Below are 56,289 nucleotides of genomic sequence, written 5' to 3'. Positions count from 1 at the left end.
CCGCGTAGCGGTCCAGCGGGAGCCGGTCGCTGATGAAGACCTCCGGGTCCAGCACGCCCGCCGCGAAGAGTTCCGCGGCGCGTTCATAGCTGTGCAGGACGGCCATCGAGCCGGTGATGGTGATCTCCTGGTTGTAGATGCGGTAGGGCTCGATGGTGGCGCGGGCGGCGTAGTCGGCGACGCCGAACTGAAGGAAGGTGCCGCCCTTGCCGACCCGCCCCAGCGCGTCCTGGATGGCCTGCTCGTTGCCGGTGGCGTCGATCACCACGTCCCAGCCGCGCGGGCGGTCCAGCTCGTCGGCGGAACCGGCCGCGGCACTGCACCCCAGCGTGCGGGCGGTGGCCAGCCGCTGCGGGTTGATGTCGACGACATCGACCCCGGCGGCACCGGTGCGCTTGGCGAGTTCGAGCATCATCAGGCCCATGGTGCCCGAGCCGTAGATCAGGACCCGGGTGCCCAGTTGCTGGGAGCGCAGGATGTCGTAGCCGCGTACGGCGCAGGAGAGCGGCTCGATCAGCGCCGCGTCCTCGGTACGGATGTGCTCGGGCAGCTTGACGCAGTTGCCGACCGGGGCCACGGCGAACTCGGCGGCGCCGCCCGCCGTGGTCACCCCGATGGCGGCCCAGCGCTCACAGAGGTTGTTGCGGCCGATCCGGCAGTAGTGGCACTCGAAGCAGTAGAGCGACGGGTCGACGGCCACCCGGTCGCCCTCGGCGAGTTCGGTGACCGCGCTGCCGGTCGCCACGACCGTACCGGCGAACTCATGGCCCGGCACGACCGGCAGGGTGGGCGCGAACTCGCCCTGGAGGATGTGCAGATCGGTGCCGCACAGCCCGCAGGCGGCGACCGAGACCACGACCTCGCGGGGGCCGGGCGCCGGGTCCTCGACGGTGGCGACCTCGACGGTCCCGGGGGCGCTGATCACTGCGGCTTTCATTTCACGGCTCCAAGCGACAGGCCCTGGACGAGTTTGTCCTGGGCGGCGAACCCGGCGGCGATCACCGGGAGGGAGATGACGGTGGCGGCGGCGCACACCTTGGCCAGGAACAGGCCCTGGCTGGTCACGAGTCCGGTCAGGAACACCGGCGAGGTGCCGGCCACGATCCCGGTCAGGACCCGTGCGAACAGCAGCTCGTTCCAGCTGAAGATGAAGGAGATCAGGGCCGTGGCCGCGATGCCCGGCATGGCGACCGGCGCCACGATCCGGGTCAGGGTGGTGGTCAGACCCGCACCGTCGATCGAGGCGGCCTCCAGCATCTCCACCGGGACCTCGGCGAGGAACGAACGCATCATCCACACCGCGATCGGCAGATTCATCGAGGTGTAGAGCAGCACCAGCAGCCAGATGCTGTCGAGCATCCCGGTGTTCTGCGCGACGAGGTAGACCGGCAGCAGCCCGGCCACCAGCGGCAGCATCTTCGTGGACAGGAAGAAGAAGAGGACATCGCTCCACTTGCGCACCGGCTTGATGGCGAGGGCGTAGGCGGCGGGCACCGCCAGCAGCAGCACCAGCAGGGTGGAGGCGACGGAGGCGGTCAGCGAGTTGATCAGCGGCGGCCAGGGGCTGACACCACTGCCCGCGCCGAAGAACTCGCGGTAGCCGTGCAGACTCAGCCCGGCGCCGACGCTCGGCGGATTGGTCGCCGCGTCCGTCTCGCTGTGGAAGGACGTCAGCACCATCCAGGCGACCGGCAGGAAGAAGCCGATCCCGCACAGCCAGGCCAGCAGGCCCAGCACGGTGCCGGTGTGGCGCCGGCGCCGGGTGCCGGGGGAGCCGGGGCGGCGCGGGGTAAGGAGCGGGCGGTTCATCGGGTGACCTCCTCGCGCAGCAGGGACGAGACGGTGCGCAGCGCGAAGGTCGCCACCAGCAGCGAACACAGCACCACGACGACGCCCTGCGCGGACGCCCGTCCGTAGTCATGGGCCTGGTAGAAGGTCTGGTAGATGGTGTACGGCAGGTTGGCCGTGCCGAGGCCGCCGGACGTGATGGTGAACACCGCGTCGAAGTTCTGCACGACGTACACCGTGCCCAGCAGCGCGGCCAGTTCGAGGTAGCGGCGCAGATGCGGCAGGGTCAGATAGCGGAAGATGTCGAAGGCCGAGGCGCCGTCCATCCGGGCCGCCTCGATGGCGTCGCTGGCCCGGCTCTGTAGCCCGGCCAGCAGGATCAGCATCATGAACGGCGTCCACTGCCAGATCAGCGACACCTCCACCGCGGCCAGCGGCGAGTCGGTCATCCAGTCCGGCTGCGGCGGGTCGTCGCTGCCGAACAGCCCCCAGATCCAGGTCAGCGAGCCGTTGAGCAGCCCGTACGAGGCGTTGTACAGCGCGTGCTTCCACAGCAGGGCGGAGGCGACGGGTACGACCAGGAACGGCGTGATGAGCAGGGTGCGGACGATGCCGCGGCCGCGGAAGCCACGGTCGAGCAGCAGCGCCAGCCCCAGCCCGAGCAGCAGGCTGACCAGCACCACGGTCACGGTCAGCAGCACCGTCGTACCCACCGAGGCCCGCATCGCGGGATCGGTGAAGACCGCCCGGTAGTTGTCGAAGGCGGCGAAGCCGCGGTTCTCGGGCGCCAGCGCGTTCCAGCGAGTGAAGGAGATCACCACGGTGGCCACGAACGGCAGTTGGGTGACGATGATGAGGAAGACCAGCGCGGGAAGCAGCGGGGCGCGGCGGGCCCAGTTCCTCGCCCGCTCGGTGCGGCGGGCACGGGCCGCCGGGGCACCGCCGCGCTGCACGGCTGCCGCCTCGGCCGCGGGGGCCGGTTCAGTGGTCTGTATAGGCATCGGACACCTCCTGCGCCGGTCGCCGGCTGTTCTTCAGGGCCTCGGACACACTCTGCTTCCCGGCGATGGCCGAGCTGATCTCGTGCGACACCTTGGTGCCCAGGTCGGCGAACTCGGGGATGCCGACGAACTGGATGCCGGGGGCCGGGCGCCGCTGTACGCCGGGGTCGCCGGGCCGGGCCGAGCGGATCGCCCGCTCGGTCGGTCCGGCGAACGCGCCGGATGCCTTGACGTAGGCCGGATCGCGGTAGAGGGAGGCCCGCTTGCCGCCGGGCACGTTCGCCCAGCCCAGCTCGCGGCCCACCAGCCGTTCGTAGTCCTTGCCCGAGGCCCAGCGGATGAACTTCCAGGCCGCGTCCTGGTGCGTACTGGCCTTCTGTACGCCCCACGCCCAGGTGTAGAGCCAGCCCGCGTCCCGGGTCCGCTCCACCGGCGCCGGTGCGTAGCCGACCTTGCCCGCGACCTTGGAGCCGTCGCCTTCCAGCGAACCGGCGCCGGCCGTCGCGTCGTACCACATGGCGACCTTGCCCTGCTGCATGTCGTTGAGGCACTCGGTGTAGCCGGCCTGCGGGGCGCCCGCCTCCCCGTGCTTGCGGACCAGATCCACATAGAACCGGGTGGCCCGGGTGAATTCCGGGCTGTCGACCCGCGGTTGCCAGTCCTTGGTGAACCACGTTCCGCCGAAGGTGTTGACGACGGTGCTCAGCGGGGCGGCCAGCTGGCCCCAGCCCGGCTGGCCGCGCAGACAGATCCCCTTCATGCCCTTGCGGAACCCGTCCAGCTTCGCCGCGAGGGCGGCCACCTGGTGCCAGGTGGGCCGGGCCGGCATGGTCAGCCCGGCCTCCTTGAGGAGGTCCTTGCGGTACATCAGGAAGGAGGACTCGCCGTAGAAGGGCTGGGCGTAGATCTTGCCGTCGGCGGCCGTGAGGGAGGAGCGGACCGGCGGGAGGATGTCGCCCTGGTCGAATTCCCGGTCCTTGGCGGCACGGGTGCCCAGTTCGGTCAGCCAGCCGTTGCGGGCGTAGATGGGCGTCTCGTAGTTGCTGACGCTCGCCACGTCGTACTGCCCGGCCTGGCTGGAGAAGTCCTGGCTCATCTTGTCGCGCAGATCGTCCTCCGGCAGCACGGTGAAGTTCACCTTGACGCCGGTCTCCTTGGTGAAGTGCTCGGCGGTGAGCCGCTGAAGATCCACCATCTGCGGGTTGTTGACCATCAGGACGTTGATGCTGCGGCGGCTCTCGTTGCCCGCGTCGCCGGCGCCGCGGTAACAGCCGGCGGTGGACAGCGCCAGGGCCACGGCGAGGGCGGTCAGCCCTAGGGAGCGGGCGCCGCGGCCTGGTCCGGGGGGTCGTGCTCTCACGGCTCGTACCTTTCTGGGGACAAGGGGGCGTGCGTGTCCGGCGAATGCCGCACAAGCGGCGGTTCCGGGGCGTACGGCGCCGTTTCGCGGGTACGCCCGGGAGCCGTCCGACGGCCGGCGGTGCGGGCCCGGCCTTCGGCGGTCAGCTGTGGGGGATGTGGTGCCGCGGTGCGGGGCCGGTCGTCCGGCGGCCCCGGCCCCGGTCAGACCCGGAGCACCTGCGGCCCCAGGAGCGAGTAGCGATGCGCCTCCGGCGCGGACAGCCCCGCGTCGGTGACGATCGTGTCGAAGTCACGCACCTCGGCGAACCGGCAGAAACTGCTGGCGCCGAACTTGCTGTGCACCCCGACCAGCACCCGCCGCCGCGAGGAGCGGACGGCCTGCTCCTTCACCTCGGCGACCGCCGGATCCGGGGTGGTCAGACCGTGCTCCCGGGAGACGCCGTTCGCCCCCAGGAACGCCAGGTCGATCACGAACCGGGCGAGCATGTCCCGGGCCCAGGAACCCACCGTCGCCTGCGTCCCGGAGCGGACCCGGCCGCCGGCCAGCAGGACGGTGGTGGATTCGGACGCCGCGACCAGCGCAGCGGTGCGCAGCGAGGCGGTGAGCACGGTCAGCGGGCGGTCGGTGGGCAGCAGCGTGGCGACCAGCTCCGGGGTGTAGCCCTCGTCGACGAAGACCGTCTCGGCCTCGCCGACCAGTGCCGCGGCGGCCGCCGCGATCCGGCGCTTCTCGTCCACCTGCTGGGTCTCCCGCCGGGCCAGCGTGGTCTCGAACCCGGCGCTCTCGACCGGGTACGCCGCGCCGTGCGTACGCCGGACCAGGCCCCGGCGCTCCAGCTCGCTCAGATCGCGCCGGACGGTTTCCCGGGCGACCCCGAATTCCGACGCGGCCTCGGCGACCTCGATCCGGCCGGACTGCCGGGCGAGCGCGAGGAGGCGATGCTGGCGTTCCTCGGCCCTCATGGCTCACTCCTGCCGCTTTCTGTGTGCTTCCGGTCTGCGTTCGGTCACGAGGCTGCCCGTTTCCGCCCGCATCAGGTTTATAGCAACCGGGGCGGCGCCGCAGGCTGCCCGTCACAGCAAAAAACCTGACCGTTTCCACCCGCTTCCGAACGCTGTCAGCCTGGCCGTACGCACGAACGGGTGCCCGTACGGCACGTGGGGAGGGTCCGTTCGGGCGCGGCGGGCCGGGGCGGCGGCCGGGGCCGTCCGATGTGCGCCGGCCGGCCACCGCGGTGGTGCAGCCGGCGGCGGCGCTTAGTCTGGACGGCATGAGCTCGGAGATGCGGTCGTTGGCGGTCACTGCGATCGTGCAGGCGGATGAGTGTGCGGTGTTGCGGGTGAGCGGAGAGCTGGACCTCCGTACCGAACAGGCCTTTCTGGCCGAGGCCCGGGAGGTGGTCTCGGCCGGTCACCGCTTTCTGGTGCTCGACCTGACCGCGCTGCGCTTCTGCGACTCACGCGGTCTGAGCTGCCTGCTCGCCCTGGAATGGCTCTGCCGGCGCCTGGAGGGCAGGCTGCTGCTGGCCTCGCTCGGCGTACGGATGCTGCGGCTGCTGGTCGGCACCCAGTCCCTCGGCGTCTTCTCCTGTTACCCGACCGTGGGCCATGCGCTGACCGCGGTCCCCGACGCCAGCCGCCCGGCCTGGCCGCCCGCGGTGGACGAACCGGTCGCGGAGGCCGACGACATCTGAGCCCGGCGACATCCGAGCCCGGCGGCCCGCTGTCCGGGCGGCTCACCGGCCCGGACGGGCGCGGGCGCGCGGCGGGTGGCTACTCCGCCCGGCCCAGGTCCCGGACGAGCGTGGGGGAGGGGCGGGGGATCTCGCCGAAGTCCTCGTCGTCGCCGTCCACGACGAGACGGTTGATCACATTCTCCAGCGCGGACGGCAGGGTCGGGGCGAGCCCGCTGTGCCACTGGACGAGCAGGTTGTGCCGGGCCGCGTCCGGCAGCAGCTGTTTCTCGTCGAACGCGGCCACCGAGCGGCGCTCCTCGTCCGGCGCGTGGGCGGCCTGCTCGCGCCAGTAGGCGGCGTCGCGGTACTCGCCGTCGCGGCGGTGCGAGAGATACAGACAGTAGGCGGCCGTCCGGCTGCCGGCGCCGGCGCCGAAGTGCCACCAGAAGTGCGCCGCGTCGGTGCGCCCGGTGATGTGCAGCAGACAGGCGAAGACCAGCGCGCCCTCGGGGTCGATGTGATGGTCGTCGACCAGCCGTTCCAGACTCGCCGCGGCCGCCGCGGCATTGACGACCAGCGCACAGGCCAGCTGGAGCTCATGGGTGGCCTCGTCCCGGGCGCTGGGGTACGTGCTGGGCGCGCCCTGGTCGGCCCGGGCCGTCCGTACCGCCGTCGGACGGCCGTGCGCGGCCGCCGTCCCCGCGCGCGGGGACGCGCCGAGGCAGCTGGGCGCGCCCGCGTCATCGAGGTCGCGGAAGCCGGCCAGATCATCGATGCCGGACACCGCCGCGGCCGCGCTGAGCAGTGTCTCGACGGTCTCCCGGCGGTCGGCCGGGCGGGTGTGCCACATGGTCAGTTCCCCCTTGCGTTTCCCTGATCGATACCGAGCGCGGCGGCGAGCTTGCGCTTGCCGCGGCTCGCATAGGAGCGGACGGTGACTTCGTCGACGCCGAGCAGCGAGCCGATCTGGGCGTCGCTGTACCCGATGACATGGCGCAGCACGATCACATCGCACTGCCGCTCCGGCAGCCGGGCGATGGCCGCGTACAGCCCCAACTGGCTCTCCAGCATGGCGAATTGCTGCTGGCACTCGCGCAGCAGGGCATGGGTGACGACGGCGAAGGCGGCGGTCTCGGTGAGCGCGGTGGGCTGCTGGTGGTCGTACAGCCACTCCACGACCCGTTCCTTGAGGACCGACCAGGCGTACGCCTCCACCGACGCCTGCCGCAGCGCGTGCGGCCACAGCCGGCCGAGCTGCCCGTAGGCGGCCCGGGTGACCTCACGGGCCGCGGCCTCGCTGCCCGTGTGCAGATAGGCGTAGGTCAGCCACTTCCGCGCGTGCGTGGCCAGAAAGGCCTCGAAGGTGATCGACAGCCGGTGGTCGAACGGGTCCGATGCGGAGGCCGGGAGCGAACAGTGGGGGAGTGGCGATAACTCCGCGGTACGGACATGCGCCGGAGCGCACGCCGGCAGCGGTCGGTCCCGGTCTGCGCTCACGAGCCGTCCTCGTTCCGTTGGACATGCACCGAGCCGGGCGCCGAGGCGCCGCCGGCAGCGGGAGAGCGGTTGCTCTCACCCTCCAATGAACCGGAAAGTGAGCCCGTTTGTGGCATCGGTAGGGCAAAAATCTGCCGCTGCGTATTCATATGACTACGCATGACAATGGCATGTGACCGCGCATGACCCTGGCATGGCCGCCCGTCATGGGACGCTCGGGTGTGCTCCGGCAGGATCCGTGACATACGGGGCGTCATGCGCCAACGGCCGGGCGTGCGGAGGTGTTTGGCGCGCTCTCCGCGGCGCGCGGCGCACGGAACGGGCATCATGGTGCGCGGGGGAGGCGCCGGGCGGGATGCCGGATTGGGGAGGCAGCGCACGATGAGCGAGCACGATTCCGTGGTGGACCTACAGCTGGACCGGGCCCACTCGTCCCGGATCTATGACTACTTCCTGGGCGGCAAGACCAACTTCCTGGCCGACCGGATGGCCGCCGGAAGCGTGCTGGGTGTCTTCCCCGCCGCGCTGGCCGCCGCCCGCATCAACCGCGAGTTCATGCACCGCGCCACCCGGGTCCTCGCCGCCGCCGGTCTGCGGCAGTTCCTCGACATCGGCACCGGCATCCCCACCCCGCCGAACCTCCACGACATCGCCCAGGGCACCGCCCCCGACGCCCGGGTCGTCTACACCGACAACGACCCGATCGTCCTCGCGCACGCCGCGGCCCTGCTGATCGGCACCGCCGAGGGCCGCACGGCGTACGTCCAGGCCGATGTCAACGACCCCGAGGGCATCCTCACCGCGCCGCAGCTCCTCGACACCCTCGACCTGACCCGCCCGGTCGCGCTCAGTCTGAACGCCCTGATGCACTTCGTCCCCGACGACGGCGAGGACCGCGCCCACACCATCGTCGAGACCCTCAAGGCCGCACTGCCCAGCGGCAGCACCCTGGCACTGAGCCATGCCACACCGGACTTCAGCCCCGAGGCGATGCGGAAGATCATCAAGATCTACGGCGATGCGGGCACCCGGCTCCAGTTCCGCTCCCGCGCCGAGGTCCTGCGCTTCTTCGACGGCTGGGAGCTGCTGGAACCGGGCCTCACACTCCCTCACCAGTGGCGCCCCGAACGCCCCGAGGACGCCGGCCATGTCACCGACGCGGAGGCCGCCTGCTACGCGGGCGTCGCCCGCAAACCCTGAGCGGGCGCGGCCGGCGGCCTCCCACGCGGCGTCGCTACTCCTTGCGGTAGCCGTACGCCTCCCCGGCCGCCGCCGCGACCGCGTCCAGATCCGCCCCGGCCGACGCGGTGACCACGGCGGCCACCGCGCCCTCCACGAACGGCGCGTCCACCAGCCGGGCGCCCTCGGGGAGTTCGTCCCCCTCCGCGATCAGCGCCTTCACGGTCAGCACGGCGCTGCCCAGGTCGACCAGGACCGCCACACCCGCACCACGGTCCACCGACCGCGCCGCCTCGGCGATCAGCTCCGCACTCGTGCCGAGACCGCCGTCCGGGGTACCGCCCGCGGCGGCCACCGGCGCCGTGTCCCCGCCGCCGGCCAGCCCGACCGCCAGCGTCGCCACCGACTCCGCGACCGGCCCGCTGTGCGACACCAGCACCACCCCGACCCGCGCGTCCGCGCCGCCGGCCGTCCCGTTCGCCGTCCCCGTGCTCACTTGGCCACCTCCGCGAGCGCCGCGAACAGCAGGGCCGAAGACGTCGCCCCGGGATCCTGATGTCCGATGCTGCGTTCCCCCAGATAGCTCGCCCGGCCCTTTCTGGCCTGCATCGGTACGGTGGCCAGCGCACCCTCCTGGGCGGCCACGGCCGCCGCGTCGAAGGAGTCCGCCAGCGCCTCGACGCCGGGCGTCAGCGCGTCGAGCATCGTCTTGTCGCCCGGCGCCGAACCGCCGAGCTGTCCCACCGCGGTCACCCCGGCGGCCAGCGCCGACCGCAGTTCCGCCGCCGAGACCTGCGGCGCCTCGCCCAGCGTCTTGCCGGTGCGCCGCAGCAGCGTCCCGTAGAGCGGTCCGGACGCCCCGCCCACACTGGAGATCAACTGCCGTCCGGCGGCGGTCAGGACGGCACCGGGCGTCGCCGGCGGTTCCGTCCCCAGCATCGTGACGACGGCCGCGAAGCCGCGCTGCATGTTCCTTCCGTGGTCGGCGTCACCGATGGGTGAGTCCAGCTCGGTGAGCCGGTCGGCCTCCCGGTCGATGACGGCGGCGGCCGCCGTCATCCAGCGTACGAAGAACGCGGCATCCAGCACCGTTTCGGACACGGACTACTCCTTGGTTGTTCAGGTACTGAGCAAGAAAGCGATAGGGGGACGGGACCGGAGGCCCGGTCACCGTCCCCAGCGAAGCCCCGCCGTCTCCACCGGCGCGTCCCACAGCCGCAGCAGCTCCCCGTCGACCTGGCACAGCGTCACCGAGCAGCCCGCCATGTCCAGCGACGTCACATAGTTCCCGACGAGCGTACGGGCCACTGCCACGCCCCGCTCGTCGAGCACCCGGCGGACCTCCGCGTTGAATCCGTACAGCTCCAGCAGCGGGGTCGCGCCCATGCCGTTGACCAGCACCAGCACCGGCAGCCGCGGATCCAGATCCTCCAGGATCGCGTCCACCGCGAAGTCCGCGATCTCGTGCGAGGTCATCATCGCGCGGCGCTCCCGCCCCGGCTCGCCGTGGATCCCGACCCCCAACTCCAGCTCCCCGGAAGGGAGATCGAACGTCGGGCTGCCCTTCGCCGGGGTCGTACAGGCGCTCAGCGCCACCCCGAAGCTGCGCGAGGACGCCACGACCTGCCGGGCCAGCGCCTCCACCCGCTCCAGCGGCATGCCCTCCTCGGCCGCGGCGCCGGCGATCTTCTCCACGAAGAGCGTCGCCCCGGTGCCGCGCCGCCCCGCGGTGAACGTCGAGTCGGTCACCGCGACATCGTCATCGATGAGCACACTGGCCACCTGCACCCCCTCGTCCTCCGCCAGCTCCTCCGCCATCTGGAAGTTGAGGACGTCCCCGGTGTAGTTCTTCACGAGGAACAGCACGCCTTGGCCGCTGTCCACGGCCGCCGCGGCCCGCACCATCTGATCGGGCACCGGCGAGGTGAAGACCTCGCCCGGACAGGCGGCGTCCAGCATGCCGGGTCCGACGAACCCCCCGTGCAGCGGCTCGTGCCCACTGCCGCCCCCGGACACCAGCGCCACCTTGCCCGCCACCGGCGCGTCCCGCCGCACGATCACCCGGTTCTCGGTATCCACCACCAGCTCGGGGTGGGCCGCGGCCATCCCGCGCAGCGCATCCGTGACCACGGTTTCGGCGACGTTGATCAGCATCTTCATGGGTACCTCCTGGTGAGCTGGCAATCGGGTCGCTGACCGGCGTTTGCCCAGGTCAGGCTGTGGTGATGCATCGCTATCGATCTTGGCGGTCCGGGGGCTGGGAGGGAAGGGGTGCGGCAGGGCGAAGGACGGCCGCAGCCCGCCTTCCTGACGGTGCTTCCGGCACTCCGCAGCGTGCGCGGAGCGGAGGTGGGGCCGCCCCGAGGGCAGTATCCGCGCTCAGATCCTCAAGGTCACGTGACACGGAAACGGCGAGTGTCCGCGTCTCCGGCCCGAGCGCCCCGGGCCTGCCGACGGGGGACGGGCCACCCCGTAACGGCAGGTCCGGGATGCCGTGTGAGGGAGACAACGGGAATGTTGCGCACCTCGGGCACAACCATTTCCGGCCACCGGTTGTCCCACTGCCCGTCACGAAAACTTCCGGCCGGCGTCGCGCGGCCGACACCTTCGAGGAGCAACCCCGCCATGCCCGAGACGGGCCCCAGATCCGCCCCGCGGTTCAGCATCATCGTTCCGGTCTACAACGTGCAGGGCTATCTTCGCGCGTGTCTGAACTCGCTGCTGGCGCAGGATTTCACCGACTTCGAGGTCATCGCGGTCGACGACTGCTCGCCGGACCGCAGCGGCGAGATCCTGGCGGAGTTCGCCGCCCGCGACCCGCGGGTGATCCCTGTGCGCCACGAGGAGAACGGCGGTATCGGCGCGGCCCGGAACACCGGCGTACAGCGTGCGCGCGGCGACTATCTGCTGTTCCTCGACAGTGACGACACCTTCACCGCGGGCGCGCTGCGGGCCATGGCCGACCGGCTGGGCGAAGCGGAGGACCCGGACCTGCTGCTCTTCGACCATGTACGGACCTACTGGTGGCACGCGGTCCAGCCGAGCGCCGTCCGCGAACTCCTCGCCGAGGCCGGAGCGGAGGTCTTCAAGCCCGCCGAGCGCACCGAATTCCTGCATATGTTCGCGGTGGTGTGGAACCGGGCCTTCCGGCGCGACTTCTTCGTGGACAACGGATTCCGGTACACCGACGGGCTCTACGAGGACGCCCTGATGGTCTACACGACCATGCTCACCGCCGAGCGCGCCGTGTGCCTGGACCACGCCTGTGTCGAATACCGCCAGCGCCGGCACGGCAATTCCATGAAGACGCCGGGCCGTAAGCACTTCACGATATTCGACCAGTACCAGCGGCTCTTCGACTTCCTCGACGGCCGGCCGGACCTCGACCCGCTGCGGCCGCTGTTCTTCGAGCGGATGGTCAGCCACTTCCTCTTCACCGGCGCGCGGGAGAGCCGGGTGCGGGTTCAGGACCGGCCGGAATTCTTCCGCCGTTCCGTGGCGATGTACCGGCGGCACAAGCCCGCGGGATTCACCCCGCCCCCGGAGGCCGATGCCCACCGGTTCCAGGCACTGGAACGGGGTTCCTACCGCGCCTTCCAGGCCCTGAATCTGATGAGCCGTACCCGTAAGAGCGGGCAGCAGCGCCTGCACAAGGCCCAGCGCGCCCTGAGCAAGGGGGCCGCGACGAGTTTCTACCGGATGCAGCTGAAGCGCCCCATCGACCAGCACCTCGCCGTCTTCAGCGCCTACTGGAACCGCACCCCCTCCTGCAATCCGCTGGCGATTTACGAAAAGGCCAGGGAACTGGCCCCGCAGCTGCACGGGGTGTGGGTCGTACGCGAGGACGTCGTGGACACCGTGCCGGACGGGATGGACCACGTCGTCGTCAACAGCCGGCGCTACTGGGAACTGATGGCGCGCGCGAAGTACTTCGTCAACAACGTCAATTTCGCCGACGGGGTGGTCAAGCGCAAAGGCCAGGTCCATCTCCAGACCCATCACGGCACCCCGCTCAAGCGCATGGGCATCGACCAGCAGAAATATCCGGCCGCCGGCAAGGGAATGAGCATGCGCAAGCTGCTCGAACGCGCCGACCGCTGGGACCTTTCGGTCTCCGCCAACCAGCACACCAGCGAGCAGTGGGAGCGGGTCTACCCCTGTCGCTTCGAATCCATCGACGCCGGTTATCCGCGCAATGACGTCTTCTTCCGGACCGGGGCCCAGGACATCCTGGATATCCGCGAGCGGCTGGGGATCGCTCCCGGCAGCACCGCCGTCCTCTACGCCCCGACGGTGCGCGACTACCAAGTCGGCTATGTGCCGCAGCTGGACCTGGAGAGAATCACCCGCGAACTCGGCCCGGACATCGTCCTGCTGGTCCGTACGCACTACTTCTACGGCCAGGACCCGCACCTTCAGAAGCTCCAGGAGGAGGGTGCGCTGATCGATGTCTCCCGGCATCCGTCGGTCGAGGAGCTGTGCCTCGCCGCGGACGCGCTGATCACGGACTACTCGTCGATCATGTTCGATTACGCCAACCTCGACCGGCCGGTCATCAACTACGCGGACGACTGGGAGACCTACGTCCGCTCCCGCGGGGTCACCTTCGACCTGCTGTCCGGAAAGCCGGGAGACACCCCGGGGATCGTCGCCACCAGCGAGGACGAGCTGATCGAGGCGTTCCGCAGCGGCCGCTGGAACGGCACCGAGGCCGCCGAGCTGCGGGCCGCCTTCCGCGCCCGCTTCTGCATGTGGGACGACGGCCACGCCGCCGAGCGGGTGGTCAACCGGACCTTCCTCGGCACCCCGGAGCCGGTCCCGGCCCCGCTTCCGCTCGCCGAGCGCACCGTCCCGCCGTCCCCGTCCGAGGCCGCCCGCGCCGTGCAGGGAGTCGTCCTCGCCTCCGGTGCGGACACTGCCGCCCGGCCGGAGGACGAGCTGACCGGCTGACGGCGGGAGGCGTCGGCCCGGACTCCGGGCCGACGCCGCGCCCAGGTGTGAGCGGACGCGGACGGGGCACCCGCAGCCGTGAACCATGAGGCGACCGGAAGGAGCCGGCGCATGCTGAACCACGAGGTACCGGATCCGCCACCGCCGGGCCCGCTGGACCCCGTCCACCCCAAGCCCCAGCCGCCGCCCGTCCCTGACCCGGACCCCGAGCCCGCACCACGGCCCGACCCCGACGGCGGCCCCGACCGTGGCTCGCGCGCCGCCGGGTCGCCCGGCGGAGCACGCCACGGACGACCCGCGTAACTCCCCGGTACGGCGCCGGCCGGCTGCTCCCCGGCCGCGTGCCCGTGCCGTCCTTCCCTGCCGCCATTGCCCGGGGCCCGCGGACGACCGCCCCCCCCAGTAGGGCGGAGATGCGGCGAGGGCCACAGCATGCACAAGGGAACCGAGCAGCACGGCTGGTCGCCCGACGTCGACCGGACCGAGCAGCAGAAGAACGAGAGCGCCGAACGGTCGTTCCGCCCGGAGGAGTACGCGCCCGAGAAGGACCGCGGCAAGGAGTCCGGCGGAGGGGAGAAGGTTCCTCCGGCGAGCGAGGTCAAGAGCGAGACGCGTTCCGGTGAGCGGCGTGCTGCCGAAACCGAGGAGAAGGGCAAGCGGGACATGGGGCGCAAGGGCCCCTCGCGCCGGCCCAGCGGCGGCCGCGACGCGGACGCGCACACCGGAGTCGACCCGCAGGACCCCTGAGGTCCCGGCGGCCCGGCACCCCCGAGGTCACGGCTGCCCGACGTGCGGCGGGGCGGATTCCGTGGTGAATCCGCCCTGTTCTCCGAGGAGCGAAGATTCCGCCACCGCATCGGTCTGGGGCCCGCCCGGCTACCAGTAGTGCTTGCGGCCGGCGACCGCGTGCCCCATGGCACCGAGGACCCAAAGGATCACGCCGATGACGGCGAGGATGATGCCGATGGTCCACAGAATGCCGATGCCGGCCAGGAACCCGATGGCAAGCAGGATGATTCCGAGAACGATCACGATGCGCTCCGATCTGGCATGCGTGGTTATTCCTTACTTTGATCCCGTATTGCCCCCGGGGCAACCGCTCATCGGCGGAGGCCGGCCGTAGCGGCCCGCCGCACCGGACGGCCCGGTGGGCCGCGGCTGCCGGGCATGGACGGGCGTACCACTCGGGAGGCCGGGCCAGAGCGCGCGCTCTACGCTGGGTGAGGAAGCCGGCGACCGAATGCGGTGAGGCGGTGGAAGGCTCGTGGCCGTACGACACCAGCTGATCAGGCGGTCGCCCGAGGAGTTGTGGGCGGTGCTCGCCGACCGCTCCCGCTACCAGGACTGGGTGGTCGGCACCGCGCGTTCGCGGCCGAAGGACGGCGACTGGCCGGAGGTCGGCGCCACGCTCGAATACACCGTGCGCCTGGGGCCCTGGGAAGCCGCCGGGCACACCGTCGTCCGCCACAGCGATCCGCCGCGCACCCTCGAACTCGAGGTGGACAGCGGCCGGTTGGGCACCGCCCGGATCTCCGTCGAGGTACGCCCCTGGGGCGCCGACTCCCTGGTCATCGTCGACGAACACCCACTGGCCGGACCGGGCGGACGGCTGCACAACGCGGCGCTGGACGTGCTGCTTCAGCTGCGCCACCGCAGCATGCTCAGCAGGCTCGCCGAGGTGGCCGAAGAGGCCCCGGTCCGGGCGTCCACCGGATCCTGACCGCCGTTCCGTCCGGTGACGCACCGGCGGCCGGGCCCGGTGCAACGGCGGGGCGGGTGAACAGGAGGCAGCGATGCCGGACGCAGTGGTGATCGGTGCCGGACCCAACGGACTTGTCGCGGCGAACCTGCTGGCCGACGCCGGGTGGTCGGTGGAGGTGCTGGAGGAGCAGGAGGAGCCGGGCGGCGCGGTCCGCAGCGACCGTGCGGTACACCCCGACTTCGTCAACGACCTGTGCAGTTCGTTCTATCCGCTCGCCGCCGCCTCCCCGGTCCTCGCCGCCCTGCACCTGTACGAAGAGGGGCTGGTCTGGAGCCATGCGCCCCAGGTGCTGGCCCATCCGCTGACCGACGGCCGCTGCGCGCTGCTGGGCCGCACCACGGCCGGAACCGTGGCGGGACTGGAGACCTTCGGCACCGGCGACGGCGCGGCCTGGCAGGAACTGTGCGACGTCTGGGACCGGGTCGGCGGCGACCTCCTGGACGCGCTGTTCACCCCTTTCCCGCCGCTGCGTGCCGTGGCCCGGCTCGCCTCCCGGCTCCGCGGTGCCGGCGCGCTGCGGCTGGCGCGGATGATGCTGCTGCCCGTACGGCGCCTGGGCGAGGAGGAGTTCCACGGCGAGGCGGGCCGGCTGCTGCTGGCGGGCAACGCCCTGCACGCCGACCTCGCCCCCGAGGCCACCGGCAGTGGCGGCTTCGGATGGCTGATGTCGATGCTCGGCCAGCACTACGGCTTTCCGGTCCCGGCCGGTGGTGCCCAGTCGCTCACCACGGCCCTGGTGCGGCGGCTGCACCGCCGGGGCGGGGTGCTGCGCTGCGGGGAGCGGGTCGACGAGATCGTCGTACGCTCCGGGCGCGCGGTGGCGGTGCGTACCGCGATCGGTGAGATCGTGCCGGGCCGCCGCGCCGTGCTGGCGGATGTGTCCGTGCCCGCCCTGTACGGCCGGCTGGTCGACTCCCGGCACCTCCCCGGCCGGCTGACGGCGGAACTGCGGCGCTTCCAATGGGACTTCGCCACCTTCAAGGTGGACTGGGCACTCGGCGGCCCGGTGCCGTGGACCGCCGGGGCCGCCGCCACCGCGGGCACCGTGCATCTGGCCGACGGTATGGACGAACTCACCCGCTTCACCGCCCAGATCGCCGCGGGCCAGGTGCCCGACCGGCCGTTCGCGCTGTTCGGCCAGATGACCACCGCGGACGCCACCCGCTCCCCGCCGGGCACCGAGTCGGCCTGGGCCTACACCCACGTACCCCACCGGATCCGGGGGGACGCGGGGGAGGGCGGGATCGGCGACGCCTGGAGCCCGGGGGACCAGGAGGCGATGGCGGACCGGCTGGAGGAGCAGGTCGAGCGCTTCGCGCCGGGCTTCCGGTCCCGGATCAAGGCGCGCCGTATTCTCGCCCCGCCCACACTGGAGGCGCTGGACGCCAATCTGCACGGGGGCGCCCTCAACGGCGGTACGGCCGCCCTCCACCAGCAGTTGGTGTTCCGCCCGCTGCCGGGCCTCGCCCGCCCGGAAACCCCCGTGACGGGCCTCTACCTGGCCTCCGCCGGAGCCCACCCGGGCGGCGGGGTACACGGCGCCCCCGGCGCCAACGCGGCCCGCGCTGCGCTGCGCACCCGCGCCCCGAGCCGCGTCCTCAGCCGGGCACAGCGCGCACTCCACCGGGGCGGCGGTTCACTGCAGGCACGGGGAGAGTGAAGTGACGAGACGTCAAAGTCCTTCATGCTCCGTCCACTTCAGCACCCGGTCCCCCGGTCCTCAGGTCTCCATCGGGCGTGACCGGCCCGGTCGGCAGCGCCGCCAGCAGCATCAGAGCCACGTCGTCCTGCCGGTCCGCGTCGCCGTGCCGGTTCTCCAGGAGGGAGTCGGCGAGCCGGTCCGGGCCCAGTGGCGGGGCGTCGTTGAGGCGTGCGGCGAGGTCGGCGACGGAGAGATCCGGGTCGGTCCCCGGCGTTTCGATCAGGCCGTCGGTGTAGAGCGCCAGGACGGACCTCGGCGGCAGGGTGATCTCCGTGGCGGAGTACCGGGCACCGGGCTCGATGCCCAGCAGCAGCCCCGGGGGCACATGCAGCACCGTGGTGTGCCGGTCGGGGTGGCGCAGCAGCGGCGGCGGATGCCCGGCACCGGCCAGGCGCGCCCGGCGGGTGCGCAGGTCGATATGGACGTACAGACAGCTGGTGAACAGCCCCGGGTCCAGATCGGTCAGCAGCCGGTTCGTCCGGGCCAGTACCTCGTCCGGTGCGGCCCCGGCGGTGGCGTAGGCGCGGACGGCGGTGCGGACCTGCCCCATGAGGGCGGCCGCCGCCGCGTTGTGGCCCTGCACGTCACCGATGACGGCGGCGACGCTGTGCTCGTTGAGGCGGATCAGGTCGTAGAAGTCGCCGCCGATGTCCATACCGCGGGTCGACGGCAGGTAACGGGCGGCGACGGCGAACCCCGGTACCGGGGGCAGCCGGTGCGGCAGCAGGCCGGCCTGGAGGTCGTGTGCCAGCTGCTGCTTGGTGTCGTACAGGCGGGCCCGGTCCAGCGCCTGGGCGATCAGCCCCGCCAGTGAGGTCAGGACCTGGCGTTCCTCCAGGCTGAAGGTGCGGGCCCGGGTGTACGCGAGGATGCAGCAGCCGACCGGGCGGCCGGACACGATCAGCGGCAGCACGGCCCGCGCCGCCTTGCCGGTCAGCCGCGGCAGTCCCGGGTAGTCGCGTTCGATCTCCTCGGGGGACGAGAAGAAGCTGGGCTCCCCGGTGGCGAGGGCGTGGACGGCGGGGCTGTTGGCGGCGCCGAGGGCGACCCCTTCGAAGGCGGCGACCGCCTCGGCGGAGTAGCCGCGATGCCCGATGGTCCGCAGCCGGCCCGCCTCCGCCACGTACATGAGCATGCCTTGGGCGTCGAACGCCGGCACGATCTGGTCGGCGACGAGATCGGCCACATCCTGGGTCCCCACGGCCTCGGTGAGGGCGGCCGCGAGATGCAGCACGTGGTAGATCTGCCCGGCCCGCACCGGCACGACCTCCCCTTGCGCGGGTGCGGGCGCCACCGGGCCGTAGTCTGTGTCCGACGGGCTGATCCGTACGCTCAGACCTCTGCTGTCCGGGAAGAGCCGGAAGGTGAGCCAGTGGTGCGGCGGCCGGCTGGCGGTGAACGAGGTCGGCCGGCGGCTGATCACCGCGGCGCGGTAGCGGTCCTCGAAGACCGGGTCGCGCAGCCACGGCAGCGCCTCCCAGGGACGCGCGCCGATCAGCCGGCTGCCCTTCTCGCCGAGCAGCTCCACCGCGCCCTGCGTGACCAGGGTGATACGTCCCTCCAGGTCGAGGGCGCAGCAACCGCCGGGCAGCCGCTCCAGGTAGTCGGCCGCCGCCAGCGCCTCGTCCGGGCTCACGGCCCGCTCCGGCGGCGGCGCGAGGACCCGCGGCGCCTCGGACGGTCCGGAGCCGTCGGGCCGGGGGTGCCGTGCCAGCAGCGCCGCCAGGCGCCGGCAGGCGGCCGTCACCGCGTCGCGTTCCGCTGCCGACAGCTGGGACGCGTGCCCGGCGGGCCACAGCAGCAGCAAGGCGCCCAGGCTGCCGGCCGGGCTGCTGACCGGGGCCGCCGCCAGCGAGAAGTCATAGGGCACCGCCACCGCCGTCCGCGGGAAGTCGCGGGCCATCTGCTGCTGGCCGCCCGCCCACACCAGACGCTGTTCGCGGGTGGCGACGGCGACCGGGATGGGGGCTGCCAGCGCGACCCGGTCCCACGGGGCCAGGAACGGCGCCGGTACCCCGCTCATGACGGTCAGCTGGAGGACCGGCGCGTCGGCCGCCAGCACATAGACCCCGCCGACGGACGCCCCGGTCTCCGCCATCGCACGCAGCAGCGCCCGGCCCACCGGGTCGCCCGTCGGGCCGGGCCCGTTCCCGCCGGTCATCGCGCACCTGCGCACTGTCGTCGTGCCATCGAGCCCCACTCCGGCCCGCCGGTTTCTCCCCGTGCCGAGACCGTCATGACGTCTCTGCCGGGACAGTGCTGACGTTACGCCGACCACCGGGCCCCGGCACTCGCTGCCGGGCCGGTGACGGCAGGCCCGGGACCAGGCATTTCGGCTCCAAGATGCGCTCAGCTCAAGCCGCGTATCATGAAATGGCGCCTCTTTGTAGTGGCGCGGGCAGCATGTCGCCTCCGATTTCGGAGAGGAACATGGCCACAGGCGAAGAGGACGAGACCGAACGAGTTCGGCGTCCGTCCGGTAAGAAGACCGCCAAGAAGAGCGTCAAAAAGACCGCCAGAAGCGCGAGCAGTGTCCGGGCCGGCCACCGCGACAGCGAAAGCGACAGCGAAGAGCCGCGCACGGGCCGTCGTGTTTCGGCGCCACGTGCCATGCGGTACGCGGCGGACCAGCTCAAGGAACTGCTGGGGCGGGCCCCCGAGTCCGTCTCCGCGGTGCAGCCGACAGAGGACGGCTGGCAGGCGGACGTGGAAGTCCTGGAGCTGGAACGCGTCCCCGGGACGACCAGCGTGATGGCGACCTACCGGGTGGTGCTGGACAAGGAAGGCGAACTGGTGGCGTACGAGCGCACCCGCCGCTACACCCGAGGCCAGATCGACCGCCGATAGCCCGGGAAGCCACCCAGGACCGTTCGCCCGGCGAACGAGACGGCCGCTCCGTAAGGCCGGAGCGAGCCGGTGAAGGGAGGCACCGTGACTGTGGTGCCGCAAAGCGGAGGAACCGTTGCCGCAGGTGGCGGCGGAGGCTCCGGAAACCTCTACGACATCCTCGATCTGATCCTGGACCGCGGTCTGGTCATCGACGCCTTTGTGCGTGTGTCGCTGGTGGGTATCGAGATCCTCAAGATCGACGCCCGTATCGTCGTCGCGAGCGTCGACACCTACCTGCGCTTCGCCGAGGCCTGCAACCGCCTCGACCTGGAAGCGGGACGCAAGGCACCCTCCCAGCTGACCGACCTCGTCGGTGAGGTGACCGAGGGCGGCTCGCACGGCAAGGCCAAGGGTGCGCTGTCCGGGGCCGCGGAAGCGGTGACCGACGCCCTCAAGGGCGGCAGTGACGACGACGAGGAGCACGAGTCGAGGCGCAAGGAGCCCGCTGAGCGGCGCGAGCGGTCCGCTCGCCGGCCGGCCCGGCGCCGAAAGGAGTGAGGGATGTCGGTCTACGTCTACTCCATCCTCGCGACCACCCATCCGCAGAACCTGGAGGGCCTCCACGGGGTGGGAAACCCCCCGTCCGACCTCCGCACGGTGCAGAGCAAGCAGCTGTCCGCCGTCGTCAGCGACGCCCCGGAAGAGCTGCGGCCCAAGCGCCGGGACCTCGGCGCGCACCAGGCCGTCCAGGAGCGGCTGATGTCCGACGGCACCGTCCTGCCCTTGCAGTTCGGCTTCACGACCACGGACGACGAGGCCGTTCGGGCCGTCCTGAAGGAGCGGGCGGACGAATTCGCCGAGCGGCTGGAGGCGTTGGAGGGCTGCGTCGAATACCACCTGAAGGCCGCCCAGGACGAGGACGCGCTGCTGCGGCAGATCCTCACGGAGTCGGATCAGGCACGACAGCTCAACGAACAGATCAGAAGCGGCGAGGCCGCACCCGAACTCCCGCTCGCGCTCGGTGAGATGGTCTCCCAGGAAGTACAGGCACGACAGGAGCAGCTCGCCGCCGGAGTCCTCGACGCGCTGCGCGGCTTCGCCCGGGAGGAGCGCCCCTCACCACCGAGCGGGAACGACTTCCTGAGCGTGTCCTTCCTGGTGGAGCAGGACAACGAGAAGAGTTTCCTCGGTGCGCAGCGGGATCTCGCCAAGGAGCTGGGGGAGGACTTCGACCTCCGGCTGCTCGGTCCGCTGCCCGCCTACAGTTTCGTCTAGGGGGTCCTCATGGGCCTGTTGAGTCAGATTGCCACCCTTCCGCTGGCGCCGGTGCGCGGCGTGGCCTGGGTCATGGAACGCGCCCTCGACGCCGCTGAGCAGGAGTACTACGACCCCGAACCCATCGAGCGGGAGCTCGCCGAGCTCGAACGCGCGCTGCTGGCGGGAGAGATCTCCGAGGAGGCCTTCGACCGGCGCGAGGACGAGCTGCTGGACCGGCTGGACGAGATCAGGGCCCATGCCCAGGGCACCGACAGCTGACCGCGGTGGCCGCCGCGGAACGGGAGCGCCGCCCCGCGCTCCCGTCGCAACGCCGGGAATCGAGGTGCAGCGGCCGTGAACGAACCCGTCGCCAGGAGGATGGGCGACTATCCGTCCCGGGCCGGCCCGTACGGCGGGCAGGGCTCCTCGGCCAACCTTGCCGACATCTTGGAGCGGGTCCTGGACAAGGGCATCGTCATCGCCGGTGACATCCAGATCAACCTGCTGGACATCGAACTGCTCACCATCAAACTGCGCCTGCTGGTCGCCTCGGTGGACAAGGCGAAGGAGATGGGCATCGACTGGTGGGAGCACGACCCCTCGCTCTCGTCCCGCGCGTCCGACGGCTACCGCTCGCTCGCCGACGAGAACAAACGGCTGCGCGCCGAGATCCAGTCCCTGCGGGAGGGCGACGAACTGCCCGCGGCCGAGGAGGAGGACGAGGAGGAGTACGAGTACGAGGATGAGGAGGCGGGGGAGGACGAAGGCGAGGCCGAGGCCGAGACCGAGGAGAAGCCCCGTCCCGCCGCCCGCCGGGCCACTGCCACCCGCCGCACCAGTGGCACCCGTGCCAAACGGCCCGAGCCCCGCCCCCGTACCAAGAAGCGGCGGGACACCTCATGACCGAGGTCATCAGCTATGCGTACGCGGTCGCGCGGGATGCCGGCGGATCGCTGGCCGAGGCGCTGGCCGACCTGCCCGGGGTCGCGGACGCACCGGTGCATCTGGTGCGGGCCGGGGAGCGCGGTGACGTGGTGGTCGCCGTGAGCCCGGTGCCCGAGGAGGACTTCCACGAGGCCGCGCTGCGCGCCAACTTGGAGGATCTGGAGTGGCTGGAGTCGGTGGCCCGCGCCCATCACCGGGTGATCGAGGCGCTGGCCGCCCGCACCACCGTCCTGCCGCTCCGGCTGGCGACGGTGTACCTCGACGACGAGCGGGTGCGGCGCATGCTGGAGGCCCGTCAGGAGGCGTTCGCCGGCCGGCTGGCCGAGCTGGCCGCGCACACGGAGTGGGGCGTCAAGATCTATGTCGAGGCGCCCGCGCCCACCGACCGGCCGGCCGCGCCACCCGCGGACGCGGACACCGGCCTGAGCCCCGGACGCGCCTACCTCAGCCACCGCAAGGCACAGCGGCATGCCCGGGAGGACGCCTACCGCGACGCCGAAGAGGTCGCCCGGCGGGTCGAGGCCGCCGCCCGCGGCCATGCGGTCGACCGGGTCCAGCACCGGGTGCAGCAGGGCGAACTCGCGCGCGGGCCGGGCGAGAACGTCGTCAACGACGCCTACCTCGTGCCCCTCGGGCAGGCCGAGAGCTTCCGCGCCGACGTCAGTCGGGCCGCCGAGGGGCTGTCCGGGGTGCGTGTGGAGGTCACCGGGCCCTGGGCCCCGTACTCCTTCGCCACGCCGCCCGAGACCGAACCGGTGCGGGGAGCCGCTCCATGAGGCCGGCGAGCGGGCCGCCGGCAACGACGGACGAACCCCTGCCGGACCGGCAGATCGCACTGATCGATCTGCTGGACCGGCTGCTCAGCGGTGGTGTGGTCCTCACCGGCGACGTCGTGCTCTCCATCGCCGACATCGACCTGGTCCGCATCTCGCTGCGCGCCCTGATCGTCTCCATCAGCGAACAGAACCCCTCCCCGTGGTCCGCCCTCACCACCCCGGTACGGGACGACCATGACGGCTGAGGAGCGCCGGCCCGGCAACCGGTTCGACGATGTCGCCGACGCGGCCGACCGGGCCTTCCGGCTGCTGCCCGCGGCACCCCAGGACATCCCGCCGCCCGGCGGCCCGGCGGCCCGGCATCCGGCACACCGGATCAGCGCCGACCCCGACACGGTGGAGCGGGACCTGATCAAGCTCGTCCTCACCCTGGTCGAGCTGCTGCGCCAGCTGATGGAACGCCAGGCCCTGCAACGCGTCGACGCCGGGGACCTCACCGAGGAACAGGAGGAACGCCTGGGCGCGACGCTGATGATTCTGCACGACCGCATGGTGGAACTCTGCACCCGCTATGAACTGACGATGCAGGACCTCAATTTGGATCTCGGGCCGCTCGGGACCCTGCTGCCACCCGCCGAAGAATCCTGAAGGGAGCACACCATGGGTATCGCGAAGAAGACCAGGAACCTCGGCCATATCGTCGAGGGAAAGGCCAAGGAGACGACGGGGAGGGCCCTCGGAAACAGAGGACTTCAGAGGCGGGGCAAGGCGGAACAGGCCCTGGGGAAAATGAAACAGGCGGTGGAAAAGGGCCGGGACACCCTTAAGCACTGACCGCCGCGGCCCCGCCGTCGCCATTTCGCAACGGCGGGGCCGCGTCCTTGATGACGCCCGAGTAGACGACGTCCAGCGCACCGAGGTGCTCGATGGCCTGCGCCCGTCCGACGGAGTAGTCGTCCCAGCTGCTTTCGGCGGTCAGCGCGCCGGGTGACCCGGTGGGGGAGCCGCCGAGCGTCGCGATGCGCTCCGCGGTCGCGTCGACCATGGCGCCGCCCGTACGGGTCCTCACCGCTGGTTGAAGCGGTCGGCCGCCCGTTCGTTGAGGGCGCCGAGGACACCGCGGAGCCGACGGGCCGGTGGCTGTTCCCCGGCGGCGACCGTCGAACCGGCGACGGTGCCGCGCGCACCGTTGCGGGGGAGTACCCGGGCGACCGCGGACGCCAGCCGGGTGGTGGTCACCGGGGCCAGCCCGTGCGCCGTGGCGCCGAGCCTGGCCGCCGGCGTCAGCACGATCCGGGGCCGCCGCCGCTGCAGCGCGGTCACGATGCGCTCCGCCGCCCGCTCGGCGTTCATGGAGAGCACAGGGGCCCCGGCCAGCGCCGAGAACCAGGCGTACTCGCGGCGCCGGTCCCCGCCGAAGAGCGCGTGCAGATGCGATCCGGTGCGCATCAGACCGGGGTGGACCGCGGTCACCGTGACACCGTGCGGGGCCTCCTCCGCGTGCAGCCCTTCGGCCAGCGCGGCCACCGCGGACTTGGCGCAGGAGTACGGCAGCAGATGCGGCACCGCCAGCAGGCCGCCGACCGACCCGACCAGCGCCAGCCGGCCGCCGGCCGGGCTGCGCCGCAGGTGGGGGAGGGCGGCGAGCGCGGTGTTCAGGGCCCCGTTGAAGACCGAGTCCATCGCCTCCTCGAAACCGTCGGCGCCCAGCGCGTCGGCCGGGCCGACCTGGATGATGCCGGCGTTGGCGATGACGATGTCCAGCACGCCGTGCTCCCCGGCGATCTCCGCGAGACGGTCCCGCACCGCGGCACGGTCCCGCACATCGCACACCACGGCGCGCACCGTCCCGCCGCCCCACTGCCGCAGCTTGCCGACGGCCCTGCCGAGTTCGGCCTCGTCCCTGGCCAGCAGCACGACATCGCAGCCGCGCCGCAGCAGCTGGCGGGCCATGAGCAGCCCGAGCCCCCGCGAGCCGCCGGTGACGACAGCGGTGAGCCCTCCGATCGGGGGAGCGGCCGGAAGCACACGCATGATGAGCCCTTCCACTGGACGCGGATCGGCACGGCCGGGCGCGGCCCCACGGGGCGGGGCCGGACGCGCACGCTCTTCGACGGTAGCCGGTGGCGGCTTACGGCGGGCCCGGCGTACGGCCGCTGAGCAGGGCGTTCGCGCACCCGCACGGGAGGGATTCCCGGGCGGCCGGGGGCGGGTGAGGCCCGGGAGGGGGCGCGGCAGCCACGAGAGGGCGTTCGGCCAGTCGGGCGGTGGTGGCTGCGGGGGTGGAGCGGCGAGTGACCGGCCCCGGGAGGGGGAGCGGCGAGCGCCTGGCCCCGCCGCACGCCCGGCCCTGCCCCCGGAGCACCCCCGCGAACGGCTCAGCCCGCGCCGGGCAACTGCACGTAAACGGTGCCGTCGCCCTCCACGCTCACCCGGAAGGAGGGCTGGGGAGCGGTCGCCGGGCCGGCGACGTTCGCCCCGTCCGAGAGCCGGAAGACGCTGCCGTGCCAGGGGCAGGTCACACAGCCGTCGGCGAGCGTGCCGTCCGTCAGCGGCCCGGACTGATGGCTGCACCGCCCGGCCAGCACATGGATCTCACCGCCCGGCTGACGTACCACCAGCAGGGGCACCTCACCGAGCTCCCGGCGCACGGCCTCGCCGACCGGGAAGTCCTCCACCCTGCCCACGGGGTGCCAGCCCTCTTCCAGCAGACGGGGCACCGGCTCCGCCTTGTTGGGGCCCGCGCCCTGCCGGAACGCGAGATGCCCGCCGAGCAGGCCGCCGGCGCCGGCCGCGGACAGCCCGGCGAACCCGAGCAGCTTGCCGCGCACGGTGCTGCCGCGGCCGCGATGCACCCAGGACCTCGCGTACAGGCCGATGGCCAGGGCCATCGATCCCGCATGCACCAGCCCGGTCCGCATCTGGTCCTCGTGCTGCTCGGCCCAGTCCACCCAGCCCGCCCATGCGGCCGGTACGGCCGAGAGGACGCCCACGCCTACCAGGAGGCGGGCCCCGCGCCGGGTACCCGGGACGGCGTCCAGCACCGCGGCGGACATCCAGGCGCCCATCGGCAGCTGCACCAGCGCCGGGTGCAGCGGATGACCGATCGGCAGGCCGTGCAGCACATCGCGGAAGCGCCCCAGGGGCAGGCCGCGCACCACCCGCTGCACCGGGCCGATCACGGTGTCCAGCTGTTCCCAACGGCCCAGCTCGTCAAGTGATTTCACCAGTGCGGTGCTCATTCCTCCTCTTCCTCCTCGCCTTCCGCTTCCTCATCCCATTCGCCGTCCTCGTCCTCGTACTCCTCTTCCGGCTCGCCTTCCTCGTCTTCGTCCGCGGCTTCGTCCTCGTCCTCGCCGTCCTCGTCGTATTCCTCGTCCGCGTCCTCGCCTTCGCGTTCTTCGCCCTCGCGCTCCTCGGCCTCTTCGTCCTCGATGGCCTCTTCGTGGGTCCGGACGACCTCGCCCTCGCGGATTTCGCCGCGCCAGCCCTCCGGCTCCTCGTCGGTGAGTGTGACGTAGCGCTGGAAATGCTTGAAGTCCAGCCGCAGCCGCCGTCCTTGGACGCGCCAGATATTTCCGGTCTTCTCGAAGAATCCCGAGGCGTAATACTCGACGACCAGCACGATGCGGGTCAGGTTCGGCGCCAGTTCGTGGAAGCTGACGGCACCGCGGGTCGATCCCTTGGCACCCTCGGACGTCCAGATGATGCGTTCGTCCGGCACCTGCTCCTGAACGGTGGCCTTCCAGCCCCGGGTCGACGGACCGACCTTGGCTTTCCAGTCACTGGTCGTCTCATCGTGCATCGACACATTGCGGACGCCCTTGGTGAAGCCGCTGAACTTCTCGTACTGCGTCCAGTGGTCGTAGGCGGTGCGCAGCGGCACTCCGACGTCGAGGACCTCGATGATGTTGGTGACCTTCTGGTCCCCCGATTTGCGCTTTCCCTTTCCGCCGCCGAAGAGCTCCTTGGCCTTTCCGGTGACGGTGTCCTTGACGTTCTCCGCCGTCCCCTTGAGGGCGGCCTTGACGGGCGAGTCACCGCCGAGGAGATTGCCCGCGATCTTGGACAGCGATCCGCCGCCCTCCGCGACATCGGTGAGCTGTCCGGTCACATCTGTCAGTTTGTCGCCGGCCTTTCCGGCCAGGTTCCCCACCCATTGCGTCGCGTAGTTCCCCAGCTCGTCCCGCAGCCGATCGAGGCCCGAGCCCGTGTCGTCCTGTCCCGTCTTGGCCATGACCGGTTACCTCCGGCGCTCGACGCGCGATGCTGTCTTCTTGGCGCTCTTCTTCGCAGGAGCTGCCTTCTTCTGCGCGGCAGTCTTCTTCGCAGGAGCTTTTTTGGCGGCGGCCTTGCCTGCCGTCTTTTTGGCCGCGGTCGTCTTGCCCGTGGTCTTCTTCGCGGCCGTCTTCTTCGCGGCGGTCTTCTTGGCCGCGGACTTCTTTGCCGGGGCCGCCTTCTTGGCTGTCTTCTGTGCGGCGGTCTTCTTCGCCGCCGTCTTCTTTGCCGCGGTCTTCTTGGCGGGTGCGGCCTTCTTCGCCGCGGTCTTCCGGCCGTCGGCGGCCTTCTTCCCGGCGGTCTTCTTGGCGGGCTGCCCACCCCGCTTCTGTGCGCCGCCTCGTGGCGTACGCCGACGGGGCCGCTCCTCGGGCTCCTCTTCCTCCTCCTCGGGCTCCTCCTCCGCACCCTCACCCTCGTCGTACTCCTCTTCCGGCTCTTCTTCCTCCTCGGGCTCCTCCTCTTCCTCCTCCGGCTCTTCCTCCTCGTCGTACTCGAATTCCCCCTCTTCCTCCTCGCCTTCTTCTTCCTCCTCCGGGCCGAATTCGAGCACGCGGGTACGGTCGTGGAGGGTGTCGGCGAGCGTCTCCAGACGGCGGTTGGCCGCGGTCGTCAGGGCCTTCTTCCCGACGTCCAGCACTTCTCCGCGCAGCTGCTCCCCCAGCTCTGCGACCTGGGGAATCTCGTTGAGCTTGCGCATTCCCTGGGCCACGAGCTGGCGTGGTTCGAGCCCGAACTGCCGCCCGGCGATATAGGACGCCATCGTGAGCGCGAACCGGCCCTTCTTCGTCCGGCCCAGCACATAGCCACCGGCCAAGGCGGCGGCCAGCAGGACCTTGGTTCCGTCATTCATGGGTACGTCACCTTTTCCCGGCCGTGCAGCCGATGGGCGTCTGTGCAGGGCCCCACCACGCGATGGCATCGATCTGCCCTACTCTCCAGAGTGATCGGAGTCGCGACCTCCGCATCTTGAGCGGACCGAAAGGCCCCCGGGACCACGCTCCGAGAAGGCCCGGCCCCGCTGGGTGGCCGGGTCATGACGCCGTGACCGTCGGTTGCCGCCGGGGCCCGTCGCAGGCGCCACGGCGGCCGGCGCACGGCAGGTGTGCGGGAGCTCTGCAACGGCCCTAGGCTCGGAATATGCCGGGAACACGCCGTGCACCGTCTCGTGTGGGAGTAGGGGGAGCGCGGTGTGTTCGCCGGCGCATGACAGCCCTGCGGCTGTCGGCCCTGGCGGCGGTGGTGGCGCTGCTCTGCGTCTTCGTGGGAACTCCGGCCGCGGGGGCCGTCGATGACCCGGAGCTGACGCCGTTCTACCAGCAGACACTGTCCTGGGAGCCCTGTGGCCAGGACCTCCGGAACGGCGCGCAGAGCGACGGCGCCTCCCAGCCGCCCGGCTTCCGGGAACGCCTGGAGTGCGCCCGTATGGAGGTGCCGCGGGACTACGCCAACCCCAAGCGGAGCACGATGCAGGTCCAGCTGATCCGGCTGAAGGCGACCGGGCCCGGCGAGCACCTCGGCTCACTGGTGATCAACCCCGGAGGTCCGGGTGCTTCCGGCGTCAACTATCTGATCGACAGCGGGAACGCCTTCGCCCGGCTGAACCAGCGCTACGACATCGTCAGCTTCGATCCGCGCGGCACCGGCCACACCGAACCCATCTCCTGCGGCAGCAAACTCGCCACGGGCGGCGACGACAGCCTCGCCACGAAGGAGAAGCGCATCAACGAGGCCTGCGGCCGGTACTCCGGCGGGCTGCTGCGCTGGGTCGGCACCCCCGATGTCGCCCGGGACATGGACGTCCTGCGCGCCGCCGTCGGCAACGACAAGCTCAACTACCTGGGTTTCTCCTACGGCAGCAAGCTGGGCGCGGTCTACGCCCACGAGTTCCCCGACAAGGTCGGCCGGATGGTCCTGGACAGCGTCGAGGACCCGACCAAGAACACCTGGCAGACCGCACTGGCCCAGGCCCGCGGCTTCCAGCGGGCGCTGGACGACTTCGCCGCCGACTGCCTCCAGGGCGTGGGCTGCCCGCTGGGTGGCGACAAGCGCCAGGCGCAGGAGCAACTGCGCACGTGGTACCAGGAGTTGAGTGAACGGCCGATGAAGGTGAAGGGCGAGACGGTGGATGAGACCACCTATGTGTACGCCTTGCGGGAGGCCCTCTACAGCAGAAGCGACTGGCCGGCGCTGCGCCAGGCGCTGGCGCAGCTGCGGCGGGGCGACGCCGCCGGGATCCTCCGCCTGAGCGAGAGCGGTGGCGGCAGCGCCGCCCGTACGGTCCCGGCACCGCAGGTGGGGCGGGACGAGCTACCGCCGCAGGACCAGCTGGCCCTCCGGGCGATCTCGTGCCGGGACACCTCGGAACGCTACGGCGCCGACGACTACCCCCGGGCGGAGCGCGAACTCACCCAGGCGTCCCCGCTCTTCGGCCCGGACATCGCCCCGCTCCTGCTGGACTGCTACGGCTGGCCGGTGGCGGGCGACGACTCCTCCCGGGCGGTCGCGGCGCCCGACGCACCGCCGCTGCTGCTCGTCGCGACCAGCAACGACCCGGCGACGCCGTACGAGGGCGCCTTCAACATGGCCCGTGAGCTGGGTAATTCGAGTGTGGTGCTGACCTTCCACGGTGAGGGACATGCCGCCTACACCACCGGAGACCTCTGTGTGCAGGGCCATGTCGACGACTTCCTGCTGAACGGGGTCCTGCCGAAGGCCGGTACGTCCTGCGGCTGAAGGGCGGTGCCGGTGGCGAAACCAAGACCGCCTGGCCGGTGACTACTTGTAGTAGCGGGTGTCCTCGACATCGACGACCGGAGCGGCCGGGGACGGCGGCTGGACGCGCCGCCGCTTCAAAATGCTCACATAGGTCGCGAGCCCGATGATGCCGACGATCATCATGATGATGCCGACCAGGTCAACGTTGATGCCGGCCATGTGCCAGTCCACCGCGAAGGTGAGAATCGCCCCCACCGCGAGCAGACCGATGCATCCGCCGATACCCATGGCGTCAGCCTCCGTAACTGTATGGGCAGTAAGGCCTGATGACGCTCGCGTACCCCGCGGCGGACGCCTTATGTGCACAGGCGGGGCGGGGCGGCCACCGGCGGCCGGGGCCCGGCGGCGGGCGGCGGGAGGCTCAGCCGGCCCGCCGCCCGCCCCGGCTCGCGGTCTTCTTCGCCGCGGTCTGCTTCTTGGCGGCGGTCTTCTTGGCAGCTGCCTTCGTGGCGGTGCTCTTGGTGGCGGTGGACTTCGCCGCCGTGCTCTTCGCCGCTGTGCTCTTCTTCGCCGTGGTCTTCTTCGCGGTACGGCCGGACCGGGACGCGGGCTCCTCGTCCTCGCCGCGGGACCTCTTGGCCGCCCGGACGCTGTCCTGGAGGGCCGCCATCAGGTCCATCACCTCTCCGGCGGGCTGCTCCTCGCCGGCCGGGAACTCCGGCTCACGGTGCGCCAGCTTCGCCGACACGATCTCTTCGAGTGACTCCCGGTAGTGATCGTGCAGATCGTCGTCCGACAGCTCACCGAAGGAATCCATCAGGGCCTCGGCGGCCGACACCTCGTTGCGGGCGACCTCCGCCTGCCGCTCGGGCAGCACCCCGTCCATGGAACGGATCTGGTGCGGCCACAACAGCACCTGCATGACCAGCGCATCCTGCATCGGGCGGATCATCGCGAGGGTCTCCCGCCCGTGCAGCGCGATCTTGCCCAGCCCGACGCGCTGATGCCGCTCCATCGCCTCCCGCAGCAGCACGTAGGGCTTGGCCGCGGCGGGGCTGTCGATGCCCAGGTAGTAGCCCTTGCCCATCTGGAGCGGGTCGATGTCGCCGCCGGCGACGAACGCCAGGATCGTCAGGGTCTTCGCGGTGGGCAGCGGCAGCGCGTCCAGATCCTCGTCGCTCAGCGGCACCACCGTGTCGCCGTCGCCGGGCTTGTAGCCCCGGCCGATCTCGTCCTGGGTGATCTCGACGCCCTCCAGTGAGCACACGGGCTGGTTGCGCACCCGTCCGCCGTCCGCCGTATGGATCCGCACAAAGCTCACCGACGCGGAGGTGTCCGTGGCGTTGTACGCGGCGACCGGGATCGTGACCAGGCCGAAGCTGATGGAGAACTTCGCCGTGGGGCGCATGGGGGCCGCCTTCATCGGAGCCATTCGGCACCATGCTAGGCGGGGCGGACGGACCGTACATCCCGGGCGATACCGGGTGCGCCGAACGGGTGGCGTCGGCAGCGCCCGCCCCTCGCCGCCGCGGTGCCGCCCGCCGGTTCAGCCCGGGTGGGCGGTGACCCGGCCGTCCCGGACCGCCTCCACGAGTGCCTGGTGATCGCGCTCGTTCTGGTCCGCGTAACGCTCCGCGAACCGCGCCAGCGCCTCATCGAAGACCGTTCCCCGCCCGAGGTAGCCGGCGATCGCGAACCGGTCGCCGGAGCGGGCGTGCGCACGGGCCAGCGTGGCACCGCAGCGCACCGCGAACCGCCGCATGCCCACCGGCACCATCGAGTCCGCGGGCATGATGCCCTTCCAGTCGCGCAGCTGGCGTACGTAGAAGTCGCGGCTGCGGCCGTCGATCCCGGTGACCCGGTCCCAGCCGAGGAAGATGTCACTGGCGGCCTGCATCAGCCGCTGGCCGCCCACGACGCGCTCGCCCTGGGTGGGCTGGACGGCCGCGCCGACGTACGGGGCGAGGACCGACTCGTCGGCCTCCTTGGCCTGGAGCAGCAGCGGGTCTTCGGTGTCCTTGCCGAGCAGCAGCACGATCCAGCAGCGGGTGCCCACACTGCCCACGCCCACGACCTTGCGGGCCACGTCGACCACCCGGTACTGCTCCAGCAGCCGCCGGTGGTCCGACCGCAGAGAGCCGGAGTAGCTCTCGATCAGCGCGCGGATCCGCTCCTCCAGCTCATCGCGCTCCACGTCCGGCAGCAGCTCGTCCAGCGTCATGATCAAGGGGGGATCGGCGGCGAAGCGGACCCGGCCGTCGGCGCTCTTCCGGGTCAGCTTGTGGAACGCCTGCACGGTGTCGTGCGTACGGGCTTCCGTGATGACCCGGGACAGCCCCGCCCGGCCCCTGCTGCCCAGCTCCTGCGCCTCCTCGGCCTGTACGTCGGCCATGTCGGCATGGGCGTACCAGACCTCCAGGGTCCGCAGGTCCGCGTACTGATACATCCGGTCGCGGTAGGACGCGCAGGCGGCCCGCACGATGTCGGCCCGGACCGTCTCGCTGAAGCCGTTGCCGCGGCCCGCGATGGCGAAGCTGGCCGCCAGCCGTTTGACGTCCCACTCCCACGGCCCGGGCAGGGTCTCGTCGAAGTCGTTGATATCGAACATCAGATGCCGCTCGGGGGAGGCCAGCAGCCGGAAGTTCAGCAGATGGGCGTCCCCGCACAGCTGGGTCCGCAGCCCCGTCGACTGGGTCGTCGCCAGGTCCGCGGCCATGATGGCGGCGGCACCGCGGTAGAAGCGGAACGGCGACTCCAGCATCCGCCCGTAGCGGATGGGTACCAACTCCGGTACGCGGGAGGCGGATTGCCGTTCGATGATGTCCACCGGATCGGCGCGGTCCGCCGGGGGCTGGAAGTCCGCATGACGGGAGCGGGGCACTTCGGAGCGAAGTGCCCTGCCCTGTTCCGCGCGTTCCTGCGCGGTGGGTCCGGTGGTCATGGCCGGTGCCGGAGGGTTCGGCTCACCTGGTGGCGGCGGTGTGGCGGTGGTTATCCGTACACAGCGCCCAGATGATGAAGATGTCGATGGCGATCAGCACGATGGCCCAGAACGGGTAGTGCGGAATCCACAGGAAGTTCGCGAGCGCACCCAGGCCGGCCAGGATCACACCGATGACCCGTGCCCACATCGCGCCGGTCGCGAGCAGTGCGACACCCGCGAGCAGGATGACGATGCCCAGGATGAGATGGATCCAGCCCCAGCCCGTGAGGTTGAAGGAGAAGACGTAGTTCTGTGTGGTGACGAAGACCTGGTCCTTGGCGATGGCGGAGATGCCTTCCAGGAAGGCCATCGCGCCACCGAAAATCATCAGGACCGCGGCGAACGCCGTCCAGCCGCCCACATATTTCTTCTGAGTGGCCATGGGTCACTCCTCACTTGAGAAACCTGGCCGTCCGAACCGGACCCACAGGTGACCATGCAGTGCATCCACGTTTACACAGGGTCCGGTCGGCCGCATGTCAGGGGCGTTCGTAGGCCTGGAGCACCCCGGCGACCGCGAAGCACAGGGCCCCCGTGAGAGTGCCCCAGTTGGCTACGCCGACGCTGATCTCACTGCCGGTCTCCGGACGGGTGAACGCGGCCACCGCGGAGACCATGAAGAGCACGGATCCCAGCTGATTGACCGCGACGATCCACCAACCGAGGCGGCGCCGGTGGATGCACGGCCGGCCGTGGCAGATCTCGGCGATCGCCAGATGACCCGAGATCAGGAACAGCAGACAGCCGATCATGTCGGGCGCCCAGACCAGCCGGTCCAGCTGGCGGCTCGTGAGCCCCTGGAGAAAGGAGTCCAGCAGGTTGACGCCGAACACCAGCGTCCCCGCGAACAGCACGAAGGTACTGAGCCAGTCGATCCGGCCCGGCTCGTAGCTCCACCACCGGAAGCGGTGCGTGGTCAGCGAACCGGCCGTGCTCTCCCGCCGTGGCGCGTTGATGGCCTGAACGAGTGAGGCATAGCCGCCCAGGGTGAAGAACACCCCGCCGGTGAAGTAGATCGTGGCGCTGGTGGTCCGGCCCGAGCTCCACTGGGCGAGCGCCGCGCCGAGGGCGAAGAGGGTCCCGCCGATCGTGAAGGAGACCGCGGCCACGCCGTTGAGCTTGCGCAGCCGGTCGAGCGCCGGGGCGCCGGCGCGCCGCGCACTGGTCTCGGTGGCGCCCTCGGGCCGTACGGCGAGCGTCCCGCGCTTACGGGCCGCCCGCGACTCCCAGACGGCGGTGCCGCCCTCTTCGAGGCGCCAGGTCAGCCGGGTGATGAACGGTCCCGCACCCTCGGCACGCTCCTCGGAATTCCGCACCCGCCGAGCGTAGAACCTGTCCGGCGGGTCGGCGCGGGCCCACGCCGACCCATGGGCAGGCCCCGGCGATCCGCCGTGGGACGGCCAGGGCCTGCCTCGTCACTGTGGTGCGGGCGTACCCCGCAGCTCCGGGGTGGGCTGTCCGGAGCTGCCCGGTGGCGCGGCCCTTCCCACGCCCGGGGCCGGGAGCGGATCGGGCGCGGGGCCGGGCTCCGGTCCCGGTGTCGGCGGCGCCGGATGGGGCGGGACCGGGTCCGGCTCGGGACGTGGTGGCTGCGGGGGCACCGGATCGGGGCCCGGTGCGGGGACCGGGCCGGGTACCGGGCCCGGCGTGGGTCCTGGTGGCCCGGGGCCCGGGCCCGGGGTGGGCGGGACCGGGTCCGGATGGGTGCTGCCCGGCGGTCGTGATGGCTGTCGCACCGTCATGAGCTCCTCACACGTCGCTCCTCCGCGGCCGGACGCCCGGCGCCCGCTCCGCGCGGCATGCTGGTTCTCCTTGCCGATCCCGCGCCGGCCATGCGGCATACGGCGTACGGACTCCGCGAGGTCCTCCTCACTGTGCGACGCCCCGGATCGCCCGGCGACACGGACGGCGAACGGCCGCACCGCTCCCCGCGCCACCCGGACGCGCGAGCGTACGACGGTCCGGAACGGGCACCCCCGCCCGCATGAACGCCACAGACAGCGGCACCGGCACGGACACCGGCACGGAGCGGCAGCACCACCGCGGGCACGGCCGTATAGCTCAGTGCCGTCACCGCGAGCAGCGAGCGCGGCCGCGGCGGATGGGCCGCCAACTGGTCGGCGAGCAGCCGTACATACAGCAGCGTGCCGGCCGGTCCCAGCACCGCGAGCACCAGCGCCGGATCGGTGTACGCCGGGCGGCCGTAGCCCTGGGCCAGCAGCAGGATCACCAGGCTGAGCAGGGTGGTCGCCAGGTTCTGGGCGGGCACCCGCCGCGCGTTACTCCGTCGGAGGCGGGGCCGCCACCGGGCCCCGTCAGCCCGCCCAGGTCCAGTCGGCGACCTCCGGCAGGTCGGTGCCGTGCTCCCGGATCCAGGCGTGGTGGCGGGTATGGGCGTCTGCCATCTCCTGCCGCAGCGCGACGGCGCGCACCCCGAGGCCGGGCACCCGGTCCACCACGTCCATCACCAGCCGGAACCGGTCGAGATCGTTGCGGACGACCATGTCGAAGGGCGTGGTCGTGGTGCCCTCCTCCTTGTAGCCGCGGACATGCAGATTCCGGTGTCCGGCGCGGCGGTAGCAGAGCCGGTGGATCAGCCACGGGTAGCCGTGGTAGGCGAAGATGACCGGCTTGTCGCGGGTGAACAGTGCGTCGTACTCGGGGTCCGGCATACCGTGCGGATGCTCCCCCGACGGCAGCAGCCGCGCCATGTCGACGACATTGACCACCCGCACCGCCAGCTCCGGCAGATGCCGTCGCAGCAGAGCGGCGGCGGCCAGCGTCTCCTGGGTGGGGACGTCCCCCGCGCAGGCCAGCACCACATCGGGGGTTGGGGTCTCCCCTGTTCGAGCGGAGCCGAGAGCTTGGGGAACGCTGCCGTCCTCGGTGCCCGCCCACTGCCAGGCACCGGCGCCGCGTGCGCAGTGGGTGCGGGCCTCGTCGAGGGTGAGCCAGTCGAAGCCGGGCTGTTTGCCGGCCACGATCACATTGACGTAGTCACGGCTGCGCAGTGCGTGATCGGCCACCGAGAGCAGGGTGTTGGCGTCCGGCGGCAGATAGACCCGGACCACCTCCGGGCTCTTGTTGAGGATGTGGTCGACGAAGCCGGGGTCCTGGTGCGAGAAGCCGTTGTGGTCCTGCCGCCAGACGTGTGAGGTGAGCAGGTAGTTCAGCGAGGCGAGGGGGCGCCGCCAGGGGATCCGGCGGGCGGTCCGCAGCCATTTGATGTGCTGGTTGACCATCGAGTCGACGATGTGCGCGAACGCCTCGTAGCTGGAGAAGAGTCCGTGCCGGCCGGTGAGGAGGTAGCCCTCCAGCCAGCCCTGGCACAGATGCTCGGAGAGCACCTCCATGACCCGGCCGTCGTGGGCCAGATGCTCATCGGTGTCCAGGGTCTGCGCCTGCCAGGCCTTGCCGGTGGCGTCGTAGAGCGCCTCCAGTCGGTTGGACGCGGTCTCGTCGGGGCCCACGACACGGAAGTCGCGGCGTTCCGCGGTGGCGTCCATGACCGCTTGCAGCAGCCCGCCCAGTACCCGGGTCGGCTCGTGCAGCACGGTGCCGCGCTTGTCGACCTCCACGGCGTACCGCTCCAGCGGCGGCAGCGGCAGGTCCCGCACCAGCAGACCGCCGTTGGCGTGCGGCGAGGCACCGAGCCGGCGCGAGCCCTCGGGCACACACGCCAGCACCTCGGGGCGCGGCCGGCCCTCGGCGTCGAACAGCTCGTCCGGCCGGTACGAGCGCAGCCACTCCTCCAGCTGCCGCAGATGCCCGGCGTCGTCCCGTACGCCGGGCAGCGGGACCTGGTGGGAGCGCCAGGTGCCCTCGACGGGCCGCCCGTCGACCTCGTGCGGGCCGGTCCAGCCCTTGGGGGTGCGCAGCACGATCATGGGCCAGCGGGGGCGCTCGGTGACCCCCTCGTTGCGGGCCCGGTGCTGGATGGCGGCGATCCGGTCCAGGGCGTGGTCCATGGCGGCGGCCAGCTCCTGATGGACCGTCGCCGGATCGTCGCCGGTGACATGGATCGGGTCATGGCCGTAGCCGCGCAGCAGCGCGTCCAGCTCGTCCTGCGGGATCCGGGCCAGCACCGCCGGGTTGGCGATCTTGTAGCCGTTGAGATGCAGCAGGGGCAGCACCGCGCCGTCGTGCACCGGGTCCAGGAACTTCGTGGCGTGCCAGGACGCGGCCAGCGGCCCGGTCTCCGCCTCGCCGTCGCCGACCACACAGGCGACCAGCAGCTCCGGATTGTCGAACGCCGCGCCATAGGCATGGGTGAGGGAGTAGCCCAGCTCGCCGCCCTCATGGATCGAGCCCGGGGTCTCCGGAGCGACATGGCTGGGGATGCCGCCGGGGAACGAGAACTGCCGGAACAGCCGGGCCATGCCCGCGGCGTCCCGGCTGACATCGGGATAGGTCTCGGAGTAGGTGCCGTCCAGCCAGGAGTTGGCCACCACGGCGGGACCGCCGTGCCCCGGACCCCATACGCACAGGGCGTCCAGGTCACGGGCCTTGATGACGCGGTTGAGGTGGGTGTGCACCAGGTTCAGGCCGGGCGAGGTGCCCCAGTGGCCCAGCAGCCGCGGCTTGATGTGCTCGGGGCGCAGCGGCGCCTCCAGCAGTGGATTGGCCATCAGATAGATCTGCCCGACGGCCAGATAGTTGGCGGCCCGCCAGTGGGCGTCGAGCCGTCGCAGCTCGGCGGTGTCGAGGGGCCCCGGCGCCGCCGGGGCCCCCGTCGTCCCTGCCGGGGTTTCCGCGTCGTGCATCTCAACTCCTTCAGGGTGGCGTGCGGCGGGTGGGTCAGTCGGGTGGCTCCGGCGCCGGGTGGACATCCGGCTTCGTGCCGGGCGGCTCCTCCGGGACCTGGCCCGGCTCGTCCGGTTCCGGCTCGGCGGGGACCGGGTCCCGTGGCACCGGTTCGGGCTCGCTCGGCACCGGCCCCGGCCCCTTGGGCTCCGGTTCGGTGGTCATCGCGTCAGCGGTCATCAGGGTCATAGCGCTCTCCTTCCTCCCCATCGTCCGTCCAATGCCCGCGGTCGGCCCGTTCAAGAAATCAATCCGGGGCGCGCGAACGGCGGGGGTGGAAGGGAGCGTTACGGAGGGGAGGGGAGGGGAGGGGCGGGCCCGCGGCCCAGGTCCCGGTACGTCTCAGTACACGTCGCGGACGTAGCGCTTGTCGGCGGCGAGCTGTTTGACGTAACCAACGGCGGTCTCCTCCGCCAGGCCGCCGTGCGCGACGGCGATGTCCCGCAGCGCGCGGTCGACATCCTTGGCCATCCGGGACGCGTCACCGCACACATAGAAGTGCGCGCCGTCCTGGAGCCAGGACCACAGCTGGGCGCCGTGTTCGCGCATCCGGTCCTGGACGTAGACCTTGGCCCGCTGATCGCGGGAGAACGCGGTGTCCAGCCGGGTGAGCAGCCCGTCGTGGCGCAGTCGGTCGAGCGCGTCCTCGTAGTAGAAGTCCGTGGCGCGTCGCTGCTCCCCGAAGAAGAGCCAGTTGGGGGCGCGGTGGCCGCGGGCCCGCCGCTCGTCGAGGAAACCGAGGAAGGGCGCGACGCCGGTGCCGGGGCCCACCATCACCATCGGGGTGGCCGGATCGGCCGGCGGGCGGAAGTGGGCGGCGCGCTGGACGAAGACCGGAACCGGGCTGCCGGGCTCGGCATCGGCCAGAAAGGTGGAGGCCACGCCCTTGCGCGGGCGGCCCGCGCGGTTCTCGTAGCGGACCACGGAGACCGTCAGCCGGAGCAGCCCGGGATCGGTCAGCGGGCTCGACGATATGGAGTACAGCCGGGGCTGGAGACGGGGGAGCAGACCGGCCCACTCCGCCGCACCCGCCCGCACCGGGAATTCCGCGAGCACGTCGACGGCCTGCCGGCTCCAGGTCCACTGGGCCAGCTCACCCTTGTTGTCGGGCCGCAGCAGCTTCTTGAGCACCCGGTCACCGGTGCGTTCGGCGACGAGCCGGAGCAGTGCGGGGGTGATCCTGGCGATGTCCAGATGGCGGTGCAGCGCCTCGCCCAGCGGCACCGTGCCCGGGCCCGGGAGTTCTACGGGGGCGGCGGGATCGAGGCCGGTGACGGCCAGCCATTCGGCGACGAGGTCCGGGCAGTTCCGCGGCAGCACGCCGAGCGCGTCGCCCACCTCGTAGTCCAGCGGGGTGCCGTCACCGTCCCGGGTGTCGAGGGTGAACTGCCGCACCTCCTTGGTGGCCCCGGCCCGGCTCAGCAGGTCGTTGCCGACGAGACGGGCGGTGGCGGGCGCGGCCTTGGAGGGCCGGGCGGGGCCGCCGGTCGCCCGGCCCGGAGCGGCGGGAGCCGGGACCGTCCCCGGGGGCGTGCCTGCCGCGGCACCCGCCTCCGCGCCACCGTCCGCCTCCGCGTCGCCTTCCGCTTCGGCGCCGCCCTCCGGTTCCGTCTCGGCCTCCAGCGCCGTGAGGACCTGGTCGAGCCACTGCCCCGCCGGCTGCTCATAGTCCGGTTCGCAGTCCGTACGGGGCACCAGCCGCTTGGCGCCCAGCTCGGCGAGGCGGGCGTCGAGGCGGCGGCCGTGGCCGCAGAAATCGTCGTAGGAGGAATCGCCCAGGGCGAGGACGGAGTAGCGCATCCCGTCCAGCCGGGGTGTGTCCGGCGCGTTCAGGGTCTCCCAGAAGCCGGTCCCGTTGTCGGGGGCGTCGCCGTCGCCGAAGGTGCTGGTGACGATGAGCAGATCGGCGCCGCGCGGCAGGGCGGCCGGTGCGCTGTCGTCCATGCTCAGCAGCGTCGCCGCCCGCCCGATGCCGGTCAGCCTCCGGGCCGTGTCAGCCGCGACCTCCTCCGCGTTGCCCGTCTGGGAGGCCCACAGGACGACGACCGTACGGGCGGCCGGGGCGTCGGCCGCTTCGGCGGGAGCCTCCGCCGGGTCCGCGGCCGTCGCGGACCGGGTGTCCGGTGTGCGGGAGAACATTCCGGCCAGGACGCCGTTGACCCACAGCGCGCTCTCCGGGCTGAACGGGGCGTGCGACGGCAGCACGGGAGTGCCGACGGCGGTGGCGGGCCCGGAGCGCAGCCCGGCGAGAAAGCCGGAGAGATAGCGCCGTTCGTGCGCGGCCAGCGCCGGCGGGGCGGGTTCGCCGAGCCCGAACACCCCGGCCAGCACCGCCGTCGCCGCGTCGTGGCCCTGGTCCGCCCCGGCCCCGGACCCGGCGCCGGTCCGCCCGGCACCCGCCCCGCCCGCGACCCTGGCCAGCGACACCGCGCAGACCTTGAACTCGGGTTGGAAGGAGATCGGGTCGACCGCGTCATGGGTCACCGCGTTGACGCTGAGGTACTCGCCGAACAGGTCGTTCCAGTGGAACGGCGCGAAGCAGTTGCCGGGCCGTACCCGGTCGGTCACCACGGCGGGCAGCACCGCCCGGCCGCGCCGTGAGGCGACCTCCACCGTGTCACCGTCCGCGAGGCCCAGCGCCGCCGCGTCCTGCGGATGCAGCTCCACGAACGGGCCGGGGTTGAGCTTGTTCAGCTTGGCGACCTTGCCGGTCTTGGTCAGGGTGTGCCACTGGTGGGGCAGCCGCCCGGTGTTCAGCACATAGGGGAAGTCGTCGTCGGGCATCTCGGCCGGCGGGAGGTGCGGCCGGGCGAAGAACACGGCCCGGCCGGTCGCGGTGGGAAAGGACAGCCGGGGGCGGGTGCCGTCGGGCCGCTCGTCCAGGGTCTGGCTGATGCCGTCGTTGAGGTAGCGCACCGGGTTGCGGTCGGGCCCGTCGACGGCCGCGCTGGGCCACTGCACCGGGGTGTCCCGCAGCCGCTCATAGGTCACTCCGCGCAGGTCATAGCCGGTCCGCGGGTTCCAGGCGCGTTTGATCTCCTCGAATATCTCCTCCGCGCCGTGGTAGGTGAAGGCGTCCTCGTAGCCCATCGCGCAGGCGATCTCCGCGATGATCCGCCAGTCCGGCCAGGCCTCGCCCGGCGGGTCGGCGGCCGGTCGCACCAGCGTCAGATTGCGCTCCGAGTTGACCAGCACGCCCTCGCCCTCGGCCCACATGGCCGCGGGCAGGACGACATCGGCGTAGGCGTTGGTCTCGGTCTCCGCGAAGACGTCCTGGGCGACCACGAACTCCGCGGCCTCCAGCCCCTCGATGACCGTCCGGCGGTTGGCGACCGAGGCGACGGGGTTGGTGCAGATGATCCAGCACGCCTTGATGTCGCCGTCCGCCATCCGCTGGAACATCTCGACGGTGCCCTGCCCGGGCCCGTCCGCCCGTACCGTCCCCGGTTCCAGGCCCCACAGCTCCTCGGCGAAGGCACGGTCCTCGGCCACCAGCGTCGACCGCTGGCCGGGCAGCCCCGGCCCCATGTAGCCCATCTCGCGGCCGCCCATCGCGTTGGGCTGGCCGGTGAGCGAGAACGGGCCGCTGCCGGGCCGGCAGATCGCACCGGTCGCCAGATGCAGGTTGACCAGGGCATTGGTGTTCCAGGTGCCATGGGTGCTCTGGTTCAGGCCCATGGTCCAGCAGCTCATCCAGTCATCCGCCGCGCCGATCCACTCGGCGGCCCGGCGCAGGTCCGCCTCCGGAATCCCGGTGAGCTCCGCGACCCGCTCGGGCGGATAGTCCTGGAGGAAGGCCGGCATGGCCTCCCAGCCCTCGGTGTGCTCGGCGATGAACTCCGCGTCCACGTGGCCGTTTTCGACCAGCAGATGCAGCAGACCGTTCAGCAGCGCCAGATCCGTACCCGGTGCGATCTGGAGAAACAGATCGGCCTTGGCCGCGGTGGCGGTACGGCGGGGATCGACCACGATCAGCTTGGCGCCCGCCTTCACCCGTTCCATCATCCGCAGGAAGAGGATCGGGTGGCAGTCGGCCATGTTGGAGCCGATGACGAAGAAGACGTCGGCGTGCTCGAAGTCCTGGTAGGAGCCGGGCGGGCCGTCCGCGCCCAGCGACAGCTTGTAGCCGCTGCCCGCGCTCGCCATGCACAGCCGGGAGTTGGACTCGATGTGCCTGGTGCGGACGAAGCCCTTGGCGAGCTTGTTCGCCAAGTACTGGGCCTCCAGCGTCATCTGGCCGGACACGTACAGGGCGAGGGCGTCCGGGCCGTGCTCGTCGACGATCTCGCGCAGCCGCCCGGCGGTCTGTTTGATCGCCGCCGTCATCGGCTCGGCCACCGGCTCGTCGCCGCGGTCCGCGCGCACCAGGGCGGCCGACAGCCGCCCCGGCGCGGCGAGCAGCTCGGCGCTGGTCGCGCCCTTGGTGCACAGCCGGCCGCCGTTCGCCGGGTGGGCCTTGTCCCCGGCCGCCTTGCGGACCGTCCGCCGTCCCTGTTCGTCCGTCGCGACATCCAGCACGATCCCGCAGCCGACCCCGCAGTACGAGCACGCCGTCCGCACCTGCGTGAGGTGCTCTGCCAGCGGTTCCGGTGCGGTCACGGACGGTCCCCTTCGTGGTCGGAAGCTTGTTCCGACCCTACGAACGGCCCGTTAACCGGGTGTCACGGCAAGCGATCATCCGTCGTTACGGCGGCCACACAGTCCCCCCTCGCGCCCCGTGAGAACCGGACGGCGGGCCGCCTTTCAGGGCACGAGGGAGTCCAGTGGTACGCCCGGGTCGGCCAGCTGCCCAGGGTCGACGGCCTGCCCGCTCAGCACCAGTGCCTTGATCGGATCGGTCACGTCCCAGACGTTCACATTCATCCCGGCCAGCACCCGCCCCTTGGAGCACCAGAAGGCGATGAACTCACGGGCGTCGACGTCCCCGCGGAAGACCACCTGGTCATAGCCTTCCGGGTCGGCATAGCCGGTGTACTCCATGCCCAGGTCGTACTGGTCGGTGAAGAAGTACGGCAGCCGGTCGTAGCGGACGTCCTGGCCCAGCATGGCCCGGGCGGCGGTCTGCGGCTGGTGGAGGGCGTTGGCCCAGTGCTCGACGCGCAGATGCCGGCCCAGGACCGGGTGGTAGGCGTTGGCGACATCGCCGGCGGCGAAGACATCGGGGTGCGAGGAGCACAGCCGCTCGTCCACCACGACCCCGTTGTCGACCTTGAGCCCCGCCGCGGCGGCCTGGCTGGTGTTGGGAGTGATCCCGACGCCGACGATCACCGCATCGGCCCCGATACGGCTGCCGTCGGCCAGCCGGACGCCGTCCACCGCACCGTCCGTGCCGGTGATCTCCGCGACCTGGACGCCACAGCGCAGCTCGACCCCGTGATCGGTGTGCAGCTTCGCGAAGACCCGGGCGGCCTCGGGGCCCAGCACCCGCAGCAGCGGCAGCGCCGCGGACTCCAGCACGGTCACCTCGACACCGGCCGCGCGGGCGGCGGCGGTGGTCTCCAGACCGATCCAGCCGGCGCCGATCACCACGATCCGGGACGCGGACCGGAAGAGCTCCTTGAGGCGGTCGCTGTCCGGCAGCCGCCGCAGCGAGTGGACCCCGTCGAGGTCCGCGCCGGGCACCGGCAGCGGGCGCGGGGTGGAGCCGGTGGCCAGCAGCAGCTTGGCGTAGCCGAGCCGGCTGCCGTCCGCGAGGGTCACCTCGTGGCCGGCCGGGTCCAGGGCGGTGACCGCCTGGCCCAGCCGCAGGTCGACGTCGTGCTCGGCGTACCACTCGGGCGGATGGACAAAGGCCGACTCCCGCTCGGCGGTGCCCAACAGATAGCCCTTGGACAGCGGCGGCCGCTCGTACGGCCGCTCGGGCTCGTCGCCGACCAGCACGAGCGGGCCGTCGAAGCCCTCCTTGCGCAGCGTCTCCGCGGCCTTGGCGCCGGCCAGCCCCGCTCCCGCGATCAAGAATGCCGTGTTCCGGCCCATGTCCCGCTCAGCTCCTTCGGACGATCGGTTTCCCCGTCATCCGTTCCCGCCCGGGGCCCCGGCAGGCACCGCCGATGGTGTTGCCGTCACTCCCGTCCCGCGGTGCGCGCCAGATGTCCGCGCAGCGCCCGTGCCGTCAGATCACGGTCCTCGCCCACGACGAACGCCGTGACACCGTCGGCGCGCCACTCCGCGCGGCGCTCCGGTGTGGTGGACATGGCGCAGAAGGGGACGGCGTGCCGGGCGCAGGCCGCGCGCAGGGTGCGGACCGCTTCCTGCACGCGGGGGTGGCGGACCTGCCAGGGCACCCCGTAGGACTGCGAGAGATCGCCGGGCCCGGGGAGCACCAGGTCGACGCCGCCGGGGGCGAGGATCTCGTCGATCGCCTCGATGCCCTCGGCGTCCTCCAGCAGCGCGATGACCATGATCTCCGCGTTGGCCCGGCGGAGGTACTCGGCCGGGTCGATCCGGCCGAAGCCGGGGCCGCGGCCGCCGTTGAGGGAGCGCATCCCCTCGGGTGCGTAGCGGGCGGCGCGGATCGTGGCGTCGATGTCCGCGCGCCCGCGTACGTGCGGGACGACGATGCCCATCGCCCCGGCGTCCAGGGCACGCAGCACGGCACCGGGGTCGGCCTCGGGGACCCGGACGAAGGGGGTGAGCCCGGTCGCCTCGGCGGCCCGGATCAGGTTCTCCAGCCGCTGCGGGTCGACGAGGGTGTGCTCGGTGTCCAGGATGACGAAGTCATAGCCGGCGCAGCCGATCATCTCCACCATCGTGGGCTCGGGCAGCGTGCTGAACAGCCCGTACACCTCCTCGCCGGCCCCGAGCTTCCGCCGGACCTCGTTGGGGCGCAGCACCTCAGGCCTCCTCTGCCGTGCCGGGCTCCGCCGCGCCGAGGAAGTGGAAGCCGGGGCGCGGGTGCATCAGGAAGTCATGGTGCGAGATGTTCCAGGCGTACGCCCCGGCCACCCCGAACACCACCCGGTCACCGGCCCGCAGCCCCGGCGCCGGGACCGCGCGGGCCAGGACGTCCTTCGGGGTGCACAGCTGCCCGGTGACGGTGACCCGGTCCCCCTGGGCCACCGACCGCGGCCAGGGGTGCGGCCAGGGCGCGTCGGACGGCAGCACCGTGCAGGGCTGGTCGTGGCCCTTGGTCGCGGGGGTCCGCAGATGGTGGGTGCCGCCGCGCACCACGGCGAACTCCTCGCCGTGGCTGTGCTTCACATCCAGCACCTCGGTGGCGTACCAGCCGCAGTACGCGGTCAGCGCCCGGCCCGGCTCGATCCGCAAGGTGAGACCGGGGTGGGCCGCGGCGAGCCGGTCCAGGCCCGCGCCGTAGGCCGTCCAGTCGAAGCGGCGCTCCGGCGCGGCGTAGTCGACCGCCATCCCGCCGCCGATGGTCACCTCGGCGAGCGGAATCCGGTGCCGCGCGGCCAGCGCGGCGGCCCAGGTCACGATCGCCTCCGCCACGCCCAGCTGCTCCGGCGCCTCCAGGCCGCTGGCCAAGTGGGCGTGGATACCACGGAGTTCGAGGTGCGGATAGGTGCCGTCGGTGAGCAGCGCGACGACCTCGGCGGCCTGGTCGGGGTCGAGTCCGAAGGGGGTCGGGCGGCCGCCCATGGCGAGCGAACTGCCGTCCAGGGAACCGTCGTCGACCGGCAGATTGAAGCGCGCCAGCACTGCGATCCGGCGCTCCGGGGCGAGCCGGGCGGCCAGGTTCGCGAGCATATGGATCTCGTACACGCTCTCCACATGGAAGCGCTGTACCCCGCACTCCAGTGCCTGGGCGACCTCGGCGGGGGTCTTGCCCGGTCCGCCGAAGGCGAGCGGGGCGCCGGGCACGGCCTTGCCGGTGTGCACCAGTTCGCCGCCCGAGGAGACCTCGTAGCCGTCGACGTACGGGCGCAGCGCGCCCAGGATCTCCGGCTCCGGGTTGGCCTTGGCCGCGTAGTACAGCTCCACGCGCTCGGGCAGCGCGGCCCGGACCCCGGCCACATGCGCGCGCAGCGCCGTCAGGTCGTAGAGGTAGGCGGGCAGTTCCTCGGGTGCGAGGCCGTGGACGCGGTCGCGGACCGCGGCGGTGGGGGCGAGGCCGGGGGTGGTCATCGGGTGCTCCAGGGGGTGGTGTCGTCGGCGCGCACGGCACCGGACAGAACGGCCTCGGCCAGCGGCGAGGGCAGCAGGACATAGCCGGCCTCACGGTCGGCCTTGCGCTCCCAGCGGGTGAGCAGATTGGCCTTGGCGGGCAGCGGGACACCGGCCAGCAGGGCGGCCAGCCGGGGCGGGCAGCCGTACCGGTCCGCGTGGGTCTGGAGGGTGCGGCGCACCTGCGCCCACAGCTCCGCCTCGGTGCCCGGGTGCAGATCGGCGAGCGCGGCGAGCATCTCGGCGACGTGGTTGACCAGCAGGCAGTACACGACCCGGTCCCAGCCGCGCTGTGCGTCGTAGGTCATCGGTGCCGCGACCTGCTCGGGCAGCGACGCCAGCAGCTCGGCGTGGTGCTCGGGGACCAGCTTGGTGCCCTCCAGGTCACGGAAGAGGACCTGGGCGGGCATCCCGTCGCTGTCGACGCAGACCAGCACGTTCTGGAGGTGCGGCTCCAGCACCAGACCGTGGTCGAAGTAGGCGGCGAGCACCGGCGGGAGCAGCAGATTGAGGTAGGCGGCCCACCAGTCGAGTGCGGCCTGCGGTCCGGCGCCGTCCAGGAGCCGGGAGACATGGGCCGGGCTGGTGGGGTACTCATCGGCGACGGCGGCCGCCAGCAGCGGGGTGGTGCCGGGCAGCAGCCGGTGGGAGAGACCCTCGCGGACGATGACGCCGAACCCTTCGAGCAGGTCGGTGTCCGGGCGGCCGTCGGCGCCGGGCAGCGCCAGGCTGCGGTAGGCGGGCTCCCGCAGCACCGCGCTGCCGGGGAACCGGGTGGCGAGATCGGCCAGCGCCGGCGCGAGCAGCCGGGTGAGGGCCACCGCCCCGGACAGCTCGTAACTGGCGTTCTTCCGAAGGCAGTTGGTGATCCGGACGTTCAGGCTGAACTTGAGGAACGCCTCGCCGTCGTAGAGCGTGCGCACGGACGCGGTGGCGGCGAACGGCGCCCCGCCGGTGCCCAGGACACGGATGTCGTCGCGGTCCAGCGCCTCCCGCAGCCCGGCGTGGTCGCACAGCAGCTCGTACTGCCAGGGGTGGACGGGCAGCAGCCGGTAGCCGTCCGGCACCTCGGTGTGCAGCGCGTCCAGCGGGGCGGTGGCGCCCTCCTCGGCCGCTTCCTCGGCGATCAGTTCCTCGCGCACGCCGAGCAGCAGCAGCGGGAAGGCGGCCCCGGTCTCGGGCGCGTACGACTGCCAGGCGACGGGATCGCCGGTGCGGGCCTTGGGGGTCGGGTGGAAGCGGTGGCCGAGGATCAGCGACTGCTCGGAGGTGACATAGGCGGTCTGCCAGTCCTCCGCGTCGTGCTCCCCGGAGCCCGGGTGCGGCGCCGTACGGGCCGCCAGCGCCGCGGAGACGGCCTGGTGGCTGGAGGCGATCTGAGCCAGGAACTCCTCGTTGTCCACGCCGGTCCGCAACGACAGCTCGGCGTGCACGTACTCGGCCAGCCGGCGCCAGCCGACCTCGGCCCAGCCGCCGTCGGTCTGTTCGGACACCGGGCCGGTGAACCGGTGCGCGCCCAGCAGCGAGGTACGGCGCAGCGCGACCCGCAGCAGCACGCCGCGGCGCGGCAGCCGGATCAGCAGCCGCCCGTTGTCGACGGCGGTCTGGTGCTCGGGTCCGGACACCTCGCGCAGCAGGCAGTTGAGCAGGGTGTGCGCCACGGCCTGGTCGGCGGTGGGCAGACCGGCGGGGGCGGCGGGCGCCGCGGCGGTGCCGGGGGAATTGGTCAGCGGAGGCATCGCGGGCTCCTGCGGGTGCGGGGGAGGCGGGAGAGCAGAACAGGGGCGGCGGTCGCGAGGACGGTGACCAGGGCGATCGCGGTGCCGGTCAGGACGGGCGCGGCCGGGCCGAACCAGTCATTGCCGACCGCGGCGGCCACACCGGCGGCGACCGCACCGGCCTTGGAGAAGAATTCGATCGAGCCGAACAGCCCGCCGGGGGCCCGGCCCTTGGCACAGTCCGCGGCCAGCACGGACAGACAGACCAGACCGAGGGTGAGCCCGGCACCGAGCACCAGGCGGACCGCGACGAAGCCGGTGAGCGAGTCCACCAGGCCGTGTCCGGCCAGACCGAGCGCGATACAGCCGAAGCCGATCCCGATACCGAGCCGGGGGCGGGTGCGGAAGACGGCGTGCACCGCCATCGCCGCGACCAGATAGCACATGTGAGGCAGGGCGAACAGCACGCCGGACACCATGGGGTCGGTGCCCGGAATCCGTTCCTTGATGAGGGAGATCAGGTAGGGGAAAGAGATGACGGTGGAGAAGACGAAGGCGAACTCCAGGGCGTAGAGGGCGCGCAGCGAGGACTGCGGGGCGGGCCCGGAGGGCTCGGCCGCAGCGGCCTCGGCAGCAGCTGTCTCCACCGCCGACGTGCCGTCCGCGTCGACCTCCGCGGTGGCGGCCTGCGGTGCGCCGGTGCGGACCCGCGGCGGCTCCGGGAGCGCCGCCAGCATCACGGCCGCGGTCAGCGGCAGCACGGCCAGCAGGGCGTACTGCCGGTGCGGCGACAGCCACGGCGTCAGCGAGCCGACCACGATCGGGGCGAAGACCAGTGCCGCACGGGCGCTGCCCTGCATCAGGGTGAGCGCCCGGGACAGCGCATTGCCTTCGAGCGCCGCTCCCAGATAGCCGTTGGACGCGGCGAAGGTGCCGCCGAGGATGCCCTGGAGGACCAGCGCCGCGATGAACGTGTCCATCGAGTCGGCCCAGCCGGCCAGCAGGAACGCCGCCGCCAGCCCCAACTGCGCCCGCAACAGGAGCCGTTTACGTCCGAAGCGGTCCGCGAGCCGCCCCCACAGCGGTGCGCCGATGGCGCCGAAGATGGTGGGGATGATGTAGAGCAGTCCGGCCCAGCGGGCGGCGCCGTCGCCGAACTCGGGCAGGATCTCGGTGAGGTAGGGCGGCAGGCCGAGGGCGGCGAACGACGCCACGAAGTAGCAGCCGGCCACGGCGTGCACCTGGCGGCGGGCGAGGCCCGGACGGTCCTTGGTTTCGACGACAGCCGGTTCGACCTGGCGAGAAGTGGTGGTCCTCATCGGGAAGTCCCCGTCGGAAGCAGGTAGTTGGGGCCGGTGGTGTAGTGCTTGTTGATGTCGGCCGCGCCCGAACGCTCCTTGGAGAGCAGCGTCCCGGCGCTCACCATCGCCTTGATGGGGAGGTGCGGGGCGTCCAGGACGTAGGCGCGCAGCGCGGCGCCCGGCTCGCCCGGGGCGGTGCCCAGCCGTTCGACGGCTTCGGCGAGCCGGTCGCGGACCAGACCCAGCAGCCGCGCGAGCGGCGCCCGTCCGTGCCGGGCGAGTCCGAAGGCGTACGAACCGGCGCAGAGGTGGACGGTGATGGTGGCGAACAGGTCCAGCACCGGCTGGTCGCTCTCGGCGAAGATCCGTGGGTCGGCGAAGTCCGATGGGTCCGGGGCGTCGGCTCCCAGCGTGTCCCGCAGCCGGGCGGCGTTGATCCGCGGCCCGTCGTTGTCCTTGAACAGCAGCCGCAGCCGCGTGCCGTCCGCCGTGCGGTCCCACACCAGCGAGATGTTCTGCTGGTGGGACTCCAGCGCGATGCCGTAGCCGAAGAGCGTGGTCTGCCAGTCGAAGAGCAGGGTGAGGCAGGCGTCCAGCAGGGCGAGCGGATCGCCGCCGTAGAAGCGGTCCGCGAGGTGGTCGATCACCAGCCGCCCGCCGGGCGCCCGGCTCAGCAGTGCGGCCATCGGCACCACGGCACTGCCGTCCAGCCCTGCGGGGTAGCGGCGGCACAGCACGGTCAGCAGCTCGTGATCGGCGTGCGCGTAGACGGTCTCGTCGGCCTGGAGGACCGACTCCCGGAAACGCGGCTCGCGGGCGATCACGGTCTCCAGCAGCCGCTGCCCCGCCGCGCCGTCGACGAGCGTACGGGGCTTGATGGTGCGCCGGTTCCGCAGGCCCAGCGTGGCGGTGGCCAGCGGCAGCTTCAGATGGAGCCGTGGATCGGCGTCCAGTGCCACGGTGCGCATCGACAGGGTGGGTACGACGTCGACCACGGCGCGCTCGGACAGTACCGCCCCGCCCGCCAGGCCCGTTTCGCGCAGCGCACCGTCCAGCGGGTCGCCGAGGGTCAACGGGTGGACGGGGAGGGCGAGATGGCTGTCGTCGAGGTGGGCCAGGCCCAGCTCGGCAGGCGTCGGCCAACAGGCGGGCAGCGTCGCCTCGCCGCCCGGAAGAGTGACCGCGGTGTGCGGCAGGGCGAGCCAGCGCAGCGCGAAGTCCGGGCGGAACTCGGGTGCGTAGGCGCGCAGTTGGGCTTCAGTCAGGCCGGACCGGCCGCGGGCGGTCGGGTAGACGGGGTGGTCGAGCCGGGCGGCGAGCGTGTCGTAGGCCAGACCGCCGTTCAGCCCCAGCCAGCTGGCCGGGTCCGCGCCATGACGAACCATCAGCTCGTTCTCGGCCTCGTCCCGGGTCCGGGTGTGCAGTCGCATCGTCTCCAGGGTCTGGCGGCACTCCTCGGCGAAGGCGTCGAAACCCTCGTGGTCGGCCGGATCGGCCAGCGCGTGGAGCGCCGTGAGGACCTCGTCGACCGTGGTCAGCCGGGCGCCGTCGGATTCCCGCACGAGGAGCGGCAGCCGCGCCGTGTACGTGCTCTGGTAGCCGTCCTCGCCGAGGGGCAGCAGCAGCGCCCCGGCGGTCTCGTCGGCGGGCAGCCGCAGCCAGGGGCCGTCCGGCCGCTCCAGCAGCGTGCCACGGGTGCGCAGACCGACCACGTCCTCACGCAGCAGCGCGCCCAGGACCCGCAGCAGCAGCTCGGCTTCTTCCTCCGCTCCGGCGGGGTCGCCGGTCCGGTGCGGGGAGCGGCCCTCGGCGCTGGCGAGTGCGGTGTTCACGGAGTGATCTCCCAGCGCTCCGCGGCGAGGAAGCCGTCCGCCACCCGGTCCACGGCGCTGCGGTCGGTGCCGGTGACCCGCAGCAAGCCGAGGTAGTCGCGGTTGGTGCCGTAGTGCGGATGTCGCTCGCCGAGCGCGCGCAGCGGCCGGTACGTCAGCCGTACGCCGTCCACCGTCCGGTCGGTGGCGGCGGGCGCTGCGGTGAGCGTGCCCGCGCGGTCGGCGAGGGGGCTGTCCACCCGGCCCGCGCCGTCGCGCCGCGCACCGAGATCCGCGGGCAGCGGCTCGCCCAGATGCGCCCGCAGGATGTGCTCGAACAGCGGGATGTCCAGGAGCTGGGAGAGCAGCAGGTCGCACTGGTCACCGATGACGCGGTAGTTCACCTCGATGAGCCTCGCCCGGCCCTCGTGCACCACGTACTCCGTGTGACAGGCACCCAACCCGACGCCCAGCGCGTCGAGTTGCGCCGTCACCTGTGCGATCACGGGCTCCGGCGGGGCGGCGACGAAGTCCAGCCGTTCCTCGATGAAGACGGGTGGTGGGGAGACGGTGGTGTGGAAGCCGCCCAGGACATGCCGTACCCGGCCGTCGCCGATCGTCTCCAGGGTGTACAGCTCACCGGTGAGGAACTCCTCGGCCAGCAGCGCCGCGTGGGGGCGCCGCGCCTGGATCTCCTTGGCGCGTGTCACCAGTTCCTCGGGGTCCCCGGCCAGGATCACGTCTTCGCTCGCCACGCCCTCGCGGGGCTTGAGGACCACGGGATAGGGCAGGTCGGCGGCGGCGAACGCGGACGGGTCCTGCCCGGCGGCGAGTTCCACGGACCGCACCGCGTCGATGCCGGAGACGGCCAGATGGCGCCGCATCTCGCCCTTGTTCTTGGTGCGCAGCGCGGCCCGCCAGTCCTTGCCGGGCAGCCCGAAGTAGTCGGCGGCCAGGGCCGCTTGAGTCTGCAGATGGTCGCTGTTGGTGAAGACCGCGTCGGCGCGGTGGTGGGTGGCTATTCGGTTGATGACGGCGCGGAAGTCATGGACGTCGCACTCCAGGACCTCGGTCTGGGGGGATACGTCCCGGTGCGCCGGGGGCTGGTCCGTCAGGATCGTGACGTCGAGGCCGAGGCGGGCGGCGGCGGGCAGGAATCCCTCGGTGACCGAGTCGGTGGGGTTGAGGGCGAGCAGATACATCCGCATGAGCGGGGCCCCTTCGGGGTCGGGGGTGGGGGGGCGAAGAGGGCAGGAGGGCAGTGGTCCCGGTGGGGTAGGGGCCACTGCCCAGGGCGTCAGCTCTTCGGCAGCGGCACGCCGGCGGCCTTCGCCACATCGGCGAGCATGTGCTCGGCGGCCTGGATGCCGATACCGGACATCCAGGTCTCGTCCGGCACGTTGAAGACCTTGTGGTCCTTGACGGCCTTCAGGTCCTTCCAGACCGGGTTGGACGTGACGTCCTTCTGCTGGGTCTTGTCCGGGTCGTCCGCGACGGTCACGAACACCAGGTCGGCGTCGGCCTTGTCGATCTGCTCCGGGCTGACGTCCAGCATCGTCTTGACCGGGTCGGTGGAGCTCTGGGACTTAGGCCGGGCCAGGCCGATGTCGTTGAGGACCACGCCGCTGTAGGAGGACTTCTGGTAGAGGCGGGTCGGGCCGGCCACGAAGCGGACCACGGAGGCCGACGGCATCGTGCCGTGGTTCTTCTTCTTGATGGCCTCGCCCAGCGCCTTGGCCCGGCTCTCGTACGCCTTCAGCTTCTGGTCGGCTTCCTTCTCCAGACCCAGGGCCTTGGCGTGGACCTTCAGGTTGGCCTTCCAGGGGCCGCCGGTGGTCTCGGTGAAGACCGTCGGCGCGATGGCCTTGAGCTTGTCGTAGATCTTCTCGTGCCGGACCTTGGACGACAGGATCAGATCGGGCTTCAGCATCGCGATCTTCTCAAGGTTCGGCTCCAGCAGCGGGCCGACGTCCTTGACACCGCCGATCTCGTCCTTGAGGTACGTGGGGAAGCCGCCCTCGGTCTTCATATGCGGGGAGACCGCGCCCACGGGCTTGATGCCGAGAGTGGCGACATCGTCCAGCTCACCGGTGTCCAGGACGACCACGCGCTTGGGCTTGGCCGGGATCTTCACCGAGCCGCCGATGACGCTCTTGACGGTGCGCGGGAAACCGGCGCCGCCCTTCGCCGCGTCGTCGCCGTCCGAGGACGCGCCGCCGCCGCAGGCGGTCAGGGTCACGGCGCCCACGGTGGCGGCGAGCAGGGCGGCCGGCAGCCGGCGGCCGGCAACAGCAGATCTCATGAGCATGAGGGTTCGACTTCCTTCAGGGGAGCGGAAAGGGAGTGCTCGTGGGGGAGAGCGGGTTCGGGTCAGGCGGAGACGGCGGTGTGCCGTTTCGCGCTGCCCTTGGGGACGACCAGCGGGGTGCCGGTCTCGGGGTCGGGGATCACCCGGCAGTCGACGTCGAACACGGACTTGACCAGCTCCGCGTCGAGTACGTCCGCCGGGGCGCCGGCCGCCGCCAGCTGCCCGTCCTTGAGGACCACGAGATGATCCGCGTAGCGGGCGGCCTGCCCGAGGTCGTGCAGCACCATCACCACGGTGCGGCCCGCCTCGGAGTGCAGCGCGGCGACCAGGTCGAGGACATCGAGCTGGTGCCGCAGATCCAGGAAGGTGGTGGGCTCGTCGAGCAGCAGCAGATCGGTGTCCTGGGCCAGCGCGAGCGCGATCCAGGCGCGCTGCCGCTGACCGCCGGACAGTTGGTCGACGGGCTGGTGGCGCAGCTCCTCGGTGCCGGTGCGCCGCAGCGCCTCCTCCACCGCCTGCTGGTCCGCCGCCGACCAGGGGCTCAGCAGCCGCTGGTGCGGGTAGCGGCCGAGCCGGACCAGCGCCTCGACGGTGATCGCGTCGGGGGTGACCGGCTGCTGCGGCAGCAGCCCCATCCGCAGCGCCAGCGCACGGGCCGGCATCCGGTGGATATCGGCGCCGTCCAGCGCGACGGTACCGGCGGCCGGCGCCAGCAGCCGGGTCAGCCCGCGCAACAGGGTCGACTTTCCACAGGCGTTGGGGCCGACCACGGCGGTGACGGCGCCGCCCGGCAGCACCAGATCGAGGCCGCCGACGATCAGCCGGTCGCCGTAGCGCAGGTCGAGTCCGTGGGTGGAGAGCTGGTTGGCGGTCATCGGACACTCCTGTTCACGGAACTGCTCTGACGGATCATCAGCACCAGCAGCCAGGGCGCGCCCAGAGTGGCGGTGACCACTCCGACCGGCAGGCCGCTGACCGGCAGCAGATACTGCGCCACCAGATCGGAGGTGAGCAGCAGTACGGCACCGGCGAGGCCGGACAGCGCCAGCGTCCCGGCGGTCGGCGGCCCGGCGAGGAACCGCACCATGTGCGGGACGGCCAGCGCGACAAAGGCGACCGGTCCGGTCAGCGCGGCGGCCAGCGAGGCCAGCACGATGGCGATGACCAGGATCTGAAGCCGGGCGGTGTGGGTGTTGAGGCCGAGCGTGCCGGCCGAGTCGTCGCCCAGGTCGAGGACGGCGAGCCGGCGGTGCAGGACGAAGGCGAGGGCGAGGCCCACGGCCACCGCACCGCCCGCGGACCACACCTCGGTCCAGGTCCGCCCGTACACCGAACCCGTGGTCCACTGAAGGGCCGAACCGGCCAGCTCGGTGGGGAAGCTGACGACCATGAAGCTCACCGCCGCGGACAGCCCGGCCTGTACGGCGAGCCCGACCAGCACCAGGCGGGTCACACTGGTGCCGGAGCGCCAGCCGAAGACCCCTAGCAGCACCGCGGCCAGCAGCCCGCCGCCGAGCGCGGCCAGCGGCATCATCACCTGCGAGGCCCCGGCGGCCAGCATCGCCACCGCGCCGAACGAGGCCCCGCCGGTCACCCCCATCACATCGGGGGAGGCGAGCGGATTGCGGAACAGCCGCTGCAACAGCGCACCGCCCACGGCCAGGCCCGCGCCCGCGACGATCGCCGCGACCATCCGCGGGGCCCGGAACTCCTGGACCACCAGCACCGTGCCTGGCTCACCGGCGCCGAACAGCCCCTTGACCGCCTCGACGGGCGGCAGCGGCATCTCCCCGTTGGCCACGGACACCGTCACCAGTGCGCAGAGCACCACCAGACCGGCGAGCGCGACCAGCGGGGTCCGGCCGCGTCCGGCCCGGCGCCCGGTGGCCGGGGCCGGCGTGGGGGAGACGGGCGGCTTCGCGCTCCGTACGACGTCGTTCATCGGGCCACCTTCCGGGCCAGCAGCGCCAGCAGCGGCGCGCCGAGGAACGCGCTGATGATGCCGACCTGAAGCTCGGACGGCCGGATGACGAGCCGTCCGAGGATGTCGGCGGCGAGCAGCAGCAGCGGTCCGGCGATCAGACAGCCGGGCACCAGCACCCGGTGGTCGGAGGTGCGCAGCAACTGGCGGACCAGATGCGGTGCGGCCAGCCCGATGAAGGCCAGCGGACCGGCCACCGCCACCGCGGACGCCGCGAGCAGCACGACGGCCAGTCCGCCGACGGTACGGATCCGGGACACCGGCACACCCAGCGCCTGCGCCGAATCGTCGCCCAGTGCCAGGGCGTTGAGGGCGGGGGTCAGGGCCAGCGCGACGACCAGGCCGATCACCAGGGTCGGCAGCACCGGGTAGAGCACCGACAGCGGGTGCTCGGCCAGCGAACCGGCCAGCCAGAACCGGGCCTCGTCCAGCGACCGCTTGCTGGCCAGCATGACCGTCGACGTCCAGGACAGCAGGACGAGTTGGAGCACGGTGCCGCCCAGCGCGAGGCGCACCGGGTCGAGGTCACCGGCCCGCCGGGCCAGCGCCTGGGCGAACAGCGCGGCGGCCGCGGCGCCCGCGAAGGCGAACCAGACGTACTGCACGGGCCGGGTCAGATGGAGTGCGTAGATCGCGGTGACCACCGCGAAGCCCGCGCCCGCGTTGATGCCGAGCGTCGTCGGGGAGGCGAGTGGGTTGCGGGTGATGCCCTGGACCACCGCTCCGGCGACCCCGAGCGCGGCGCCGACCGCGAGCGCCACCACGGTCCGCGGTACCCGAAGGCCCGTCACCACCAGGGCGTCCGGCCCGTGGGCGGCGCCGGTCAGCGCCTCCCATACGGTGGACAGCGGTACGGATCGGGCGCCGAGGGCAAGGCTCAGGGCGGCACAGACCGCCAGTGCGCCGAGCCCGGCCACGAACAGCGGGACGCGCCGCAGGACGTTCGCGGCGGGACGCGGATCGGGCACAGGGGGTGCAGTGGCAGGAGGTTTGGTCGTCGACACGCGTCGTTACATTAGGTTAGGCATACCTAATATTGCAAGCGCGCGTTCGGTAAACGGTCAACTATCCCTTTTGTCGGGCAGTCGGCCTCCCCGCTGCGGCGATCAGTGCCCCGACCTGGGGTGACCTACCCTTCCCCCGCTCCGCCCACCCCTCCCCGATGAGGGCGCGTCAAGAGCCGATGAGGCCCCTGGGGTTGATGTCTCCCCGCGAGTGCCTCCATTGCAGGTGCGCAGGCACCGTGTTTCTCTGGTGGGTGGATCTTGTGGTTCCGCACCCGGCCGAGGAGCGCCATGCACTCCACCACTCCGCGCATCGCGATCATCGGTGCCGGACCCGGCGGACTGACCTGTGCCCGGGTGCTCCAGCGGAGTGGCGTACCGGTCACCGTCTTCGCCCATGAGGCGCCGGCCGCCGCCGATCCGCAAGGCGGCGCCCTGGAACTGCGGATGACGACCGCTCGGACCGCACTGCGGGCGGCCGGAGTGTACGAGGAGTTCACCGCCGTCGCCCGCCCCGCCGGGCAGGAACTGCGGCTGCT

Annotated in this window: 53 protein-coding genes and 2 pseudogenes (2 of these 55 cut by a window edge); 18 read left to right on the top strand and 37 right to left on the bottom strand. The window is 72.0% G+C overall.

What is annotated here, in order from left to right; all coding sequences use genetic code 11:
- From QT196_RS06290 to QT196_RS06270, 5 genes are all read right to left on the bottom strand, one after another.
- Window positions 1-937: the 5' portion of a zinc-dependent alcohol dehydrogenase family protein gene (locus QT196_RS06290; RefSeq protein WP_168478004.1), read on the bottom strand. 56 nt of this gene lie to the left of the window's left edge; only the first 937 of its 993 coding nucleotides appear in the window; the start codon lies at window positions 935-937; the stop codon falls past the left edge of the window.
- Entirely contained in the window at window positions 934-1,809 is an 876-nt protein-coding gene (locus QT196_RS06285) for a carbohydrate ABC transporter permease (RefSeq protein ID WP_211117297.1), read from the bottom strand. The genes QT196_RS06290 and QT196_RS06285 overlap by 4 nt, the downstream gene beginning before the upstream one ends.
- The gene (locus QT196_RS06280) at window positions 1,806-2,789 is read right to left on the bottom strand and encodes a sugar ABC transporter permease (RefSeq protein ID WP_266736407.1); all 984 of its coding nucleotides are present in this window, start codon (window positions 2,787-2,789) and stop codon (window positions 1,806-1,808) included. The genes QT196_RS06285 and QT196_RS06280 overlap by 4 nt, the downstream gene beginning before the upstream one ends.
- A complete protein-coding gene (locus QT196_RS06275; protein WP_266736522.1) occupies window positions 2,770-4,101 on the bottom strand; it encodes a sugar ABC transporter substrate-binding protein in 1,332 nt (443 codons plus the stop codon). The genes QT196_RS06280 and QT196_RS06275 overlap by 20 nt, the downstream gene beginning before the upstream one ends.
- A 251-nt stretch (window positions 4,102-4,352) precedes the next feature.
- Window positions 4,353-5,114, bottom strand: coding sequence for a DeoR/GlpR family DNA-binding transcription regulator (locus QT196_RS06270; protein WP_266736409.1), 762 nt, complete (start codon window positions 5,112-5,114; stop codon window positions 4,353-4,355).
- A gap of 308 nt (window positions 5,115-5,422) precedes the next feature.
- Between QT196_RS06270 and QT196_RS06265 the strand changes: the two genes are divergently transcribed.
- Window positions 5,423-5,845, top strand: coding sequence for an STAS domain-containing protein (locus tag QT196_RS06265; protein WP_290354515.1), 423 nt, complete (start codon window positions 5,423-5,425; stop codon window positions 5,843-5,845).
- Window positions 5,846-5,924: 79 nt separating this feature from the next.
- On the opposite strand, the gene QT196_RS06260 is transcribed toward QT196_RS06265, so the two are convergent.
- Both QT196_RS06260 and QT196_RS06255 read right to left on the bottom strand, forming a co-directional pair.
- Window positions 5,925-6,677: a hypothetical protein gene (locus tag QT196_RS06260; protein ID WP_290354514.1), complete on the bottom strand. Its 753-nt coding sequence runs from the start codon at window positions 6,675-6,677 to the stop codon at window positions 5,925-5,927.
- A gap of 2 nt (window positions 6,678-6,679) precedes the next feature.
- Window positions 6,680-7,324: a sigma-70 family RNA polymerase sigma factor gene (locus QT196_RS06255; protein WP_168477999.1), complete on the bottom strand. Its 645-nt coding sequence runs from the start codon at window positions 7,322-7,324 to the stop codon at window positions 6,680-6,682.
- 381 nt (window positions 7,325-7,705) lie between these two features.
- Between QT196_RS06255 and QT196_RS06250 the strand changes: the two genes are divergently transcribed.
- The gene (locus tag QT196_RS06250) at window positions 7,706-8,524 is read left to right on the top strand and encodes an SAM-dependent methyltransferase (RefSeq protein WP_168477998.1); all 819 of its coding nucleotides are present in this window, start codon (window positions 7,706-7,708) and stop codon (window positions 8,522-8,524) included.
- A 34-nt stretch (window positions 8,525-8,558) separates the two neighbouring features.
- Here the strand turns inward: QT196_RS06250 and QT196_RS06245 are convergent, their stop codons facing one another.
- From QT196_RS06245 to dhaK, 3 genes are all read right to left on the bottom strand, one after another.
- Window positions 8,559-8,999 (bottom strand): PTS fructose transporter subunit IIA, encoded by a 441-nt coding sequence (locus QT196_RS06245; RefSeq protein ID WP_290354513.1) that lies wholly within the window; start codon window positions 8,997-8,999, stop codon window positions 8,559-8,561.
- Entirely contained in the window at window positions 8,996-9,592 is a 597-nt protein-coding gene (dhaL, locus tag QT196_RS06240) for a dihydroxyacetone kinase subunit DhaL (RefSeq protein ID WP_168483595.1), read from the bottom strand. Before dhaL ends, QT196_RS06245 begins: the two co-directional genes overlap by 4 nt.
- A 78-nt stretch (window positions 9,593-9,670) precedes the next feature.
- Window positions 9,671-10,663 carry a dihydroxyacetone kinase subunit DhaK gene (gene dhaK / locus QT196_RS06235; protein WP_168477996.1) on the bottom strand — a complete coding sequence of 331 codons (993 nt, stop codon included), beginning with the start codon at window positions 10,661-10,663 and terminating at the stop codon, window positions 9,671-9,673.
- Between the two features lie 465 nt (window positions 10,664-11,128).
- Here dhaK and QT196_RS06230 point away from each other — a divergent pair, with 465 nt between their 5' ends.
- From QT196_RS06230 to QT196_RS06220, 3 genes are all read left to right on the top strand, one after another.
- The gene (locus QT196_RS06230; RefSeq protein WP_168477995.1) at window positions 11,129-13,453 is read left to right on the top strand and encodes a CDP-glycerol:glycerophosphate glycerophosphotransferase; all 2,325 of its coding nucleotides are present in this window, start codon (window positions 11,129-11,131) and stop codon (window positions 13,451-13,453) included.
- Between the two features lie 111 nt (window positions 13,454-13,564).
- Window positions 13,565-13,756 carry a hypothetical protein gene (locus QT196_RS06225; protein WP_168477994.1) on the top strand — a complete coding sequence of 64 codons (192 nt, stop codon included), beginning with the start codon at window positions 13,565-13,567 and terminating at the stop codon, window positions 13,754-13,756.
- A gap of 129 nt (window positions 13,757-13,885) precedes the next feature.
- Window positions 13,886-14,200 (top strand): hypothetical protein, encoded by a 315-nt coding sequence (locus QT196_RS06220; protein ID WP_266736418.1) that lies wholly within the window; start codon window positions 13,886-13,888, stop codon window positions 14,198-14,200.
- A 129-nt stretch (window positions 14,201-14,329) separates the two neighbouring features.
- On the opposite strand, the gene QT196_RS06215 is transcribed toward QT196_RS06220, so the two are convergent.
- A complete protein-coding gene (locus QT196_RS06215; protein ID WP_266736420.1) occupies window positions 14,330-14,485 on the bottom strand; it encodes a DUF6131 family protein in 156 nt (51 codons plus the stop codon).
- A gap of 232 nt (window positions 14,486-14,717) precedes the next feature.
- On the opposite strand from QT196_RS06215, the gene QT196_RS06210 reads away from it, so the two are divergent.
- Window positions 14,718-15,173, top strand: coding sequence for an SRPBCC family protein (locus QT196_RS06210; protein ID WP_168477991.1), 456 nt, complete (start codon window positions 14,718-14,720; stop codon window positions 15,171-15,173).
- A gap of 73 nt (window positions 15,174-15,246) precedes the next feature.
- The gene (locus tag QT196_RS06205; RefSeq protein WP_290354512.1) at window positions 15,247-16,875 is read left to right on the top strand and encodes an NAD(P)/FAD-dependent oxidoreductase; all 1,629 of its coding nucleotides are present in this window, start codon (window positions 15,247-15,249) and stop codon (window positions 16,873-16,875) included.
- A gap of 22 nt (window positions 16,876-16,897) precedes the next feature.
- Here the strand turns inward: QT196_RS06205 and QT196_RS06200 are convergent, their stop codons facing one another.
- Complete coding sequence (locus tag QT196_RS06200) at window positions 16,898-19,078, bottom strand: SpoIIE family protein phosphatase (RefSeq protein ID WP_290354511.1); 2,181 nt, start codon at window positions 19,076-19,078, stop codon at window positions 16,898-16,900.
- Window positions 19,079-19,347: 269 nt separating this feature from the next.
- Here QT196_RS06200 and QT196_RS06195 point away from each other — a divergent pair, with 269 nt between their 5' ends.
- The 9 genes from QT196_RS06195 to QT196_RS06155 all read left to right on the top strand — a co-directional run bounded on the left by QT196_RS06195 (window position 19,348) and on the right by QT196_RS06155 (window position 23,558).
- Window positions 19,348-19,764 carry a gas vesicle protein gene (locus QT196_RS06195; protein WP_168477988.1) on the top strand — a complete coding sequence of 139 codons (417 nt, stop codon included), beginning with the start codon at window positions 19,348-19,350 and terminating at the stop codon, window positions 19,762-19,764.
- 84 nt (window positions 19,765-19,848) lie between these two features.
- Window positions 19,849-20,304, top strand: a complete 456-nt coding sequence (locus QT196_RS06190) for a gas vesicle structural protein GvpA (RefSeq protein ID WP_168477987.1) — start codon at window positions 19,849-19,851, stop codon at window positions 20,302-20,304.
- 3 nt (window positions 20,305-20,307) lie between these two features.
- Entirely contained in the window at window positions 20,308-21,021 is a 714-nt protein-coding gene (locus QT196_RS06185; RefSeq protein ID WP_168477986.1) for a GvpL/GvpF family gas vesicle protein, read from the top strand.
- Between the two features lie 9 nt (window positions 21,022-21,030).
- Window positions 21,031-21,282 carry a gas vesicle protein GvpG gene (locus tag QT196_RS06180; protein ID WP_290354510.1) on the top strand — a complete coding sequence of 84 codons (252 nt, stop codon included), beginning with the start codon at window positions 21,031-21,033 and terminating at the stop codon, window positions 21,280-21,282.
- A 99-nt stretch (window positions 21,283-21,381) separates the two neighbouring features.
- The gene (locus tag QT196_RS06175; RefSeq protein ID WP_290356615.1) at window positions 21,382-21,906 is read left to right on the top strand and encodes a gas vesicle protein; all 525 of its coding nucleotides are present in this window, start codon (window positions 21,382-21,384) and stop codon (window positions 21,904-21,906) included.
- Entirely contained in the window at window positions 21,903-22,724 is an 822-nt protein-coding gene (locus QT196_RS06170) for a GvpL/GvpF family gas vesicle protein (RefSeq protein WP_290354509.1), read from the top strand. The genes QT196_RS06175 and QT196_RS06170 overlap by 4 nt, the downstream gene beginning before the upstream one ends.
- Entirely contained in the window at window positions 22,721-22,969 is a 249-nt protein-coding gene (locus QT196_RS06165; RefSeq protein WP_168477983.1) for a gas vesicle protein, read from the top strand. Before QT196_RS06170 ends, QT196_RS06165 begins: the two co-directional genes overlap by 4 nt.
- The gene (locus tag QT196_RS06160) at window positions 22,959-23,372 is read left to right on the top strand and encodes a gas vesicle protein K (RefSeq protein ID WP_290354508.1); all 414 of its coding nucleotides are present in this window, start codon (window positions 22,959-22,961) and stop codon (window positions 23,370-23,372) included. The genes QT196_RS06165 and QT196_RS06160 overlap by 11 nt, the downstream gene beginning before the upstream one ends.
- A 12-nt stretch (window positions 23,373-23,384) precedes the next feature.
- On the top strand, window positions 23,385-23,558 hold the full coding sequence (locus QT196_RS06155) for a CsbD family protein (RefSeq protein WP_168477981.1): 174 nt from the start codon (window positions 23,385-23,387) through the stop codon (window positions 23,556-23,558).
- 43 nt (window positions 23,559-23,601) lie between these two features.
- On the opposite strand, the pseudogene QT196_RS06150 reads toward QT196_RS06155, so the two are convergent.
- The 5 genes and pseudogenes from QT196_RS06150 to QT196_RS06130 all read right to left on the bottom strand — a co-directional run.
- Window positions 23,602-23,769, bottom strand: a pseudogene (locus tag QT196_RS06150) (DNA starvation/stationary phase protection protein); the annotation flags it as partial.
- Between the two features lie 20 nt (window positions 23,770-23,789).
- Entirely contained in the window at window positions 23,790-24,758 is a 969-nt protein-coding gene (locus QT196_RS06145; RefSeq protein ID WP_266736429.1) for an SDR family NAD(P)-dependent oxidoreductase, read from the bottom strand.
- Window positions 24,759-25,102: 344 nt separating this feature from the next.
- Entirely contained in the window at window positions 25,103-25,966 is an 864-nt protein-coding gene (locus QT196_RS06140) for a Rieske (2Fe-2S) protein (RefSeq protein WP_168477980.1), read from the bottom strand.
- Entirely contained in the window at window positions 25,963-26,961 is a 999-nt protein-coding gene (locus QT196_RS06135; protein WP_266736431.1) for an SRPBCC family protein, read from the bottom strand. Before QT196_RS06135 ends, QT196_RS06140 begins: the two co-directional genes overlap by 4 nt.
- A 6-nt stretch (window positions 26,962-26,967) precedes the next feature.
- On the bottom strand, window positions 26,968-27,855 hold the full coding sequence (locus QT196_RS06130) for a histone protein (protein ID WP_290354507.1): 888 nt from the start codon (window positions 27,853-27,855) through the stop codon (window positions 26,968-26,970).
- Between the two features lie 353 nt (window positions 27,856-28,208).
- Between QT196_RS06130 and QT196_RS06125 the strand changes: the two genes are divergently transcribed.
- The gene (locus QT196_RS06125) at window positions 28,209-29,738 is read left to right on the top strand and encodes an alpha/beta hydrolase (protein ID WP_168477977.1); all 1,530 of its coding nucleotides are present in this window, start codon (window positions 28,209-28,211) and stop codon (window positions 29,736-29,738) included.
- A gap of 42 nt (window positions 29,739-29,780) precedes the next feature.
- On the opposite strand, the gene QT196_RS06120 is transcribed toward QT196_RS06125, so the two are convergent.
- The 20 genes and pseudogenes from QT196_RS06120 to QT196_RS06025 all read right to left on the bottom strand — a co-directional run bounded on the left by QT196_RS06120 (window position 29,781) and on the right by QT196_RS06025 (window position 55,714).
- Window positions 29,781-30,008 carry a DUF6458 family protein gene (locus QT196_RS06120; protein WP_168477976.1) on the bottom strand — a complete coding sequence of 76 codons (228 nt, stop codon included), beginning with the start codon at window positions 30,006-30,008 and terminating at the stop codon, window positions 29,781-29,783.
- 133 nt (window positions 30,009-30,141) lie between these two features.
- Window positions 30,142-31,128 carry a Ku protein gene (locus tag QT196_RS06115; RefSeq protein WP_168483592.1) on the bottom strand — a complete coding sequence of 329 codons (987 nt, stop codon included), beginning with the start codon at window positions 31,126-31,128 and terminating at the stop codon, window positions 30,142-30,144.
- Window positions 31,129-31,266: 138 nt separating this feature from the next.
- Window positions 31,267-32,661, bottom strand: coding sequence for a DUF2252 domain-containing protein (locus QT196_RS06110; RefSeq protein ID WP_168477975.1), 1,395 nt, complete (start codon window positions 32,659-32,661; stop codon window positions 31,267-31,269).
- Window positions 32,662-32,683: 22 nt separating this feature from the next.
- Complete coding sequence (locus QT196_RS06105) at window positions 32,684-33,085, bottom strand: hypothetical protein (protein ID WP_168477974.1); 402 nt, start codon at window positions 33,083-33,085, stop codon at window positions 32,684-32,686.
- A 97-nt stretch (window positions 33,086-33,182) separates the two neighbouring features.
- Entirely contained in the window at window positions 33,183-34,019 is an 837-nt protein-coding gene (locus QT196_RS06100) for a hypothetical protein (protein WP_290354506.1), read from the bottom strand.
- A 710-nt stretch (window positions 34,020-34,729) separates the two neighbouring features.
- Window positions 34,730-34,978, bottom strand: a pseudogene (locus QT196_RS06095) (monovalent cation/H+ antiporter complex subunit F); the annotation flags it as partial.
- A 40-nt stretch (window positions 34,979-35,018) separates the two neighbouring features.
- On the bottom strand, window positions 35,019-37,466 hold the full coding sequence (locus QT196_RS06090) for a phosphoketolase family protein (RefSeq protein WP_290354505.1): 2,448 nt from the start codon (window positions 37,464-37,466) through the stop codon (window positions 35,019-35,021).
- A gap of 34 nt (window positions 37,467-37,500) precedes the next feature.
- Entirely contained in the window at window positions 37,501-37,695 is a 195-nt protein-coding gene (locus tag QT196_RS06085; protein WP_168477971.1) for a hypothetical protein, read from the bottom strand.
- Window positions 37,696-37,848: 153 nt separating this feature from the next.
- Entirely contained in the window at window positions 37,849-42,105 is a 4,257-nt protein-coding gene (locus tag QT196_RS06080; protein WP_168477970.1) for a bifunctional nitrate reductase/sulfite reductase flavoprotein subunit alpha, read from the bottom strand.
- Between the two features lie 144 nt (window positions 42,106-42,249).
- Window positions 42,250-43,482 (bottom strand): FAD-dependent oxidoreductase, encoded by a 1,233-nt coding sequence (locus QT196_RS06075; RefSeq protein ID WP_290354504.1) that lies wholly within the window; start codon window positions 43,480-43,482, stop codon window positions 42,250-42,252.
- Between the two features lie 86 nt (window positions 43,483-43,568).
- Window positions 43,569-44,339: an aldolase/citrate lyase family protein gene (locus QT196_RS06070; RefSeq protein ID WP_266736443.1), complete on the bottom strand. Its 771-nt coding sequence runs from the start codon at window positions 44,337-44,339 to the stop codon at window positions 43,569-43,571.
- A gap of 1 nt (window position 44,340) precedes the next feature.
- On the bottom strand, window positions 44,341-45,588 hold the full coding sequence (locus QT196_RS06065; RefSeq protein WP_266736445.1) for a type III PLP-dependent enzyme: 1,248 nt from the start codon (window positions 45,586-45,588) through the stop codon (window positions 44,341-44,343).
- Window positions 45,585-47,366: an IucA/IucC family protein gene (locus tag QT196_RS06060; protein WP_290354503.1), complete on the bottom strand. Its 1,782-nt coding sequence runs from the start codon at window positions 47,364-47,366 to the stop codon at window positions 45,585-45,587. The genes QT196_RS06065 and QT196_RS06060 overlap by 4 nt, the downstream gene beginning before the upstream one ends.
- Window positions 47,354-48,664: an MFS transporter gene (locus tag QT196_RS06055; RefSeq protein ID WP_290354502.1), complete on the bottom strand. Its 1,311-nt coding sequence runs from the start codon at window positions 48,662-48,664 to the stop codon at window positions 47,354-47,356. The genes QT196_RS06060 and QT196_RS06055 overlap by 13 nt, the downstream gene beginning before the upstream one ends.
- Window positions 48,661-50,397 carry an IucA/IucC family protein gene (locus QT196_RS06050; RefSeq protein ID WP_290356614.1) on the bottom strand — a complete coding sequence of 579 codons (1,737 nt, stop codon included), beginning with the start codon at window positions 50,395-50,397 and terminating at the stop codon, window positions 48,661-48,663. Before QT196_RS06050 ends, QT196_RS06055 begins: the two co-directional genes overlap by 4 nt.
- A gap of 77 nt (window positions 50,398-50,474) precedes the next feature.
- The gene (locus tag QT196_RS06045; protein ID WP_290354501.1) at window positions 50,475-51,665 is read right to left on the bottom strand and encodes a siderophore biosynthesis protein; all 1,191 of its coding nucleotides are present in this window, start codon (window positions 51,663-51,665) and stop codon (window positions 50,475-50,477) included.
- An 89-nt stretch (window positions 51,666-51,754) separates the two neighbouring features.
- Entirely contained in the window at window positions 51,755-52,765 is a 1,011-nt protein-coding gene (locus tag QT196_RS06040; protein ID WP_290354500.1) for an iron-siderophore ABC transporter substrate-binding protein, read from the bottom strand.
- 62 nt (window positions 52,766-52,827) lie between these two features.
- Window positions 52,828-53,640 (bottom strand): ABC transporter ATP-binding protein, encoded by an 813-nt coding sequence (locus QT196_RS06035; RefSeq protein WP_085923974.1) that lies wholly within the window; start codon window positions 53,638-53,640, stop codon window positions 52,828-52,830.
- Window positions 53,637-54,707: an iron ABC transporter permease gene (locus tag QT196_RS06030; RefSeq protein ID WP_168477962.1), complete on the bottom strand. Its 1,071-nt coding sequence runs from the start codon at window positions 54,705-54,707 to the stop codon at window positions 53,637-53,639. The genes QT196_RS06035 and QT196_RS06030 overlap by 4 nt, the downstream gene beginning before the upstream one ends.
- Complete coding sequence (locus tag QT196_RS06025; RefSeq protein WP_290354499.1) at window positions 54,704-55,714, bottom strand: iron ABC transporter permease; 1,011 nt, start codon at window positions 55,712-55,714, stop codon at window positions 54,704-54,706. The genes QT196_RS06030 and QT196_RS06025 overlap by 4 nt, the downstream gene beginning before the upstream one ends.
- Before the next feature lie 327 nt (window positions 55,715-56,041).
- On the opposite strand from QT196_RS06025, the gene QT196_RS06020 reads away from it, so the two are divergent.
- On the top strand, window positions 56,042-56,289 hold the start of the coding sequence (locus QT196_RS06020; protein WP_290354498.1) for an NAD(P)/FAD-dependent oxidoreductase. The gene runs 901 nt beyond the window's last position; only the first 248 of its 1,149 coding nucleotides appear in the window; its start codon is at window positions 56,042-56,044; the stop codon falls past the right edge of the window.

The organism is Streptomyces sp. P9-2B-2 (assembly GCF_030406865.1).
Classification (GTDB): Bacteria; Actinomycetota; Actinomycetes; order Streptomycetales; family Streptomycetaceae; genus Streptomyces; species Streptomyces platensis.
Note: the sequence above shows the minus strand (reverse complement) of the source record. Positions and strands in the feature narration are given on the sequence as shown.

Coding starts and splice junctions, on each gene's coding strand:
- QT196_RS06225 (WP_168477994.1), top strand. CDS start 13,565: ATGCTGAACCACGAGGTACCGGATCCGCCACCGCCGGGCCCGCTGGAC.
- QT196_RS06280 (WP_266736407.1), bottom strand. CDS start 2,789: ATGCCTATACAGACCACTGAACCGGCCCCCGCGGCCGAGGCGGCAGCC.
- QT196_RS06145 (WP_266736429.1), bottom strand. CDS start 24,758: ATGCGTGTGCTTCCGGCCGCTCCCCCGATCGGAGGGCTCACCGCTGTC.
- QT196_RS06110 (WP_168477975.1), bottom strand. CDS start 32,661: ATGACCACCGGACCCACCGCGCAGGAACGCGCGGAACAGGGCAGGGCA.
- QT196_RS06175 (WP_290356615.1), top strand. CDS start 21,382: ATGGGCGACTATCCGTCCCGGGCCGGCCCGTACGGCGGGCAGGGCTCC.
- QT196_RS06120 (WP_168477976.1), bottom strand. CDS start 30,008: ATGGGTATCGGCGGATGCATCGGTCTGCTCGCGGTGGGGGCGATTCTC.
- QT196_RS06165 (WP_168477983.1), top strand. CDS start 22,721: ATGAGGCCGGCGAGCGGGCCGCCGGCAACGACGGACGAACCCCTGCCG.
- dhaK (WP_168477996.1), bottom strand. CDS start 10,663: ATGAAGATGCTGATCAACGTCGCCGAAACCGTGGTCACGGATGCGCTG.
- QT196_RS06075 (WP_290354504.1), bottom strand. CDS start 43,482: ATGGGCCGGAACACGGCATTCTTGATCGCGGGAGCGGGGCTGGCCGGC.
- QT196_RS06155 (WP_168477981.1), top strand. CDS start 23,385: ATGGGTATCGCGAAGAAGACCAGGAACCTCGGCCATATCGTCGAGGGA.
- QT196_RS06260 (WP_290354514.1), bottom strand. CDS start 6,677: ATGTGGCACACCCGCCCGGCCGACCGCCGGGAGACCGTCGAGACACTG.
- QT196_RS06220 (WP_266736418.1), top strand. CDS start 13,886: ATGCACAAGGGAACCGAGCAGCACGGCTGGTCGCCCGACGTCGACCGG.
- QT196_RS06250 (WP_168477998.1), top strand. CDS start 7,706: ATGAGCGAGCACGATTCCGTGGTGGACCTACAGCTGGACCGGGCCCAC.
- QT196_RS06270 (WP_266736409.1), bottom strand. CDS start 5,114: ATGAGGGCCGAGGAACGCCAGCATCGCCTCCTCGCGCTCGCCCGGCAG.
- QT196_RS06115 (WP_168483592.1), bottom strand. CDS start 31,128: ATGCGCCCCACGGCGAAGTTCTCCATCAGCTTCGGCCTGGTCACGATC.
- QT196_RS06105 (WP_168477974.1), bottom strand. CDS start 33,085: ATGGCCACTCAGAAGAAATATGTGGGCGGCTGGACGGCGTTCGCCGCG.
- QT196_RS06170 (WP_290354509.1), top strand. CDS start 21,903: ATGACCGAGGTCATCAGCTATGCGTACGCGGTCGCGCGGGATGCCGGC.
- QT196_RS06205 (WP_290354512.1), top strand. CDS start 15,247: ATGCCGGACGCAGTGGTGATCGGTGCCGGACCCAACGGACTTGTCGCG.
- QT196_RS06200 (WP_290354511.1), bottom strand. CDS start 19,078: ATGACCGGCGGGAACGGGCCCGGCCCGACGGGCGACCCGGTGGGCCGG.
- QT196_RS06130 (WP_290354507.1), bottom strand. CDS start 27,855: ATGAATGACGGAACCAAGGTCCTGCTGGCCGCCGCCTTGGCCGGTGGC.
- QT196_RS06135 (WP_266736431.1), bottom strand. CDS start 26,961: ATGGCCAAGACGGGACAGGACGACACGGGCTCGGGCCTCGATCGGCTG.
- QT196_RS06230 (WP_168477995.1), top strand. CDS start 11,129: ATGCCCGAGACGGGCCCCAGATCCGCCCCGCGGTTCAGCATCATCGTT.
- QT196_RS06035 (WP_085923974.1), bottom strand. CDS start 53,640: ATGACCGCCAACCAGCTCTCCACCCACGGACTCGACCTGCGCTACGGC.
- QT196_RS06195 (WP_168477988.1), top strand. CDS start 19,348: ATGGCCACAGGCGAAGAGGACGAGACCGAACGAGTTCGGCGTCCGTCC.
- QT196_RS06140 (WP_168477980.1), bottom strand. CDS start 25,966: ATGAGCACCGCACTGGTGAAATCACTTGACGAGCTGGGCCGTTGGGAA.
- QT196_RS06090 (WP_290354505.1), bottom strand. CDS start 37,466: ATGCACGACGCGGAAACCCCGGCAGGGACGACGGGGGCCCCGGCGGCG.
- QT196_RS06040 (WP_290354500.1), bottom strand. CDS start 52,765: ATGCTCATGAGATCTGCTGTTGCCGGCCGCCGGCTGCCGGCCGCCCTG.
- QT196_RS06085 (WP_168477971.1), bottom strand. CDS start 37,695: ATGACCCTGATGACCGCTGACGCGATGACCACCGAACCGGAGCCCAAG.
- QT196_RS06055 (WP_290354502.1), bottom strand. CDS start 48,664: ATGAGGACCACCACTTCTCGCCAGGTCGAACCGGCTGTCGTCGAAACC.
- QT196_RS06285 (WP_211117297.1), bottom strand. CDS start 1,809: ATGAACCGCCCGCTCCTTACCCCGCGCCGCCCCGGCTCCCCCGGCACC.
- QT196_RS06045 (WP_290354501.1), bottom strand. CDS start 51,665: ATGCGGATGTATCTGCTCGCCCTCAACCCCACCGACTCGGTCACCGAG.
- QT196_RS06065 (WP_266736445.1), bottom strand. CDS start 45,588: ATGACCACCCCCGGCCTCGCCCCCACCGCCGCGGTCCGCGACCGCGTC.
- QT196_RS06030 (WP_168477962.1), bottom strand. CDS start 54,707: ATGAACGACGTCGTACGGAGCGCGAAGCCGCCCGTCTCCCCCACGCCG.
- QT196_RS06185 (WP_168477986.1), top strand. CDS start 20,308: ATGTCGGTCTACGTCTACTCCATCCTCGCGACCACCCATCCGCAGAAC.
- QT196_RS06125 (WP_168477977.1), top strand. CDS start 28,209: ATGACAGCCCTGCGGCTGTCGGCCCTGGCGGCGGTGGTGGCGCTGCTC.
- QT196_RS06160 (WP_290354508.1), top strand. CDS start 22,959: ATGACGGCTGAGGAGCGCCGGCCCGGCAACCGGTTCGACGATGTCGCC.
- QT196_RS06060 (WP_290354503.1), bottom strand. CDS start 47,366: ATGCCTCCGCTGACCAATTCCCCCGGCACCGCCGCGGCGCCCGCCGCC.
- QT196_RS06180 (WP_290354510.1), top strand. CDS start 21,031: ATGGGCCTGTTGAGTCAGATTGCCACCCTTCCGCTGGCGCCGGTGCGC.
- QT196_RS06265 (WP_290354515.1), top strand. CDS start 5,423: ATGAGCTCGGAGATGCGGTCGTTGGCGGTCACTGCGATCGTGCAGGCG.